At 61.1% G+C, this 57671-nt stretch carries 49 protein-coding genes (1 of these 49 running past the window's edge); 29 read left to right on the forward strand and 20 right to left on the reverse strand.

The features are described 5' to 3' along the window. A partial coding sequence (locus J5M66_RS17410) for a TetR/AcrR family transcriptional regulator (protein ID WP_207817493.1) occupies positions 1–371 on the reverse strand: 371 nt, incomplete at its 3' end. Positions 372–462: 91 nt separating this feature from the next. Here J5M66_RS17410 and J5M66_RS17415 point away from each other — a divergent pair. Both J5M66_RS17415 and J5M66_RS17420 read left to right on the forward strand, forming a co-directional pair. Next, positions 463–1191 (forward strand): SDR family oxidoreductase, encoded by a 729-nt coding sequence (locus J5M66_RS17415; RefSeq protein WP_207807710.1) that lies wholly within the window; start codon positions 463–465, stop codon positions 1189–1191. A 41-nt stretch (positions 1192–1232) separates the two neighbouring features. Next, complete coding sequence (locus tag J5M66_RS17420) at positions 1233–1829, forward strand: 2-hydroxychromene-2-carboxylate isomerase (RefSeq protein WP_207807711.1); 597 nt, start codon at positions 1233–1235, stop codon at positions 1827–1829. Positions 1830–1873: 44 nt separating this feature from the next. Here J5M66_RS17420 and J5M66_RS17425 read toward each other — a convergent pair whose 3' ends face one another. The 5 genes from J5M66_RS17425 to J5M66_RS17445 form a co-directional block, all read right to left on the reverse strand. Continuing rightward, positions 1874–3682: an aminopeptidase P family protein gene (locus J5M66_RS17425; RefSeq protein ID WP_207807712.1), complete on the reverse strand. Its 1809-nt coding sequence runs from the start codon at positions 3680–3682 to the stop codon at positions 1874–1876. A 68-nt stretch (positions 3683–3750) separates the two neighbouring features. Next, positions 3751–4917, reverse strand: coding sequence for an aminotransferase class V-fold PLP-dependent enzyme (locus J5M66_RS17430; RefSeq protein WP_207807713.1), 1167 nt, complete (start codon positions 4915–4917; stop codon positions 3751–3753). A 204-nt stretch (positions 4918–5121) separates the two neighbouring features. Then, the gene (locus J5M66_RS17435; RefSeq protein WP_207807714.1) at positions 5122–5736 is read right to left on the reverse strand and encodes a LysE family translocator; all 615 of its coding nucleotides are present in this window, start codon (positions 5734–5736) and stop codon (positions 5122–5124) included. Between the two features lie 101 nt (positions 5737–5837). Next, positions 5838–6107 (reverse strand): hypothetical protein, encoded by a 270-nt coding sequence (locus J5M66_RS17440; RefSeq protein WP_016770723.1) that lies wholly within the window; start codon positions 6105–6107, stop codon positions 5838–5840. A gap of 101 nt (positions 6108–6208) precedes the next feature. Next, positions 6209–6571, reverse strand: a complete 363-nt coding sequence (locus J5M66_RS17445) for an antibiotic biosynthesis monooxygenase (protein ID WP_206421807.1) — start codon at positions 6569–6571, stop codon at positions 6209–6211. A 93-nt stretch (positions 6572–6664) separates the two neighbouring features. Here J5M66_RS17445 and soxR point away from each other — a divergent pair, with 93 nt between their 5' ends. The 10 genes from soxR to J5M66_RS17495 all read left to right on the forward strand — a co-directional run bounded on the left by soxR (position 6665) and on the right by J5M66_RS17495 (position 14165). Next, positions 6665–7117: a redox-sensitive transcriptional activator SoxR gene (soxR, locus tag J5M66_RS17450; RefSeq protein ID WP_207807715.1), complete on the forward strand. Its 453-nt coding sequence runs from the start codon at positions 6665–6667 to the stop codon at positions 7115–7117. Positions 7118–7228: 111 nt separating this feature from the next. Beyond that, positions 7229–7687 (forward strand): VOC family protein, encoded by a 459-nt coding sequence (locus tag J5M66_RS17455; RefSeq protein ID WP_207807716.1) that lies wholly within the window; start codon positions 7229–7231, stop codon positions 7685–7687. Positions 7688–7901: 214 nt separating this feature from the next. After that, the gene (locus tag J5M66_RS17460) at positions 7902–9101 is read left to right on the forward strand and encodes a PepSY domain-containing protein (protein WP_016770800.1); all 1200 of its coding nucleotides are present in this window, start codon (positions 7902–7904) and stop codon (positions 9099–9101) included. Continuing rightward, positions 9098–9640, forward strand: a complete 543-nt coding sequence (locus J5M66_RS17465) for a thiamine pyrophosphate-binding protein (protein WP_207807717.1) — start codon at positions 9098–9100, stop codon at positions 9638–9640. Before J5M66_RS17460 ends, J5M66_RS17465 begins: the two co-directional genes overlap by 4 nt. Then, complete coding sequence (locus tag J5M66_RS17470) at positions 9637–9975, forward strand: hypothetical protein (RefSeq protein WP_122700099.1); 339 nt, start codon at positions 9637–9639, stop codon at positions 9973–9975. The genes J5M66_RS17465 and J5M66_RS17470 overlap by 4 nt, the downstream gene beginning before the upstream one ends. Next, positions 9972–10547 carry a DUF6162 family protein gene (locus J5M66_RS17475; protein ID WP_073472510.1) on the forward strand — a complete coding sequence of 192 codons (576 nt, stop codon included), beginning with the start codon at positions 9972–9974 and terminating at the stop codon, positions 10545–10547. The genes J5M66_RS17470 and J5M66_RS17475 overlap by 4 nt, the downstream gene beginning before the upstream one ends. Positions 10548–10582: 35 nt before the next feature. Then, positions 10583–11512 carry a metal ABC transporter substrate-binding protein gene (locus tag J5M66_RS17480; RefSeq protein WP_207807718.1) on the forward strand — a complete coding sequence of 310 codons (930 nt, stop codon included), beginning with the start codon at positions 10583–10585 and terminating at the stop codon, positions 11510–11512. Beyond that, positions 11509–12360: a metal ABC transporter ATP-binding protein gene (locus tag J5M66_RS17485; protein ID WP_243432938.1), complete on the forward strand. Its 852-nt coding sequence runs from the start codon at positions 11509–11511 to the stop codon at positions 12358–12360. Before J5M66_RS17480 ends, J5M66_RS17485 begins: the two co-directional genes overlap by 4 nt. Continuing rightward, positions 12360–13259: a metal ABC transporter permease gene (locus J5M66_RS17490; RefSeq protein WP_007917717.1), complete on the forward strand. Its 900-nt coding sequence runs from the start codon at positions 12360–12362 to the stop codon at positions 13257–13259. Before J5M66_RS17485 ends, J5M66_RS17490 begins: the two co-directional genes overlap by 1 nt. Further along, complete coding sequence (locus J5M66_RS17495) at positions 13260–14165, forward strand: zinc ABC transporter substrate-binding protein (RefSeq protein WP_207807719.1); 906 nt, start codon at positions 13260–13262, stop codon at positions 14163–14165. Between the two features lie 175 nt (positions 14166–14340). Here the strand turns inward: J5M66_RS17495 and J5M66_RS17500 are convergent, their stop codons facing one another. The 5 genes from J5M66_RS17500 to J5M66_RS17520 form a co-directional block, all read right to left on the reverse strand. After that, entirely contained in the window at positions 14341–14565 is a 225-nt protein-coding gene (locus J5M66_RS17500) for an MbtH family protein (protein ID WP_016770808.1), read from the reverse strand. 82 nt (positions 14566–14647) lie between these two features. After that, the gene (locus J5M66_RS17505; protein ID WP_125917365.1) at positions 14648–16060 is read right to left on the reverse strand and encodes an aspartate aminotransferase family protein; all 1413 of its coding nucleotides are present in this window, start codon (positions 16058–16060) and stop codon (positions 14648–14650) included. Positions 16061–16166: 106 nt separating this feature from the next. Beyond that, the gene (locus tag J5M66_RS17510) at positions 16167–16688 is read right to left on the reverse strand and encodes a GNAT family N-acetyltransferase (RefSeq protein ID WP_016770810.1); all 522 of its coding nucleotides are present in this window, start codon (positions 16686–16688) and stop codon (positions 16167–16169) included. Between the two features lie 217 nt (positions 16689–16905). Beyond that, positions 16906–18228, reverse strand: coding sequence for an ATP-binding protein (locus J5M66_RS17515; protein WP_038860405.1), 1323 nt, complete (start codon positions 18226–18228; stop codon positions 16906–16908). After that, the gene (locus J5M66_RS17520) at positions 18228–18908 is read right to left on the reverse strand and encodes a response regulator (protein WP_016770812.1); all 681 of its coding nucleotides are present in this window, start codon (positions 18906–18908) and stop codon (positions 18228–18230) included. Before J5M66_RS17520 ends, J5M66_RS17515 begins: the two co-directional genes overlap by 1 nt. 253 nt (positions 18909–19161) lie before the next feature. Between J5M66_RS17520 and J5M66_RS17525 the strand changes: the two genes are divergently transcribed. The 4 genes from J5M66_RS17525 (at position 19162) to dsbG (ending at position 23312) form a co-directional block, all read left to right on the forward strand. After that, entirely contained in the window at positions 19162–19854 is a 693-nt protein-coding gene (locus J5M66_RS17525; protein ID WP_110601462.1) for a hypothetical protein, read from the forward strand. 97 nt (positions 19855–19951) lie between these two features. Then, positions 19952–21685, forward strand: a complete 1734-nt coding sequence (dsbD, locus tag J5M66_RS17530) for a protein-disulfide reductase DsbD (RefSeq protein WP_207807720.1) — start codon at positions 19952–19954, stop codon at positions 21683–21685. Next, positions 21685–22566, forward strand: a complete 882-nt coding sequence (locus tag J5M66_RS17535) for a TlpA disulfide reductase family protein (RefSeq protein ID WP_207807721.1) — start codon at positions 21685–21687, stop codon at positions 22564–22566. Before dsbD ends, J5M66_RS17535 begins: the two co-directional genes overlap by 1 nt. After that, positions 22542–23312: a thiol:disulfide interchange protein DsbG gene (gene dsbG, locus J5M66_RS17540; protein WP_110601469.1), complete on the forward strand. Its 771-nt coding sequence runs from the start codon at positions 22542–22544 to the stop codon at positions 23310–23312. Before J5M66_RS17535 ends, dsbG begins: the two co-directional genes overlap by 25 nt. Positions 23313–23438: 126 nt before the next feature. Here dsbG and J5M66_RS17545 read toward each other — a convergent pair whose 3' ends face one another. Continuing rightward, positions 23439–24251 (reverse strand): alpha/beta fold hydrolase, encoded by an 813-nt coding sequence (locus J5M66_RS17545; RefSeq protein ID WP_123443504.1) that lies wholly within the window; start codon positions 24249–24251, stop codon positions 23439–23441. A 228-nt stretch (positions 24252–24479) separates the two neighbouring features. Further along, a complete protein-coding gene (locus tag J5M66_RS17550; protein ID WP_207807722.1) occupies positions 24480–37478 on the reverse strand; it encodes a non-ribosomal peptide synthetase in 12999 nt (4332 codons plus the stop codon). Between the two features lie 370 nt (positions 37479–37848). On the opposite strand from J5M66_RS17550, the gene J5M66_RS17555 reads away from it, so the two are divergent. Continuing rightward, positions 37849–38403 (forward strand): RNA polymerase factor sigma-70, encoded by a 555-nt coding sequence (locus tag J5M66_RS17555; protein WP_008088195.1) that lies wholly within the window; start codon positions 37849–37851, stop codon positions 38401–38403. Positions 38404–38539: 136 nt separating this feature from the next. On the opposite strand, the gene J5M66_RS17560 is transcribed toward J5M66_RS17555, so the two are convergent. From J5M66_RS17560 to J5M66_RS17570, 3 genes are all read right to left on the reverse strand, one after another. Further along, on the reverse strand, positions 38540–39547 hold the full coding sequence (locus tag J5M66_RS17560) for a GNAT family N-acetyltransferase (protein ID WP_207807723.1): 1008 nt from the start codon (positions 39545–39547) through the stop codon (positions 38540–38542). Positions 39548–39632: 85 nt separating this feature from the next. Beyond that, positions 39633–40430, reverse strand: a complete 798-nt coding sequence (locus J5M66_RS17565; RefSeq protein WP_130912581.1) for a transporter substrate-binding domain-containing protein — start codon at positions 40428–40430, stop codon at positions 39633–39635. 93 nt (positions 40431–40523) lie between these two features. Continuing rightward, positions 40524–41147: a TetR/AcrR family transcriptional regulator gene (locus J5M66_RS17570; RefSeq protein WP_125926324.1), complete on the reverse strand. Its 624-nt coding sequence runs from the start codon at positions 41145–41147 to the stop codon at positions 40524–40526. Positions 41148–41331: 184 nt separating this feature from the next. On the opposite strand from J5M66_RS17570, the gene J5M66_RS17575 reads away from it, so the two are divergent. The 8 genes from J5M66_RS17575 to J5M66_RS17610 all read left to right on the forward strand — a co-directional run bounded on the left by J5M66_RS17575 (position 41332) and on the right by J5M66_RS17610 (position 50664). After that, on the forward strand, positions 41332–43116 hold the full coding sequence (locus J5M66_RS17575) for an acyclic terpene utilization AtuA family protein (protein WP_207807724.1): 1785 nt from the start codon (positions 41332–41334) through the stop codon (positions 43114–43116). 12 nt (positions 43117–43128) lie between these two features. Further along, positions 43129–44013, forward strand: coding sequence for an SDR family oxidoreductase (locus tag J5M66_RS17580; RefSeq protein WP_122700113.1), 885 nt, complete (start codon positions 43129–43131; stop codon positions 44011–44013). Positions 44014–44016: 3 nt separating this feature from the next. After that, positions 44017–45633 (forward strand): acyl-CoA carboxylase subunit beta, encoded by a 1617-nt coding sequence (gene atuC, locus J5M66_RS17585; protein WP_207807725.1) that lies wholly within the window; start codon positions 44017–44019, stop codon positions 45631–45633. A 30-nt stretch (positions 45634–45663) separates the two neighbouring features. Further along, a complete protein-coding gene (atuD, locus tag J5M66_RS17590) occupies positions 45664–46821 on the forward strand; it encodes a citronellyl-CoA dehydrogenase (RefSeq protein WP_056788533.1) in 1158 nt (385 codons plus the stop codon). Continuing rightward, positions 46818–47612, forward strand: coding sequence for an enoyl-CoA hydratase-related protein (locus tag J5M66_RS17595; RefSeq protein WP_207807726.1), 795 nt, complete (start codon positions 46818–46820; stop codon positions 47610–47612). The genes atuD and J5M66_RS17595 overlap by 4 nt, the downstream gene beginning before the upstream one ends. Before the next feature lie 121 nt (positions 47613–47733). Beyond that, complete coding sequence (locus J5M66_RS17600) at positions 47734–49695, forward strand: acetyl/propionyl/methylcrotonyl-CoA carboxylase subunit alpha (protein WP_207807727.1); 1962 nt, start codon at positions 47734–47736, stop codon at positions 49693–49695. Between the two features lie 70 nt (positions 49696–49765). Further along, positions 49766–50308 (forward strand): exonuclease domain-containing protein, encoded by a 543-nt coding sequence (locus tag J5M66_RS17605; protein ID WP_207807728.1) that lies wholly within the window; start codon positions 49766–49768, stop codon positions 50306–50308. Between the two features lie 71 nt (positions 50309–50379). Then, positions 50380–50664: a pyrimidine/purine nucleoside phosphorylase gene (locus tag J5M66_RS17610; protein ID WP_024013687.1), complete on the forward strand. Its 285-nt coding sequence runs from the start codon at positions 50380–50382 to the stop codon at positions 50662–50664. Positions 50665–50736: 72 nt separating this feature from the next. On the opposite strand, the gene J5M66_RS17615 is transcribed toward J5M66_RS17610, so the two are convergent. Both J5M66_RS17615 and J5M66_RS17620 read right to left on the reverse strand, forming a co-directional pair. Further along, complete coding sequence (locus J5M66_RS17615; protein WP_207807729.1) at positions 50737–51543, reverse strand: MOSC domain-containing protein; 807 nt, start codon at positions 51541–51543, stop codon at positions 50737–50739. 187 nt (positions 51544–51730) lie between these two features. Further along, positions 51731–52666 carry a chemotaxis protein CheV gene (locus tag J5M66_RS17620; RefSeq protein WP_207807730.1) on the reverse strand — a complete coding sequence of 312 codons (936 nt, stop codon included), beginning with the start codon at positions 52664–52666 and terminating at the stop codon, positions 51731–51733. A gap of 454 nt (positions 52667–53120) precedes the next feature. On the opposite strand from J5M66_RS17620, the gene J5M66_RS17625 reads away from it, so the two are divergent. From J5M66_RS17625 to J5M66_RS17635, 3 genes are all read left to right on the forward strand, one after another. Further along, a complete protein-coding gene (locus tag J5M66_RS17625) occupies positions 53121–53591 on the forward strand; it encodes a hypothetical protein (protein WP_024013689.1) in 471 nt (156 codons plus the stop codon). Positions 53592–54054: 463 nt separating this feature from the next. Beyond that, a complete protein-coding gene (locus tag J5M66_RS17630) occupies positions 54055–54948 on the forward strand; it encodes a sensor histidine kinase (RefSeq protein WP_122611529.1) in 894 nt (297 codons plus the stop codon). Continuing rightward, positions 54945–55604, forward strand: coding sequence for a response regulator transcription factor (locus J5M66_RS17635; protein WP_016770832.1), 660 nt, complete (start codon positions 54945–54947; stop codon positions 55602–55604). The genes J5M66_RS17630 and J5M66_RS17635 overlap by 4 nt, the downstream gene beginning before the upstream one ends. On the opposite strand, the gene yegS is transcribed toward J5M66_RS17635, so the two are convergent. Further along, on the reverse strand, positions 55588–56505 hold the full coding sequence (gene yegS / locus J5M66_RS17640) for a lipid kinase YegS (protein ID WP_016770833.1): 918 nt from the start codon (positions 56503–56505) through the stop codon (positions 55588–55590). The genes J5M66_RS17635 and yegS overlap by 17 nt on opposite strands. Positions 56506–56820: 315 nt before the next feature. Here yegS and J5M66_RS17645 point away from each other — a divergent pair, with 315 nt between their 5' ends. Continuing rightward, positions 56821–57129: a hypothetical protein gene (locus J5M66_RS17645; protein ID WP_016770834.1), complete on the forward strand. Its 309-nt coding sequence runs from the start codon at positions 56821–56823 to the stop codon at positions 57127–57129. 59 nt (positions 57130–57188) lie between these two features. Here the strand turns inward: J5M66_RS17645 and glp are convergent, their stop codons facing one another. Further along, positions 57189–57671: the end of a gephyrin-like molybdotransferase Glp gene (glp, locus tag J5M66_RS17650; RefSeq protein ID WP_207807731.1), read on the reverse strand. It continues 744 nt past the right edge of the window; only the last 483 of its 1227 coding nucleotides appear in the window; its start codon lies off the right edge, out of view; the stop codon is at positions 57189–57191.

A 57671-nucleotide genomic window follows, 5' to 3' on the forward strand; every position in this document is an offset into this window, starting at 1 on the left:
GCCTGCTCACGCACCTGTACATCGGCACGGGCAATCTCCGCGCCCAATGTCGGCAGCGCGCAACCGGCCTCGGGTTGCTCGACGTGGGCCATGCTCAGGTACTGCTTCAGACAACGCTCCAGCCGCTGCCGATCTGCACCGCCCTGGCCACCAAGGCGCTCAAGACTTTCACTCAACTCTCGCTCGACGATGGCAGCGAACAACGCATCCTTGGATGAAAAGTGGCTGTAGAACGCGGCGCCACTCAAACCGATGGCTTTCATCAGGCCATCCACGCCCACCGTGGAAAACCCCGATTTCTTTGCCGACAGCGCGCTGCTTTGCAGCAATCGTTCGCGGGTTTCCGATTTGTGTCCGGCCGAATAACGCATGTCATCTCCTGAAGTAGATCGCCTTGACGCTGCCCGAATCCTAGCATAACGTTCGTTAACTAAACGATCGTTAACCCAAAGGGATTCACCCATGTATAACAAGAAGGTCGTGTTGGTTGTCGGGGCCGGTGATGCCACGGGCGGGGCCATTGCCAAGCGCTTTGCCAGTGAGGGATTTATAGCCTGTGTGACCCGGCGCAGCGCCGACAAATTGCAGCCTCTGGTTGACGCAATCATCGCTGATGGCGGTGAGGCCAATGGTTTTGCCTGCGATGCGCGCAAGGAAGATGACGTCATCGCCTTGATCGAAGACATCGAAACCCGCGTCGGCCCGATCGAGGCCTTTGTCTTCAACATCGGCGCCAACGTGCCCTGCAGCATTCTCGAAGAAACCGCGCGCAAATATTTCAAGATCTGGGAGATGGCCTGCTTCTCCGGTTTTCTCAATGCCCGTGAAGTGGCCAAGCGCATGGTCACTCGGCAGCGCGGCACGATTCTATTCACTGGTGCCACGGCCGGGCTGCGCGGTGCTTCTGGATTTGCCGCTTTCGCCGGAGCCAAACACGGCATCCGCGCACTGGCGCAAAGCATGGCGAGAGAGTTGGGGCCGATGAACATTCATGTCGCCCACGTCGTAGTTGATGGTGCGATCGATACCGACTTCATCCGCAACAGCTTTCCCGAGAAATACGCGACCAAGGATCAGGACGGCATTCTCGATCCAGAGCACATCGCCGAAAACTATTGGTATCTGCACAGTCAGCCACGGGATGCCTGGACCTTCGAGCTGGACCTGCGCCCATGGAACGAACGCTGGTAAGCCCTCCCCCCTCATTACAACAATAAGAGAGCGATTTGATCATGACGAAAACCGTGGAATTCTATTTCGACCTCGGCAGCCCCACCACCTATCTGGCGCACACCCAGCTAGCGAAAATCTGCGCCGATACCCAGAGCGAACTGATCTACATCCCGATGCTGTTGGGTGGCGTGTTCAAAGCCACCGGCAACGCTTCGCCGGCAATGATTCCGGCCAAGGGCCGCTACATGTTTCAGGACCTCGATCGCTTCGCCAAACGCTACGGCGTACAGCTCAGATTCAATCCGCACTTTCCAATCAACACGCTGATATTGATGCGTGCCGTCACTGGCATGCAGATGCGCCAGCCGCAGCGTTTCGCCGAATTCGTCGATTGCCTGTTCAGGGCGCTTTGGGTAGAAGGCCGTAACCTCAACGATCCGCAAGTCATTGCCGCCGTGCTGCCTGAAAACGGCTTCGACCCCCAAGAGATAATGGCGCTGACCAACGATGAATCGGTAAAAGCCGCACTCAAGGAAAACACCGAAGCCGCCATCAAGCGCGGCGTTTTCGGTGCCCCCAGCATGTTCATTGGCGATCAGTTGTTCTTCGGTCAGGATCGACTCGACTTCGTAGAAGAGGCATTGCGCCAGGATTGAAGCCGAGCCCCAAGGCACCGCGAGCGGCGCCTTGGGTAAATCGATCAAATGGCCACAGTGCGCTCGTTCAACCAGCTCAACGCCGCGCCATCCAGCAACGGGCTCAGACGCTCGCGTACTTCACTGTGATAAGCATTGAGCCACTGCTTTTCTTCCTGGGTCAGCAGGTCAGCAATCAGGCAGCGAGTATCGATCGGGCACAGCGTCAGGGTTTCGAACTTGAGGAAGTCGCCGAATTCGCTGCTGCCGGCCTCGCGGTTCATCGCCAGGTTCTCGATGCGCACGCCCCAGCGGCCCGGGCGATAAGTGCCGGGTTCGATCGAGGTAATCATCCCCGGCTGCATCGCCGTCTGCGGTGCCGGTGCCGCTTGATAAGCGATCACTTGCGGACCTTCGTGAACGTTGAGGAAATAGCCCACGCCATGACCAGTGCCGTGGCCGTAGTCGACGTTGTCAGCCCAGATCGGCGCACGAGCGATGGCGTCGAGCAGCGGCGACAGAATGCCTTTCGGAAATCGTGCCCGCGACAGCGCAATCACGCCTTTCAACACGCGCGTGCAATCCTGTTTCTGCTCCTGGGTCGGCGTACCCACCGGGACCATGCGCGTGATGTCTGTGGTACCGCCGAGGTATTGACCACCGGAATCGATGAGCAACAGACCATCACCCTCGATCACCGCATGCTCTTCTTCGGTAGCGTGATAGTGCGGCATCGCGCCATTGGCGTTGAACGCGGCAATCGTGTTGAAGCTCAGCGAAACGTAATCGGGACGACGCTCACGGGCAGCGGTAAGTTTCTCGTCGATGGTCAGTTCGGTGATGCGCTCGCGCCCCCACGCCGATTCCAGCCAGGCAAAGAATTCGCACAACGCCGCGCCATCCTGCTCCATCGCTTTACGGATGTGCTGCGCGTCGGCTTCGCTTTTCTGCGACTTGGCCAACGTAGTCGGGTTGAGGCCTTCGACCAGTTTCACGCCACTGTCCAGGTTATCCAGCAACCCCGTGGTCACTCGCGCCGGATCGACCAGCAGGCTCGCGCCGCTCGGCACAGCACGCAACGCATCGGCCACTTCGCTGTAGTCACGCAGCGTCACGCCATCCTGCTCCAGTACCGCGCGCAGATCGGCATCGACCTTGCTCAGCGCCACAAACAGCGTGGCCTGTTGCTGATTGATCAAGGCGAACGAAACAAACACCGGATTGAACGAGACATCACCACCACGCAGGTTGAACAGCCAGGCGATGTCATCCAAGGTGGCGATGAAGTGCCAGTCGGCACCACGTTCTTGCAAGGTTTCGCGCAATTTCGCCAGTTTCTCGCCACGGCTGACGGTCGCTTGCGGCGGCAGATGCTGATAGATCGGCGCGTTCGGCAGGCTCGGGCGATCACGCCAGACTTCCTGCAACAGGTCGATATCGGTGCGCAGGCGAGCACCGCGTGCCTCGAGCTTGCTGCTCAGTGTGCGCGCCGAAGCCACCGCCATTACCGCACCATCAACGGCAACCACGCCGCCCTCGGGGGTTTGCTCCGCCAGCCAGTCCAGCGGGCTCGGCTGCCCCGGTTGCAGCTTGACCAGTTCGATGCCGCTGCCGTTGAGCTCTTTCGTCGCCTGTTCCCAGTAACGACTGTCGGCCCACACACCGGCGAAATCCGCAGTGACGATCAGCGTACCGACCGAACCGTGGAAACCCGACAACCATTGCCGGCCCTGCCAGTAACCCGGCAGGTATTCCGAAAGATGCGGGTCGGCGGACGGCACCAGCAGCGCATGGATGCCTTCGCGGCGCATCAGTTCACGGGTATGCGCCAGGCGCTGAGGCACCGATCCTTCGGTCAAGGTGTGGGAACTCATCATGTCTCCTGCTAATCGCGTCATCGTTATTGTTCGTAGCCTTCGCGGCCATGGAAAGCGTCTGCTGTTTAGAGCCCTGTCGCCCAGAATGCCGGAGCACTGGCGCAGGCGGTGGTGATCAGGTCAACGGCCTTGTCGACATCCTCAACGGTGGTAAACCGCCCGAGGCTCAAGCGAATGGTGCGCCCCGCCAGCCGCGCATCGTGTCCGAGCGCGAGCAGCACGTGGGACGGCGCATTACTTGCGGAATTACACGCCGACGTCGCGGAAAACGCGATCGAATGGCTCAATGCGGCGCTGTTGAACTCGCCCTCGCTGAAGGTCAGGCTCAGGGTGTGCGGAATACGTTGCGAGGCACTGCCATTGAGGCGCACGCCGGGTAACTTCAAAAGCTGTTCGAGCAAGCGTTCGCGCAAAGCGATGATGAATTTTTTCTCTTCATCGAATGCGTCGGCGGCCAAAGCGAAAGCAGCGCCCATCCCGGCAATCTGATGAGTCGCCAGGGTTCCGGAGCGCAGGCCACCTTCATGACCGCCGCCGTGGATCTGTGCCTGCAAGCGTTGCTGCGCCTGCGGGCCGACATACAAGGCGCCGATGCCCTTGGGGCCGTAGAGTTTGTGCGCGGAAAAGGACATCAGATCCACCGGCCAGCGGCTCAGATAGATCGCGACTTTGCCCGCGCCTTGCGCCGCATCAACATGAAACAACGCCTGCCGACTGCGCACCACTTCGCCAATCGCCTCGACATCGTTGACCGTGCCCAACTCGTTGTTGACCAGCATCAGCGAGACCAGAAACGTGTCGTCACGCATCGCTTCGCTGACCGCTTGCGGCGTGATCAAGCCTTGGGCGTCCGGCACCAGATAGGTCACGGCAATGCCCGAGTCCTGCAATTGCCGCGCGGTGTCGAGAATGGCCTTGTGTTCGATCTGACTGGTAATGATGTGCCCGCCGCAAACGCCACGGGCCTGGGAGACGCCTTTGAGGGCGAGGTTGTTGGACTCGGTGGCACCGGAGGTCCAGACAATCTGCTCAGGCTGCGCGCCGACCAGATCGGCTACTTGCCGACGCGCCTGCTCGACCGTCTGCCGGGCCTGCTGGCCGAAAGCGTGGGAGCTGGACGCCGGGTTACCGAAGTTACCGTGAAAACCCAGACATTCGATCATCACCTGGATGACCCGCTCGTCCACCGGGGTGGTGGCGGCGTAATCGAAATACAACGGACGTGTGTTCATAAAGGACTCGCAGAGCGTGTTCCGGGATCAGGAGGCTCGTGTCTGCAAACGACGATGCACAGCCTCGTGAGCTGTGCATGGGTTCGAGAGCGTCATCAATACCTGATCGGATGCCGTTAAAGAAGTAGGGCTTCATTAAAAGTGCGTAGGAACGCTCCTGAAACCGAGCTTAACAGGCATCGGGCCGGCGATTGAAGCAATGCGTCAGTGAAAGCTTTCGAGAAGTAACGGATACAACGAGATCACCAACAGCGCTGCCATGCCCCAATTGAACACGCGCAACCAGCGCGGATCTTTCAGCACATTGCGCAACAGCGTGCCGCACGCCGCCCACAGGCCGACACTGGGCAGATTGATGATGGCGAACACCGCCGCGATGATTACGACGTTATAGAAATAACCCTGCATCGGCGTGTACGTGCTGATGGCGCCGATGGCCATGATCCACGCCTTGGGATTGACCCACTGGAACGCCGCGGCGCCCAGATAGCTGATCGGTTTCGCCTCGCCGTGGGCACTGTCGCCGACCGGGCCGGAGTGGGCGATCTTCCACGCCAGATACAACAAATACGAGGCGCCGACATATCGCAGCACCGTATACAGAATCGGATAGGCCTGAAACACCGCGCCAAGGCCGAAGCCCACCGCTACCACCAATAAAAAGAAGCCGCAGCTGATGCCGAGCATGTGCGGAATGGTGCGGTTGAAACCGAAATTCACTCCGGACGCCAGCAACATGGTGTTGTTCGGCCCCGGTGTGATCGAGGTGACAAGGGCAAACAGGGCAAAGCCCAACAGCAGATCAAGCGAGAGGTTCATCGAGGCAGTCCACCCAGGGTCATTCAGCTGTTGACCCTATCCCACACGGCCCGGCAAACCCACGGACAGTTAGGGAAAACTTCAAGCAGTACAGTTTGCCTTCAGCTCGGACGACCGTGCAGCTGTATGGCACGTTCGGCGCTCATCTCACCCTGTTGGTCGAAGCCGAAAGTCTTCTGCGGCTGGCCTAGCAATTGGGCTTTTTTCGCGTGGTATTCGTCGAACGACAAGCCGCTGCGGTTCAGCGCTTCCAGCGCCAGTTCGCGGGATTCTTCAGCGGTGTAAGGGCGCAGCTCGGGCGAAACATGGCCGGCACAACCGGCGAGTACGGAAACAGCGAGCATCAGCGAAACAGTCAGTAAACGGTTCATGGGAGCGTCCTGGCGAGCAATGTGGGGTCGATGGAGAAAGGCTACGCCCGGGCACGCTCGCGCAGAAATCAACGCTCTCAATAGTGGCTATCAGCTTTGCGCTAATACTGGCTGACCGGCAAAAGGCAGTGCAGCGCGTCGTCGTGGCTGCGGGCGATACTGCTGTGCACCTGGAACGAGTTGAAGGTCACGTTTTTCGCCCGATGGGTACGGATCAATTGCCAGAAATCCTCCTCGCCGCTTTCGAAACTGCGAAACGCCGCCTCCCCCGCTTCGCGGCTCTGCCATTGCAAAAAGCTCAGCACGCGGCGGCCGTCGTCGCTGGCCTGCACGCTGGCGCTGAGAAACCCGTCGTAACGCTGGGCCAGCCCCTCGGTCTGCGTGGCCAGTGCCGAGACCAGCGCTGCTTGCTGGCGGGGTTCGATTTCGAATTCGATCAATTGGGTAAAGCTGCGATTGCTCATGGAAAGCCCCCACTCATCTTGAAGCGAGCCTTGCGACCCGAAGAGCTGCAGGGTAAAACCTCTAGTTAAGTCAAGGTCAAGAGTATTTTTTGCATGATCAGCAAGGACCAGGTGCACAAGCCTCTCACCGTCGGCGAAGTTGCGGCGCGCAGTGGCGTCGCGGTCACCGCGCTGCATTTTTATGAAGCCAAAGGTTTGATCAAGAGTGAGCGCAATGCCGGCAATCAGCGCCGCTATCCGCGCGCCGTCCTGCGCCGGGTGGCGTTGATCAAAGTCGCGCAACGGCTGGGAATACCGCTGGCGGAAATCGGCGAAGCGCTGAAGATCCTGCCGCAGGATCGCGCGCCGTCGGCGACGGACTGGAAAATGCTGTCTGAACAATGGCAGCGCGAGCTGGATGAACGGATCAGGCAACTTACGCTGATGCGCGATCAGCTCACCGGGTGCATCGGCTGCGGCTGTCTGTCCATGGAGGCGTGTCCGTTACGCAATAAGGGCGACATGCTCGGTGACCGAGGGCCAGGCCCGCACTTTCGCGATGAGTGATGACGCTGCTCGTCGGCGGAAAATCTGTGCAGTAAGGACGGTTCTATAGTGATTGCTCCGGGTAAATCCGGTGTAACCACATCTGTTGAAAACAAAAACAGGGAGAACGTCATGAGCGTCAAACCCATTCCCGAGGGGTATCACAGCATTACCCCGTATCTCGGCATCCAACAGGCTGCCGAGGCCATCGATTTCTACAAGAAAGCCTTCAATGCCAGCGAAGTCATGCGCCTGACCATGCCCGACGGCAACATCGGCCACGCCGAGCTGCGCATCGGCGACAGCGCGATCATGCTCGGCACGCCTTGCGATCAAGGGCCGTTGAGCAATCCACAGCAGGCGGTGTCGATCGGCTTGCACCTGTATGTCACCGATGTCGACCAGTCCTTTCAACAAGCGCTGGATGCCGGGGCGCAAAGCGTCTCCGAGGTCAAAGACCAGTTTTACGGTGATCGCAGCGGCACGCTGAGAGATCCGTTCGGCCATCTGTGGTTTCTCGCCACGCACAAGGAGGATCTGAGCGAAGAGCAGATTCGCCAGCGTGCGATGGAGATGTTCAGCCAAGGCTGAGGGCTTTTTGCTTGGGATCAACCGGCAAAAAGGCACTGCCGATGTAATTGCGAAACATTTACTTTCATATCCGCTTTCGGGATTTTCTTCGCTCATCCGTCTTATAGGAATGCAGGCCGTTCGCGTAGGCAAAAGCCACGAACGGCCTCCCGGGGAGTTCCGTGCTGCGAAGCCCGTAGCCCGGCCCCTTCCACCGCAATCAAGACGCGCAATCATGTCGAAGAAATCCCGTTCCAAACTGTGGTTCCTGGTGCATAGCTGGCTGGCGTTGCCGATCTGGTTCTTTGTATTGATCGTCTGTGTCACCGGCACGCTGGCAGTGGTCAGCCAGGAGATTGTCTGGCTGGCCAACCCGCAAATGCGCGCCAGTCAGCCGTCGGACGATGCGCCGCGACTGAGCTATGACCAGATTCTCGCCGCGATCAAACAAGCCGAGCCGCAAACCCTGGTGCAGAGCATCAATCGTCCGGACGAGTCGCACTTTGCCCTCGACGTCGAAGTCAGCTACCCCGACGGGCGCTCGTTGACGGTCTATGTCAATCCGTACACCGGCGTCATCCAGGGCACCGCGCCGGCCTTCGATTTCAAGGCGTTCACCCGCGCCCTGCATGGCTGGTGGCTGGTGCCGTTCACCAATGGCTACAGCTGGGGCTGGTATCTGGTGTCGCTGCTCGGCGTGCCGATGCTGGTGTCGCTGATTACCGGGCTGGTGGTGTACAAGCGCTTCTGGAAAGGTTTTCTGCGCCCGACCCTGCGCGTGCGCCACGGCGCGCGGATTTTCTGGGGCGACTTTCATCGCCTGTGCGGCATCTGGTCGATCTGGTTCATCGCGGTGATTTCCATCACCGGCATCTGGTTCCTGATCAAGGCGATCCTGTTCGATAACCAGATTTCCATTTCCAGCGAACCGATCATTCCGGCGATGTCCCGCGAAAGTGTGCCGATCTCGGCCGCCGGCACCCCGCCGCCGCGTATCAGCCTGGATCGCGCCATCGAAATCGCCCAGCAGAAGATTCCGGGCCTGGAAGCCAGCTACGTCAACCTGCCGGGCAATGCCTACTCGCACATGAGCGTCAGCGGCCGTGGCTGGTATCCGCTGATGTATCAGACCGCGACTCTCAACCCGTACAACGGCGAAATGGCCTCCTCACGGTTGCTGTCCGATCGGTCCTCGCTGGAATTCGTCACCGAATCCATGCGCCCGCTGCACACCGGCGACTTCGGCGGCATCTGGATCAAATTGATCTGGTTCTTCTTCGGTCTGTTGCTGAGCATGATGATTCTCAGCGGCCTGCTGATCTGGACCAAGCGCACCGCCTTGGCCACCGCCAATGCGCTGAAACGCGAGGACAAGAAAAACCGCGTCACCGCTCAACCGGCGCTGCGCCGTGAACCTTCGGAGGCGAGCCTGTGAACAAAGCCATCTCGGTCACACCGCCCTCGCGCCTGTCGCGTTTCTGGCACAAGTGGCGTTTCCACATCAATGTCCTGCTGTTGCTGATCCCGCTGGGCTTCATGCCGAAATACTTTGCCGATGCTTCGCTGTTTCGCGGCGACAGTGGCCTGGGCCAACGGGAAATAGGCACCGTCCAGATCGGCCCGTGGAGCCTGCGCCTGGCCGAACTGCGCGACGAGGCACCGCACCTGAGCGGTCCGGCCGGCTATATGAAGGATTTCACTGCCGCCGTTTGTGATACCTGCGTCGAACAGGTCAAGGCTACTTACCTGCGCATCGGCAAGCCGCGCAGTCTGCGCGCCGCTGGCACGATCTTCTTCGGTACGCCTTATCGCATGGGCACGCAAATGCCGATCCCGGCAAAGACCAAACCTGACGCCGAGCTGTGGATCACCATGGAAGGCTGGGACGGCAGCATGCACCAAGCCGCGATTCCCCTGAGCCAAGCCTCCCCCGCCACGGTTGCGTGGCTGAACAAACAAGGAGCCAAACCATGACTCGCTCACCCCTTCAGACCCGTTTGCTCGCCAGCGCCGCGCTGCTGCTGAGCGCCGGTTTCAGCGCCAGCACCCTGGCGCACAACCCGATGTGCGAATGCAAAGCCATCGATGCCGAACAGATCAAATGCACCGGCGGTTTCTCCGACGGCAGCGGTGCGCCGGGGGTGACCCTCGACGTGATCGGCTACGACGAAACCATTCTGGTGCCGGGCAAATTGGGTGATGACTCGACGCTGACGTTCAAGAAGCCCGGCAGCGAGTTCTATGTGCTGTTCGACGCCGGCCCCGGCCACGTGGTGGAAATCGACCAGGCGGATATCGAAGCCCCATGAGTAGCCCGACGACGCAAGTGGTACGCCCGGCCGGCGCCGGTCATGAAACCCTCAATGTGCTGCTGTTGTGCTTGCTGATCCTCGCGGTCGCCGGCTCGGTGGTGGCGTGGCGCGGGGTTTCCCATGAACCGGAGCCGGTCGCCAGCAACCAGTACGACGCCCGCCGCGATCTCAGCGCCGCCGAGCAAGGCATCTATGCCGACCTGCGGGTAACCCTCGACGAAATCCGCTTGCTGCGCGAAGAGCAACAAGCCCTGCCGACGCCACAAATGCTCGCTGACGAAGGTTTCGCGCCGTTCGCGCAGGACGCCAGTTCGGTCAGCCGTGGTGGTCACGCATGGCAGATGCTCGCCGAACGCGCCTATTTCGGCCGTAGTGCGACGCCTGATGTCGCCGGTTCATTTCTGATGCGTGTCGGCACTGACGCCAACGCGGCGCCGGACATCTGGCTCAAGCGCAGCGCCGATCCCGCGCCTGCTGAAGATCTGTCTGACGCCGCGCTGTCCGCCGCTGGCTGGAAACAGATCGTCGCGCAATTCGATGCCGGGGTTACCCGCGAACATCGCCATTGATTCCTCGCCTTTATCCGAGAGAAGACTGCTTGCCCATGTCCATTTCATCTCCTCGCCGTCCCTTGTTACGCCTGTTTCTGCTTGGTCTGTGCGCCTGCCTGCTGAGCCCGTTGGCCAGCGCCGAGCAAGGCAAACGCCTGCGCATCGGCATTACCCTGCATCCGTATTACAGCTACGTCGCCAACATCGTCGGCGACAAGGCCGAAGTGGTGCCGCTGATTCCTGCGGGCTTCAATCCGCACGCCTACGAACCGCGCGCCGAGGACATCAAGCGCATCAGCGGACTGGACGTGATCGTGCTCAACGGCGTCGGTCATGACGACTTCGCCGACCGGATGATCGCCGCCAGCGAAACACCCAACGTCAAAACCATCGAAGCCAACGAGAACGTGCCATTGCTGGCGGCCACCGGTGTCGCTGCGCGCGGCGCCGGCAAAGTGGTCAATCCGCACACGTTCCTGTCGATCAGCGCCTCCATCGCCCAGGTCAACAACATCGCCCGCGAGCTGGGCAAGATCGATCCGGATAACGCCAAGATCTACATGCAAAACGCCCGCGCCTATGGCAAACGCCTGCGGCAGATGCGCGCCGACGCTTTGGCCAAACTGACCCAGGCACCCAACGCCGAACTGCGCGTGGCCACAGTGCATGCGGCTTACGACTATCTTTTGCGCGAATTCGGTCTGGAAGTGACGGCCGTGGTCGAGCCCGCCCACGGCATCGAGCCAAGCCCGAGTCAGCTGAAAAAGACCATCGACCAGTTGCGTGAACTCGACGTCAAAGTGATCTTCTCGGAGATGGATTTCCCGTCCAGCTACGTCGACACCATCCAGCGCGAATCCGGGGTGAAGCTGTACCCGCTGTCGCACATTTCGTACGGCGAATACACAGCCGACAAGTACGAAAAGGAAATGACCGGCAACCTCAACACCGTGGTTCGGGCGATTCAGGAGTCGGGGGCATGACGTCGAAAGAAACCCTGATCCCTGACAACACCAATAACCCGGTGGGAGCGAGCCTGCTCGCGAAGGCGCCGGATCAGGCAACATCTTCGCTGAATGACGCACCGCATTCGCGAGCAGGCTCGCTCTCACCGGGGATAACCGGGCCATCGCTGGAGTTTACGGAAGTGAGCCTGACGCTGGGGCGCACGACGATTCTCGACAAGGTCACTTTCCAGGTGCAGCCCGGCAGCGTGCATGCGCTGGTCGGCCCCAACGGCGGTGGCAAGAGTTCGCTGATCAAGACCCTGCTCGGGCAGATGCCGCATCAGGGCCAGCTCAGCCTGCACTGGCCCGGCGAGCCCGGCACCATTGGTTACGTCCCGCAGGCGCTGGAGTTCGATCGCGGCCTGCCGATGACCGTCGACGATTTCATGGCCGCCATGTGTCAACGGCGTCCGGCCTTCCTCGGTTTGAGCAAACACTACGCCGGCGCCATCGGCGAGGCACTGGAGCGCGTCGGCATGCAGGACAAGCGCAAGCGCCGCATGGGCGCGCTGTCCGGCGGCGAGCGGCAGCGGGTGCTGCTCGCGCAGGGCTTGATTCCGGCGCCGCAATTGCTGGTGCTTGACGAGCCGATGTCGGCCCTCGATGAAGCCGGGATTCAGGTGTTCGAACGTCTGCTGACTGACTGGCGCGCGGCGGGCATCACGGTGTTGTGGATCGAACATGACCTGGAGGCGGTGGGTCGGCTGGCCGATCGGGTTACCGGTCTCAACCGCCGCGTGCTGTTCGATGCCACACCGCAACAGGCGCTGACTCCGGAACGTCTGCTGACGCTGTTTTCCACCCATCCACGGAGCGCGGTCTGATGAGCTACGAAGCCTTTCGTTTGATGGTCCAGGGTTGGGCATCGTCCGGTTATCTGCCCGAGGCGCTGGCCTACGGTTTTGTGGTCAATGCGCTGCTCGCCGGCCTGCTGATCGGCCCCGTGCTGGGCGGGCTCGGCACGCTGGTGGTGGTCAAGCGCTTCGCGTTCTTTTCCGAAGCAGTCGGCCATGCCGCGTTGACCGGTGTCGCCATCGGCATTCTGCTCGGCGAACCCTACACCGGCCCGTACGGCAGCCTGTTCGGTTACTGCCTGCTGTTCGGCATCCTGCTCAATTACTTGCGCAACCGCACCGGACTGGCACCGGATACGCTGATCGGCGTGTTTCTCTCGGTGTCACTGGCACTGGGCGCGAGCCTGCTGCTGATTCTCGCCGGCAAGATCAACGTGCACATTCTGGAAAACGTGCTGTTCGGTTCGGTATTGACCGTCAACGGCAATGATCTGGCAGTGCTGGCCATCGTCGGTTCGCTGGTCATGGCCCTCGCCCTGCCGCTGTACAACCGCATCATGCTCGCCAGTTTCAATCCGCAACTGGCGGCGGTGCGTGGCGTAGCGGTGAAGACCCTGGATTACCTGTTCGTGATCCTGGTGACCTTGATCACCGTCGCGGCAGTGAAGGTGATTGGCGCGATTCTGGTCGGTGCCTTGCTGGTGATTCCTGCGGCAGCGGCGCGCTTGCTCAGTCAGTCGCTGAAAGGGTTTTTCTGGTGCTCGGTGCTGATCGCTACCGTCAGCACCCTGTGCGGGATTCTTGCGCCGATCGTATTCGATCTGCCGATCCCGTCCGGCGCCGCGATCATTCTGGTCGCCGGCATCGCTTTCGCCCTCGCCGCCATTGCGCGCGGCGTCGTCCCCAGCCTGAAAGGGAACCTTGGATAAATGGCTTTTTCATTGCGTAACCTGACTCTGGCCATGGCCCTGTATGGCGTGGTCTGCACTCCGTTGATGGCGGCTGAAACTGCGAAACCGTTGCGCGTTCTGGCCTCGTTACCGATCACCTATGGATTGGGCGAAGCATTGCTCAAGGGCACAAACGTCAACCTCGAACGCGCGGCGCCGGCCAACCTGCCCGGCAGCCGCCAGACCGCGTATTTCACCGGCCGTGGCGCTCCGGCGCTGAGCAAACTGGCCACCGACGCGGACGCGGTAATCGGTCTGCGTTCGCTGTGGGCCGATGATCCGCTGTACCCGATCGCGCGGCGCAGCAATATCCGTATCGTCGAAGTCGACGCTGCGCGCCCGGTCGACGGCGCCCTGCCCGGCATCGCCGTGCAGCCGGGCCTGCAGGTTGATGGGCTGAACAGTCAGCCATGGCTGGCGAGCAACAACATGGGGCGCATGGCCGATGTGATGGCCGCAGACCTGGTGCGCCTGGCACCGAGCGCCAAGCCTGCAATCGAAGCCAACCTGGCGGCGTTGAAACAGCGTTTGCTGAAACTCAGCGCGGACACCGAAGCGCGTCTGGCCGAGGCGGACAACCTGAGCGTGATGAGCCTGAGCGATCACTTCGGCTATCTGATTGGCAGCCTCAACCTTGAACTGGCCGGACAGGATGCGCGTCCCGATGCCGATTGGACCCCAGAGGAGTTGAAGAAGCTGACAGCGACGCTCAAGGACAATGACGTGGCGGTGGTGCTGCACCATCGCCAGCCAGCGGAGCCGGTGAAAGCAGCGATTGCCGAATCCGGCAGCCGTTTGGTGGTGTTGAGTACCGATGCGGCCGATCCGCTGGCGGAGCTGGAGGGGAATGTGGATTTGTTGCTCAAGGGGTTGAGCGGAGCGTAGTTTTAGTAAGTCCGCGTTATCGTTCTTCGCGAGCAGGCTCGCTCCCACAGGGGATCGCATTTTCAACTGTGGGAGCGAGCCTGCTCGCGAAGAGGCCTGCGCCCACAACGTCACTCCAGGCATGAAAAAACCCGCTGACCATCACTGGTCCAGCGGGTTTCTTTTGCCCGGTCGCTTATTGCGCCGCGACTTGCGCATCCATCTTCTGGCGCAGGCTCAATGGGCGCATGTCGGTCCAGACTTCTTCGATATAGGCCAGGCATTCCTTTTTCAGGCCGCTCTTGCCCACGGTGCGCCAGCCTTGCGGCACAGCTTTGTAATCGGGCCAGATCGAGTATTGCTCTTCGTGGTTGACCACGACCTGAAAGAGGATGTCCTCGCGGTCGAATACTGACGTCATGCTGGTTCTCCATCGTTGTAAGGTCGGCTGCACAAGGAATGCAGCCGGGTATGTAGAAAGAACGTTCGCCGCGCGGAAAAATTTACAGCGCGGCGGTGGCAGCGGCCAATGCGCGACCGAAGATCTCGGCCACCCGGTCGATTTCCGCGGCAGTGATCACCAGCGGCGGCAGGAAGCGCACCACTGCGCCATGGCGACCGCCCAGCTCCAGAATCAGGCCACGCTTGAGGCATTCACGCTGGACCAGCGGCGCCAGACGCGCAAACGCTGGCGGATGACCGAGCGCGTCGGGCGCGCCGTTCGGGTCGACCAGTTCGACGCCGAGCATCAGGCCACGCCCACGAATATCGCCCAGCTGCGGGAAGTCGCGTTGCAGGATGTGCAGATGCTCGCTGAGTCGATCACCCATGGCGGCGGCGTGCTCGCAAACCTTGTGCTCCACCAGATAGCGCATCACCGCTGAACCGGCGGCCATGGCCATCTGATTGCCGCGGAACGTGCCGGCATGGGCGCCCGGTTGCCAGGTGTCGAGCCAGTCGCGGTAAACCACCACCGCCAACGGCAGGCTGCCACCGATGGCTTTGGACAGTACAACCACATCCGGAACGATATCCGCGTGTTCAAAGGCAAACATCTTGCCGGTACGGGCGAAACCGCTCTGGATCTCATCAACGATCAACGCCACACCGGCCTTCTCGGTAATCCGGCGCAAGCCGCGCAACCACTCGATGTCCGCCGGTATCACGCCGCCCTCGCCCTGCACCGCCTCGACAATGACCGCCGCCGGCAATTGCACCCCGGCCTCGGGATCGTTGAGCAGGCTTTCCAGATAACTCAGATTGGCGTTGACGCCCGCTGCGCCGCCGAGACCGAACGGGCAACGGTAATCGTAGGGAAACGGCATGAACTGCACGCCGTTGCTGAGCAACGCACCCAGTGGTTTTTTCGGTCCCAGGCTGCCCATCAGGCTCAACGCCCCTTGGCTCATGCCGTGATAACCGCCGGAAAATGACAGCACGGTGCTGCGCCCGGTTGCGGTGCGCACCAGTTTCAGCGCTGCTTCCACGGCGTCGGTGCCGGTCGGGCCACAGAACTGGATCTTCGCTTGCGCCGCCAGCTCTGTCGGCAGCAGCCCGAACAGGTCCTGGACGAATTGATCCTTGACTGGCGTGGTCAGGTCGAGGGTGTGCAGCGGCAACTCATCGGCCAGCACTTGCTGGATCGCCTCGATCACCACCGGGTGGTTATGCCCCAGCGCCAGCGTGCCGGCGCCGGCCAGGCAGTCGATGAATGTACGCCCTTCGACATCCTCGACATACAGGCCCTTGGCGCGCTTGAGCGCCAGCGGAATGCGACGCGGATAGCTGCGTGCGTTGGACTCCTGTCGGCTCTGCCGCGCCAACAACGGTGATTCGTTGAATTCGAACAACGTTTCCGCCGGCGCCGAGGCGACCCGGGCCGACGACGCTTCGATAAGACTGGTGGCGACTGACATCTCTCGACCCCTCAATTCGCTATGGATAGTGACCAAAACAGCACACCGACAGGTGCGCGTTCCGGTCGCGGGGCGCACTTGCAGGTTTTCCTGTTCTGGAAACGCTTCAGCGCGGTGCGGATTTACACCCTTGATCGAGTTGTCCGGCCGGTGAGGGCAAAGGTTTGCGCAGCGGCACGGTTTGCAAGCCGTTGGAAAGACCGGGTGGCGCTGCCTGTTGGTAACCCAGGTGCCGATAGAACCCCTCGGCGGTGCGGGTGCTGTTGAGGTGAGCATTGCGCACACCGCGAACCCGCAACCAGCCTTCGACATTCTGCATCAGCGCCCGGCCGACGCCTCGGCGGAAGGATTCCGGCTGGACGTAACACAGCAGGATTTCGCCACTGACCCGGGCCATGCCGACACCGACCGGTTTGTCATCAAGCAAAGCGACGCAGAGATAGAAATGTGGGTCGGCGAGCCGGCTACTGATGAAATCGGCGTGAGAACGGTTGAGCCAGTCGCTTACGAGAAGTGGATGGTTGCGGTGATCGAGTGCACATCCGATGCGGATCGAGCGCTCGACAATACGGTTGATGATGCCGGTGTCGGCCAGGGTGGCCGAACGTACGCAGACGGGTGCTTCCATGGCGCAGTTCCCTCAATCCATTGAGTCAAAGCTGGGTTGACCTTAGCCCCAACCCTGGCGGATAGCGAACGCCGAGAAGTTACATTTGATGTGCCAGAACATGTTCTTTTTGTGGGAGCGAGCCTGCTCGCGAAAGCGTCGGACCAGTCAACGTCGATATTGGATGACTTACCGCATTCGCGAGCAGGCTCGCTCCCACAGGGGATCCGAGGTGAGATCAGAGGGTTTGCAACGGCATGGTCAGTTCGACCCGCAAGCCATCGGGGCGGCTGTCGAAATGCAGGGCGCAGTCACAGCGCTGAACAATCGCCTGGACAATCGCCAGACCCAGCCCGCAGCCGGTGCTCTGCCCGTTGCGCCAGAAGCGTTGGGTCAGATGCTGCAAATCATCCGGCGCAATGCCCGGGCCATGGTCACGCACGACAAAACGCACGCGATTGCCGATGTTTTCCAGATGGACCTCGACCGCGCAATCTTCAGGCGTATGGCGCAGGGCGTTGTCGAGCAGGTTACGCAGTGCAGCAATCGCCAGCACAGCAGGCATTTGCAGCGGTGCGGCGGACAGGTCGTCCGGCACGTGCAGTTTGATCCGCAGCCGTTCACCGCCAGTGGCGTCCTGAATCGCCAGTCGGGCCACTTGCTCGGCGCTGCATTGCGAGCCGTCATCAAACGACAGACTGCCTTCGACCCGCGCCAGCAACAGCAACTGTTCAAGGGTGCGGTGCAAGCGATCGGCGCCCTCCTCGGCGCGGGCCAGCGACTGATCGCGGGCACTGCCATCGGTCATGCGCGCGACTTGCAGGTGGGTCTTGATCGCCGTCAGCGGACTGCGCAGTTCATGCGCGGCGTCACCGGTCAGGCGACGTTCACGCTCGATGGTCTTGCCGATGCGCTGGAACAATTGATTCTGGGTTTCCAGCAACGGCTTCAATTCGCTGGGAAACGCCTGCAACTGCAATGGCTCAAGGGAATCGGCATTGCGCCGCATCAGCGCCTCGCGCAGACGATTGAGTGGTGCAAGACCCTGACCGATGCCCAGCCACAGCAGGCACAGGCAACCCAGCAAGGCCACACCGACCGGCACCGAAGCGGCGAGCAGAATCGACATGTTCAAGGCTTCGCGTTCGATCTGCCGATCCGCCGTAGTGATGCGCACATCGCCCCGGGCCAGGGTGAAACTGCGCCACGGTGCGCCGTCGATCATTTGATCGTGGAAGCCCATTTTCTCGGCTTCCAGCGCTTGCTCGGGGTTGTTGTGGCTTCGCGCGAGAATCTCGCCGCGCAATGAGCTGACCTGACAGGCCATGCCGCCGGGAATGTTCAGCTGTTCAGCACTGAAGTGGGTGCCCTCGCCCTTGCTCGGCAGCGTCGGCAATTGCTCAAGCAAACCGGCGACCATGCGCGCCGAAGCGACCAGTCGCTGGTCGAGGGAGAACATCATCTGATTGCGCAGATCGCTGAGCATCCACGCCGCCGCCAGCGCCCAGATCAACGCGAAGGCAGCGCCGAGCGTCAGACTCAGGCGCAGGCGCAGACTCATCACTTGCCTTGCTCTCCGCCATCGGCAGGCCCGAGGCGATAGCCCAGACCACGCACGGTTTCGACGATGCCTTTGCCAAGCTTGCTGCGCAGATGATGGATATGCACGTTCAGTGCGTTGCTTTCCAGTTCGTCGTTGAAGCCGTAGACGCTGTCCTTCAGTTGCTCGGTGGACAGCACCCGGCCGCGATTGTGCAGCAATGCCTGCAACAGCGACTGCTCGCGGCGCGACAGGTCCACCGGTTGCCCGGCGAGGCGGGTTTCGCGGCTGCTCGGGTCGTAGGTCAGCGCGCCGTGCTCGATCAGATTGACACTGCGCCCGGCCACGCGGCGCAACAGCGTTTGCAAGCGAGCGAACAGTTCGCGCAGGTCGAAAGGCTTGAGCAGGTAGTCGTCAGCGCCGGCCTGCAGACCGTCGACACGATCGGTCACCGAGTCACGGGCAGTGAGGATGAGAACCGGGATTTCCAGGCCGCTCTGCCGCAATTGCTGGAGCAACTTTAGGCCATCTTCGTCGGGCAACCCGAGATCGAGAACCATCACGTCGAATTCGGCGACCTTGAGCATCGCCCGCGCCTTGGACGCGGTATTGACGTGCTCGACGGTCAGGCCCTGTGCCTTGAGCCCGGCGACGATGCCGCTGGCGATCAGCTCATCGTCTTCGCAAACCAGTACGTGCATAGGGGCTCCGGAAATAAAAAAGGCGAGTGAAGCAGGCAAGGATTAAGGGGCAATTATGGCGGCACACGTCGACTTCGCAAAGCTGCAAGAGAATGCAATCAGGTTGTCGCAGCCCAGCAACCCACGCGAGCCTGCCATGCAAACTTTATCACCCCGCTATCCATTCAGAAACAATTCCAGCCTTTATCGCCATCGCAACTTCATCTAGTTTCAACTGGCAACTTCAACCCCACACTTAAATGGACTTTTAAACATGACCAACTTGAATAACTTTGTTGCCATAGACTGGCGCTCCGGCCCTGATCGTATTTATTTTTTCTTCAAGGACACCGATACCTATTCGCGCTTTGATCTTGGCGACAATAGTGTCCCGTCCAATTATCCAGCCGCCACGGCAGGCAACTGGGACAACTTTGCCCCGTATACCAAAGATCTGCGCTTTGGCTTGACTACCACTTCCTTCGGCTGGAACGCCGGAAGTGACGAGGATATTGCCTGGCTTTTCTTTTATGACGGAACAACTCCGATGGTCTGCAAATACGATCAGGACAGCGATAAAGTTGCCGCCTTCTACAAGGTAGCCGACTCGGTATGGAAGCCGATTCTTCCATATTTTGACAAGATCATCGCCGGCACCTGGTTTCAACTGACCGGCCACCCTTTCCTGTTTCGATTCATCCTCGATGACGGCCACTACTTGTCTTTCGACTACAAGGCCAAGACCGTCAAGTACAACCGTTTCGGCGAATATCAGCTGGCCGCGCTGAAACCTTACAAGGACCGGATAATCACCGCGGCGCAGAATGACCGGACATTTGCAGACAGTTACTGGTATATCTTCCTGACCAACAATCAGTACCTCACTTACAACATTCAGTCCGACCGACTCGTTGCCGGCCCCAGAACCATTGATGACGGTAATTGGCCCGGCCTGCTGCGCGGCTGATTGGTCAATCCCGGCGAGCCTAGTAGGATAGGGTTAATTATCGGTTAATCGCCGCCGCCCATCCTGCACCCCACTTGCACAGGGACAAGGCTCCTCCATGCGTCATTTTTTTCTTCTGTTTGTTCTACTGGTTTCCGGTCTGGCTCAGGCCGGAAACAATCCGTTCGAGTCCAAGCCGGACTTTTTACCCGTCGACAAGGCATTCGTACTCACCTCCGAGCTTCTGGACTCGGGCGAAACCCAGCTGTTCTGGCAGATCACTGACGGCTACTACCTGTATCAGAAACGCCTGAAATTCGACGGGCTGGCCGCCGATCAGCAGCCGGTGTTGCCTGAAGGCGAATCCCACAGCGATGAGTTTTTCGGCGAGCAGCCGGTGTACCGCCAAGGCCTGGAAGTGAAAATCCCGGCAGCGGCCAGCGGTCAGATCAAGGTCAGTTATCAGGGCTGCGCCGATGCCGGTCTGTGCTATCCACCGCAAACCCGGGTGATTGACCTGGGTGGCAAAGCCGCAGCAACAACAGGCGCTGAAGCCCCGGATCAGGCTTTGGCCAGCAGTCTGCAACAACGGGCGCTGGGCTGGAGTCTGCTGGTGTTCTTCGGCCTTGGCCTGCTGTTGGCGTTTACCCCGTGTTCGCTGCCGATGCTGCCGATTCTCGCCGGGATGATCGTCGGCAGTGGCGCCACACCACGGCGCGGGTTTGCCTTGGCCAGCAGCTACGTGATCTGCATGGCACTGGTTTATGCGGCGATGGGCGTGATTGCTGCGCTGCTCGGTGCGAACCTGCAGGCGTGGTTGCAGAATCCTTGGTTGCTCGGCGCATTTGCCGCCATTTTCGTGGTGCTGGCATTGCCGATGTTCGGCTTCTTCGAGCTGCAACTGCCGGTGGCCCTGCGTGATCGTCTTGAACATGCGTCGCGCAGCCGCAGCGGCGGCAGCCTGATCGGGGCCGGTGTGCTGGGCGCATTGTCCGGTCTCTTGGTCGGGCCGTGCATGACCGCGCCACTGGCCGGCGCGCTGCTGTACATCGCACAGAGCGGTAACGCGTTGCACGGCGGTCTGATTCTGTTTGCACTGGGCATCGGCATCGGTGTGCCGCTGTTGCTGCTGGTCACCGTGGGCAACCGCTTCCTGCCAAAACCCGGGGCGTGGATGAATCTGCTCAAGGGCATATTCGGCTTCCTCTTTCTTGCCACTGCATTGTTGATGCTGCGCCCGGTACTGGACCCGTCGTTGTGGTTGGGGCTGTGTGGTGCACTGCTGTTGATCGCCGCTTACAGCGCCTGGAAACAATCCGCAGGGTTTGGCCGCGTCGCGCAGATGTTTGGCGCCCTGTCCTTGTTGCTCGGTTTGTGGGGCAGCTTGTTGGTGATCGGTGCGGCGGGCGGCAGTGATGATCCGTATCAGCCATTGCAGGTCTACAGCGCCGGCCCTGTCGCCAGCGCGGCGCCGACGGGTCACGATGCCTTCAGCACAATCAAGGAACCGGCGGCACTGCAACGCGAACTCGACGCGGCCAAGGCTCAAGGCCAGTGGGTACTGCTCGATTACTACGCCGACTGGTGCGTGTCGTGCAAGGTCATGGAGAAGAAGGTGTTCGGTGAGGCCAAAGTCATGCAGGCCCTGAGCGATGTGCGCCTGCTGCGCCTGGATGTGACCGCCGACAACGCTGCCAGCCGTGAGCTGCTCAGTCGCTATAAAGTGCCGGGGCCGCCGACGTTCATCTGGATCGGCGCTGACGGCGAAGAACGCCGCAGCCAGCGCATCACCGGCGAGGTCGATGCCGACACCTTCCTGCAACGCTGGTCCGCCACCCGAGATGCCAACTGATGCTGACGTTCACCCTCGGCACCTTCGCCATCGCGCTCAACCACCTGCTGCTGATCAGTGCTCTGGCGCTGGCGACATTTGTCGGCTGGCGAGTGGCCAAGCGCGGCGGCGAGAACCCCGAGTCGGCGCTGTTCAGCCTGTTTTTGCTGGGCATGCTCGCGGCGCGCGTTGCGTTTGTCGCGCTGTACTGGTCGCACTATCGCAATGACCCGTGGCAGATCATCGATCTGCGCGACGGCGGTTTCCTCGCCTGGCCCGGGGTCATCGTGCTGTTGCTGACGGCGTTGTATCGCGGCTGGCGCCGGCCCGCTTTGCGTCGACCGTTGGGCTTCGGCGTGGTCAGTGGCGTGGCGTTCTGGCTGCTTGCCACCCTGTCGCTGAATATCTACGAACAGGGTACGCGCCTGCCGGATATTTCCCTGCGCAACGCCGCTGGCGAAACCATCAAGCTCAGTGAGTATCAGGGCGGGCCGCTGGTGATCAACCTGTGGGCGACCTGGTGCCCGCCGTGCCGGCGAGAAATGCCGGTGCTGGAAAACGCCCAACACCAGCGCCCGGATCTGACGTTCTTGTTCGTCAATCAGGCCGAAAGCATGCAAAGCGTGGCGACGTTCCTGGAAACCCAGGGCCTGAGCCTGAACAACGTGCTGTTCGACCCCCGCGGCCGTCTCGGTCAGGCCGTGGGTTCCATGGCGTTACCGACTACGCTGTTCTATAGCCCGGACGGTCGCTTGCTGACCAGTCACCTCGGTGAACTGTCGAACGCCAGCCTCGCCCGCGCCCTGGAAACCTTCGACACTTCGCCTTCAAGCCCGAATCAGGCCGTTGCCCCGGCCAACTCTGCAAGGAAACTGCCATGCCCCGCCTCCGCCACCTGCTGACGCTGACCCTGGGCACTGCCCTGCTGCACTTGCCGTCGGTACAGGCTGCTGAAGAACTGCCTGCGGCGATCAAAAAGATCGAAGCCAAGGGCGCGAAAATCGTCGGCCAGTTCGACGCCCCCGATGGCCTGCGCGGGTACGCCGCGCAATATCAGAATCGCGGCATGGCGCTGTACCTGACCCCAGACGGCAAACACGTCGTGGTGGGTAATCTGTACGATGCCGACGGCAAGGACCTGAGCAGCGAGCCGTTGCAGAAACTGGTCTACGCACCGATGTCCAAGGAAGTCTGGGCCAAGTTCGAGGCGAGCAACTGGATTCAGGACGGCAACAAGGATGCACCGCGCACGGTGTACCTGTTCAGCGATCCGAACTGCCCGTACTGCAACATGTTCTGGGAACAGGCACGGCCATGGGTCAAGGCCGGCAAAGTGCAGTTGCGCCACATCATGGTCGGCATCATCCGCGAAGACAGCCCGGGCAAATCAGCCGCGCTGCTGGCGGCGAAAGACCCGGCCAAGGCCCTGCAAGATCATGAGAGCGCCGGTAAGGGCAGCGCGCTCAAGGCCTTGAAAGACATTCCGGTCGCCGTGCAGAGCAAACTCGCGGCGAACATGCAGTTGATGGAAGACCTTGAACTGCAGGCCACCCCGGCGATTTTCTATATGGATGACAAAGGCGAACTGCAACAACAGCAAGGCGCGCCTTCGCCGGACAAGTTGGTGAAGATTCTCGGGCCTAAGTAGCTTTTTCATTGCTTGGACCGGCCCTTTCGCGAGCAGGCTCGCTCCTACAGTTGACTGCATTCCCTCAGTCAGAATGCGATTAGCTGTGGGAGTGAGCCTGCTAGCGAATGAAGCTCACTCGGTGTGTCAGTTGCGCTCGGCCAGAAACGCCAGCAGTGCCTCAGTGACAAACTCGGGATTCTCCAGATTGGAGATATGCCCCGCCTCCGGTACCAGCACGCACGGGCAACCAATCAATTCAGCCATTTCCCGTGCTTCCGAGGGTGGCCGCGGTTTGTCCTGATCGCCGCACAGCACCAGTGTCGTCTCCGGGTTCAGCTCGTCCAGGCGTGGCAACAGGTCGTCGCGGCCAAACGTGATGCGGCCCATAGGCACGATGCTTTCGCGCAGACGCTCGGGCGAGTAGCTCTTCAATTTCGCGCGGAAGTCCTGATATAGCGCCGACTGCGGGTCGATGCCCGGGCGGAAGAAGATCGGTACGACAATGTCGAGCAATTGTTCGGAGATGGTGCCGCTGTCTTCGATCTGCTTGAACAACGAGAAGTAATACTGCCGGGTCGGTTCCGGCTCGACGCCGACGTAGGTGTCCATCAGCACCAGACCGTTGAGACGTTGCGGTGCGGACAGTGCCAAACGCGCGCCCCACATGCCGCCGACCGACAGCCCCACCAGAGTCACGCGGTCGATGTCCAGATGATCGAGCAAGGCCTGTGCCTGACGGGCGATGTCGTCCAGCGAGGTTGTGCCTTCGGGTAACTTGCCGGACTCGCCATGCCCCCACAGATCCAAAGCAATGACGCGATAGTGTGGGGTCAGCGCGGCGATCTGCGGCGCCCACATCGCTTGATCCCAGAGATAACTGCCAGCCAGCAACACGGCCGGGCCGGTGCCTTGATCAATGTAGTGCAGTGCTTGTCCGTCAACCGTGAAAAAGGGCATCGACCACCTCCGCGAGAAAAAACAGAACCGGCAGACTGAGCTGCCGGTTGTTGATCGTCAAGGTTGGAAATGTACAGTCATGTACTGGTGATTTGTGTTGAGTTCACCGACGCCATCGCTGGCAAGCCAGCTCCCACAAGGTTCAACGTCGCTCACAAGATTTGTGCTCACCGCAAAAACTGTGGGAGCTGGCTTGCCAGCGAAGAGGCCGGCCCAGGCGCTGAAGGACTACAACCCCTCCAGCTCCGCCATCAGATCATTCAACCGATCAACCTTCTCCTCCGTAATATCACTGGCCGCCAGTCCATCAATGTATTCGGCCAGTTCCTCCACCGTGCTGCACTCGAACATTGCGCGCAGCGGCACGTTGCGTTGCAGGGCTTTTTGTAACCGCGATGCAATTTGCGTAGCCAGCAGCGAATGCCCGCCCAATTCGAAGAAGTTATCGCGCACGCCGACCTTTTCCACTTTCAGCACTTCAGCCCAGATATCAGCCAGGGTCTGCTCCAGCTCGTTGCGCGGGGCCAGATAATCCGCGCTTTGCAACTGACCGATCTCCAGCGTTGGCAAGGCTTTGCGGTCGAGTTTGCCGTTAGCGTTGAGTGGCATCTGCTCCAGCCACAGCCAGTGCAGCGGCACCATGTATTCCGGCAGTTCGGCGCGCAGGCGCTGCTTGATCCGCTCCAGGCGTTCGCCCGGATTGAGCGCTGCATCGGCCGCGACCAGGTAGCCCACCAGATGCTTGCCGTTGACGCCTTCCTGGACACCCACCGCCGCGTCGCGCACTTCCGGTTGTTCATGCAGACGCGCTTCGATTTCACCGAGCTCGATGCGGTAACCGCGAATCTTCACTTGATGATCGACGCGGCCGACGTATTCCAGCACGCCGTCGGTGCGGCGCCGTGCCAGGTCACCGGTGCGGTACAGGCGTTCGCCCGGCGCGCCGAAAGGATTCGGCACAAACACCGGCGCGGTGCGCAGCGGATCGCTGACGTAGCCGCGACCGACGCCGGTCCCGGCAACACATAACTCACCCACCGCGCCCAACGGCACCAGATCCAGCGCGCCATCGACCAGGTACAGCAAGTTGTTATCGGTCGGCGTACCGATCGGCAAGTAACTGCCGCGCGTTGAAGCCATGTCGACACGGAAGAACGCCACGTCATCCGAGCATTCCGCCGGGCCGTAAGCATTGACCAGACCAATGTCCGGGTAACGCAGCAGCCATTGATGGGCCAGTTCCGGCGGCATCGCTTCACCGGTCGGCAACATCCAGCGCAAACCATCAAGGCTCAGGCGCTCGGAGCCGAGCATGCCCTGAATCAGCGACGGCACACTTTCCAGCACGGTGATGCCCTGCGCCTGTACATGCGCCAGCAAACCTTGCGGATCGTGGGCAATCGTATTCGGCACAATGTCGACCCGCGCGCCGAACAACGGCGCGGCAAGGAACTGCCAGACGGAAATGTCGAAGCTTTGCGAGGCGGTCTGCGCAATCACATCGGCCTCGCTCAAGTCGAGGTACGGACGTTTGCTCAACTGGTTGTTGAGCATGCCGCGCTGCTCGACCATTACGCCTTTTGGCAGCCCGGTCGAACCCGAGGTGTAGATCACATAGGCGAGATTATCCGGGCCACTGTGAATGCCGAGATTGTGCGTCGCTGCCACCGATGCCTGCACCTCTTCCCATACCAGCAGGCGCGGACGATTCGAACAGCCAAACTCTTCGAGCAAGGTCTGCGCCTGCTCAAGGCAGGCTGCGCTGCACACCAGCAACGGCGTGCGGCTCAGCTCGATGATGCGGCTCAGGCGCTGGCTCGGCAGACCCGGGTCCAGCGGCAGGTAACCTGCACCGGCCTTGAAGCTGCCGATGATCATGCCGAGCAGGTCGAGATTACGCTCGGCCAGCAGCGCCACCGGTTGATCCATGCGCACCCCGGCAGCGACCAGGGCATGGCCGAGGCGGTTGGCGTTGTGATTCAGTTCGGCATAGCTCAATTGCTGATCGAGGCAACTGGCGGCGATGCGCTGCGGATGCGCCGCGACCTGCGCTTCGAACAGCGCCACGTAGCTTTGCTCCAGCGGATAGTCATGGCCGCTCTGGTTGCAACCGTGCAACAGGAAGTCGCGTTCTTCGTCGCCCAGCAGCGGCAAATCGGCCATGTCGCCATGGAAGCCGTCGACCAGCGCCAGCAGCAGGCGCTTGAACTCGCTGAGCATGCGCTCGACCGTCGATTCGTCGAAGTAACGCTGGTCATACGACAAATGCAGGCCAAGGTCGTCGCCCGGGTAACACACCGCCGTCAGCGGGAAGTTGGTGTGGGTGCGTCCGGAATCCGAGGTCGCATTCAGGCTCTGTGCACGATCAAGCACCGAGACTTCCACCGGGGCGTTTTCGAAGACGAACAGGCTGTCGAACAGCGGCTGGCCTTTGGGCAATTCGCTCTGCTCCTGGATGTTTACCAGTGGCAGGTATTCGTACTCGCGCAGTTGCATGTTGCTGTCGAGCAAAGCACTGAGCCATTGACGCACGCTGCTGCGCTGATCGTCCGCAGGCATCTTCACCCGCAGGGCGATGCTGTTGATGAACAGGCCGACGGTGCGTTGCATTTCCGGCATCTCCACCGGCCGCCCGGCCACAGTCACGCCGAAGAGCACGTCGCGATCACCGCTCAGGCGCCGCAAAACCAGAGCCCACGCAGCTTGGGCGAAGGTGTTGACGGTCAGTTGATGTGCCTGCGCCAGTTCCCGCAGCCGTGCGCCGTCCTCGACATTGAGGCGGGTGTAGCGGTCGCCGACGATCATGCCGCCGCTTTCACCAGCGTGTTCGCGCAGGAACGGGCGGTCGCTCGGGATCGGCGTGGTGCGCTCGAAGCCTTGCAGATTCTGCCGCCACCACTGCCGCGCCTCGGCCAGGCTTTGGCGTTGCAGCCAGCCGATGTAATCGCGATAACGCGGCGGCACGCTCAACTGCGCTTCGCGTCCTTCACCGAGGGCGGTGTAGATTTCGAAGAAATCGTTCATCAGCAGCGAACGGCACCAGGCATCGATGAGGATGTGGTGGTTGCTCATCATGAACCAGTAACGCGCCGCGCTGACCTTGATCAGGCGCAGGTGGAATGGCGCCTGATTGAGCAGATCGAACCCGGCTTCGCGCTCGCTTTTCAGCAGCGCTTGCAGCTGTGGTTCCTGCTCGGTTTCGGCGACGGCGCTCCAGTCCAGATACTCGATCGGCGTGCGCCCCGGCGTGTGAATCACTTGCAGCATGTCTTCGCCAACGTTCCAGCAGAACGAAGCGCGCAATGCTTCATGACGAGCGACCACCGCTTGCCAGGCCTGGGCGAAACGCTCGGGATCGAGCTCGCTGTTGATGCGATATCGATCCTGCATGTAGTACAGACCGGTGCCCGGCTCGAGCAAGGTGTGCAGCAACATGCCTTCCTGCATCGGCGTCAGCGGGTAGACATCTTCGATATGCGCGGCCGGCACCGGCAGCGCATCGAGTTGCGCCTGAGTCAGTCTGGCCAGCGGGAAGTCCGATGGCGTCAGGCCGCCGGCTTCGTCTTGCAGACAATGGGCGATCAGGCTTTGCAACTCACCGAGGTAGGCGGCGGCCAGATCGTTAATGGTTTGCGCCTCGTAACGCTCGGCACTGAAAGTCCAGCGCAGCAGCAGTTCTCCACCGTAAACCTGACTGTCGACGCTCAGCTCGTTGGGCAACGGCGCCTGCGGATCGTGGGCTGCACCGATTGGCTCATCGAGAGGACGGAACAGCGCATCGCTGCCGAAGCTCTGGTCGAACTGGCCGAGGTAGTTGAAGGTGACCTGCGCCTGCGGCAGCGCGGCCATGTTCTGGCGGCAGCCGTCATCGGCCAGATAACGCAACACGCCATAACCGAGACCTTTATGCGGAACGGCGCGCAATTGTTCTTTGATCGCCTTGATCGAAGCGCCCTGCCCGGCGGCCTGTTCGACATTGTGCGGAGTCAGGCGCAGCGGATAAGCGCTGGTGAACCAACCGACGGTGCGGGTCAGGTCGATCTCGTCGAACAGGGTTTCGCGACCGTGTCCTTCCAGTTGAATCAGTGCCGAGGGCTGGCCGCTCCAGCGGCACAGCACACGGGCCAGCGCGGTCAGCAGCAGGTCGTTGACCTGAGTGCGATAAGCGCTCGGTGCCTGTTGCAGCAACTGCCGGGTGCGCTCGGCATCGAGGCGCACGCTGACGGTTTGCGCATGACGATTCTGCCTACCGCCCTGCGGGTTTTCGCAAGGCAGATCAGCGCTTGGCCCGGCCAATTGCGTTTGCCACCAACCGAGTTCTTCACGCAGGGATTCGCTGCCGGCATAAGCCTGCAAACGCGCGGCCCAGTCCTTGAAGGCGCTGGTTTTCGCCGGCAGTTTCAGCGGCTGCGCAGCGTCGAGTTGGCGATAGGCGGTTTGCAGATCATCCAGCAACACGCGCCAGGAAACGCCGTCGACGACCAAGTGGTGGATGGCGATGAACAGGCGTTGCTGATCATTCGCTACATCGACCAGCACTGCGCGCAGAAACGGGCCGTTTTGCAGATTCAGGCTGCGTTGCGCGTCGGCGAACAGGGCTTCGCACCGGTCCAGCGAATCGACGTTGAATTGCCAGAGCAGATCATCACTCGACAGCACTTGATGCGTCGCTTGCCATGCATCATCGGTTTCAGTGAAACGCAGACGCAGCGCATCGTGCTGCTCGATCACCGCCAGCAAGGCTTGCTGCAATCGTTGCGGTTCGAAGCGCACAGTCGGCTCCAGCAACAGCGCCTGATTCCAGTGCTGACGCTGGGGAATGTCCGTATCGAAGAACCAGTGCTGAATCGGTGTCAGGCGCGAGTCGCCGTCCACCAGACCCTGCTCGGCCGTCACTTGCTGGGTGCGGCTGGCGACTGCGGCGAGCGTCTGCACGGTCTGGTGCTGGAACAGGTCGCGCGGACTGAAATGAATGCCCTGCTGACGCGCGCGGCTGACCACTTGAATCGACAGAATCGAGTCGCCGCCGAGTTCGAAGAAGTTGTCGTTGAGGCCGACCTGCCTGACGTTGAGCACGTCGCACCAGATCTGCGCCAGGGTCTGCTCAAGCTCGTTGCTTGGCGCGACATAGTCCTGACGATTGAGCTGCGGATCCGGCGCCGGCAAGGCGCGGCGGTCGAGTTTGCCGTTGGCGGTCAGCGGCATGCTTGCCAGCAGCATCAGCTGGGTCGGCACCATGTAGTCCGGCAGTTGCGCCTTGAGGTGCGACTTGAGCGCTTCGCGCAGTTCCGCCTGTTGCGCTTCGCCGTGTCCGGCGACATCGGTAACGAGGTAACCCACCAACTGCTTGCCACTCGGCGCATCCAGCGCCAGCACCACCGCTTCGCGGATCGAAGGGTGATCGAGCAGGCGCGTTTCGATTTCGCCCAGCTCGATGCGGAAGCCCCGGATTTTCACTTGATGGTCGATCCGCCCCAGATACTCGACCAGACCATCGGCACGCTGGCGCACCAGGTCGCCGGTGCGGTACATGCGTCCGCCATCAGCGGCAAACGGGTCAGCGACAAAACGCTCGGCGCTGATGCCCGGACGGTCGTGATAGGCCTGGGCCAGACCGGCGCCACCGACAAACAATTCACCGGTCGCACCTTGCGGCACCAAGGCCAGATCGGCGTCGAGAATGTACGCGACCCGCGACCCGATCACGCTACCGATCGGCACACTGCCAGCGCCCTCTTCCAGTACCTGCGGCGCCAGACTGGCCAGCGGCATGACCACGGTTTCAGTCGGGCCGTAAGCATTGAAAAACTGCGCCGGTTGGAATGCCGCGCGAATGCGCTGCAGATGCTCGCCGGTCAGCGCTTCACCGCCGGTGATGATCATGCGCACCGGCAGGACGTCATTCTGCGTGGCAAGGAACTGCGCCAACTGGCTGCCGTAGCTCGGCGTGAAACCGAGGACGTTGATCCGATGCGTGCGAATCAAGCCGCAAATTTCTTCCGCGTCCCACTGCCCTTGCGCCCGCAGCACCACCTGCGCACCGCTGAGCAGCGGCACCAGCAGACGTTCGGTGGCGGCGTCGAAGTTGATCGAATAGAAATGCAGTTCACAATCGTCCGGGCGCATGCCGAAGCGTTCGATCACGGCCTGACAGTGCATGGCAATTTCGCCGTGGGAGACCACCACGCCTTTCGGTTTGCCGGTCGAGCCCGAGGTGTAAATCAAGTAGGCCTGATGTTGCGGCAGGCTGATAAACGGCAGCTCGCTGGCCGGGTAGTCGGCCAATCCCGGGCTGTCATCTTCCAGACACCAGCGCGCCACGTCTGACGGCAAGTCACCCAGGGCCTGAAACATCGCCCGATCGCTGAGCAGCAGACCGATGCGGCTGTCTTCGATCATGTAATGCAGACGGTCGAGCGGGTACTCCGGATCCAGCGGCACATAGGCGCCGCCCGCCTTGAGAATCGCCAGCAGGCCGATGACCATTTCCAGCGAACGCTCCAGCGCCAACCCCACCCGCACTTGCGGGCCGACCCCGCGTTCACGCAGCGCCCAGGCCAGACGATTGGCCCGGGCATCGAGTTCGGCGTAGCTCAGGGTCTGCCCGGCGAAGGTCAGCGCCGGCGCGTCTTTGCGCGCCAGTGCCTGTTCGGCAAACAGATGATGGATGCACTGGTCGAGACGATGTTCGCCCGGCTCGACGCCAAGGCTGTCGAGCAGATGCTGTTGCTCGGTGTTGTCGAGCAACGGCAGTTCGCTGAGGCGTTGCTGCGGATCAGCAATCAACGCTTCAAGCAGGTTGCGCCAATGCCTGGCCATGCGTTCGATGGTCGGTTCGTCGAACAGGTCGGTGCTGTAAGTCAGGCAGCAGCCGAGGCGATGGTCGAGATCGGTGACTTCCAGATTGAGGTCGAACTTGGTCGCCCGAGCATCGTTGGCCAGATACTCGACGGTCATCCCAGCGAGCGTGCGGCTCTGCTGGAATTCCCAGCGCTGCACGTTGCACATCACCTGGAACAGCGGGTTGTAGGCCGCACTGCGTGGCGGCTGCAAGGCTTCGACCAAATGATCGAACGGCAGATCCTGATGGGACTGGCCTTCGATCACGGTGTGGCGCACCTGCTCGAACAGTTCGCCGACCGACATCTGCCCGTCGAGCCGGCAACGCAGCACCTGGGTGTTGAGAAAAGCCCCGATCAGCCCTTCGCTTTCCGGGCGGATGCGGTTGGCCACCGGCGCGCCGATGCGCAGGTCGGTCTGGCCGCTGTAGCGGTAGAGCAGCGTGGCGAGTGCGGCGGTCATGGTCATGAACAGGGTCAGACCGTTTTGCGCATTGAACGCCCGCACCCGCGCAGCGAGATCGTCGCTCAGATCGAAACGGAACAGCTCGCCCTGATGGCTCTGCACCGGTGGACGCGGACGGTCGCCGGGCAGTTCCAGCAGCGGGTGTTCGCGACCGAGTTGCGCGGTCCAGTAGTCGAGCTGGCGCTGGCGCTCGCCGGACTCCAGCCACTGGCGCTGCCAGACGCTGTAGTCGAGGTATTGCACCGGCAGCGGCGCGAGCGGTGATTCGCGTTCATCGACGAACGCTTCATACAACGCACTGAGTTCACGGGCGAAGATGTCCATCGCCCAGCCTTCGGTGACGATGTGGTGCAAGGTCAGGACGAAGTAATGCTCGTGCTCGGCAGTCTTGACCAGGCAGGCACGCAGCAACGGGCCGGTTTCCAGATTGAACGGCTGGTGCGCTTCTGCATCAGCCAGTTGCTGGACGTGTAGCTCCCGGACTTCTGCCGGCAGGCTGGAGAAATCTTTCCAGCCCATGCGCACGCCGGTCTCGGCATGCACCTGTTGGCGGGCGACCCCGTCAACGCTGGGGAACGTAGTGCGCAGGGTTTCATGGCGCAGGATCAGCGCCTGCAATGCCGCCTCGAAATGCTCGACATGCAGCACGCCGCGCAAGCGCGCCATGCCGCCGACGTTGTAAGCCGGGCTGTCCGGTTCCATCTGCCAGAGGAACCACATGCGCTGCTGCGAATAGGACAGCGGCACCGCCTGGCTGCGGTCGATTTTTGCAATCGGCAACTGTTGATTGGTGTGGCCGCTGACCTGGATCAGGCGAATCTGTTCGGCGTAATCGCCCAGTTCGCTGTGCTCGAACAAGGTGCGCAGCGGCAGTTCGACGTCACAGGCCTGACGTGTGCGCGAAATGATTTGCGTGGCCAGCAGCGAGTGACCGCCGAGGGCGAAGAAATCATCACGCAGGCCAACCTGCTTCAGACCCAGCACTTCGCGCCAGATCGCGGCGATCTGTTGCTCCAGTTCGCTGACCGGCTCGATATGTTCACGCACCTGCCATTGCGGCTCGGGCAAGGCGCGGCGGTCGAGTTTGCCGCTGGGACTCAACGGCATCGCATCAAGGCGCAAAAGTTGCGCCGGGACCATGTATTCCGGCAGCTCAGCGACCAAGGCGTTGTTCAGTCGAGCGATTTGTTGCTCGGCATTTTCCTGCGGATCGCTCGCCGTGAAGTAGCCGATCAGTTGTCCACCGGCAGCGGTTTCGCGCACCAGCACCACGGCCTGGGCGACGCCATTTTGCGCCAGCAGTCGCGCCTGGATTTCTTCCGGCTCAACGCGAAAGCCGCGCAGCTTGACCTGCTGATCGAGGCGACCGAGGTATTCGATCACGCCATCCGAGGACCAGCGCGCACGGTCGCCGGTGCGGTACAAACGGGCACCCTGCTCGCCCAGTGGATCGACGACGAAGCGTTCAGCGGTCAACGCGGGCCGGCCGAGATAACCACGCGCCAGACCGATGCCGCTGATGCACAGCTCGCCCGGCACGCCCGCCGGTACTGGATTGAGATCGGCATCGAGAATGCGGCAGACCACATTGCCCAGCGGCCGGCCAATCGGCGAGCGCTCACCATCGGCAGTTGTGCAGTGCCAATGGGTGACATTGATCGCGGTTTCAGTCGGGCCGTAACGGTTGTGCAATTGCACCGCCGGCAGTTGCGTCAGCACACGGTTGCGCAACTCGGCGGGCAAGGCTTCACCGCCGGAAAACACCCGGCGCAGGCTCGTGCACTCGGCACTCAGCGGCTCGTCGACGAACAGCGCCAGCAGCGGCGGGACGAAGTGCAGCGTGGTCACGCCGTATTGCTGGACCCGTTGCGCGATGCGATGCGGGTCGCGGTGCTCGCCGGGGGCGGCAAGCAGCAGACGCGCGCCGCTGATCAGCGGCCAGAAGCATTCCCACACCGAGACGTCGAAACTGATCGGCGCTTTTTGCATCAGCACGTCGGCTTGGTCGAGACGGTAAGTGTCCTGCATCCATTGCAGGCGCTCGGCCAGCGCGGCGTGGGTGTTGCCGACGCCTTTCGGTTGCCCGGTGGAACCCGAGGTGTAAATCACGTAGGCCAGGTTGTCGCCGTGCAGTCGCAGGCCCGGTGCCTGGCTCGGCCATTTATCCAGGTGCAGCGCATCCATGGCGATCATGCTGACGCCATCGCTGGCCGGCAGACGCTCGAGCAATTGCGTCTGGGTCAGGAGCAGTTCGACGCCGCTGTCGCGGAGCATGTACGCGAGGCGTTCGGCCGGATAATCCGGATCAAGCGGCACATAAGCGCCGCCGGCCTTGATGATCGCCAGCAGACCGATCAGCAGTTGCGGCGAACGCTCGGCAGCAATGGCCACGCACACGTCCGGGCCAACGCCTTTGTCGCGCAGGTAATGGGCGAGCCGGTTGGCTTGCGCGTGCAGCTCGGCAAAATCCAGACTACCGCCGTCCCACACCAGCGCGGTGCGTTGCGGGGTGTTGCGCAATTGTTGCTCGAGCAGTTCCGGCAGCCAGTGTTGCGCCGGGGTGCACGGAGCGACGCTCCAGTCCTTCTGCTGATTCTGCTCGCTGGCGGTCAGCAAGCGCAGATCGCCGATGGCCTGCTGAGGCCGCTCGCAGACCTCGCTGAGCAGATTATGGAAATGCTCGGCCAGACGCTCGATGGTCGTGGCATCGAACAGTTCGCTGGCGTAGTCGAACGCCAAGCTCAGACGGCCGTTGCGATCCTCTTCGCTGTGCAATTGCAGATCGAACTTGGCCTCGCGGCTGTGCCACGGCAGTTCTTCGGCGAGCAGACCCGGCAGGCGCTTGAGTGCACTGGGGTCGCGCTGCTGATGGTTGAACATGACTTGGAACAGTCCCTGTTCGCGGGCCTGCGGGAAAGCTTCGAGCAGTTGTTCGAAGGGCAGATCCTGATGGGCCTGGGCGCCGAGTGCGGCCTGGCGGGTCTGGTTCAGCAGCTCGGCAAATGTCAGGCGCGAATCGATTTGCGCACGCAACACCTGGGTATTGATGAAGAAGCCGATCAGGCTTTGGGTGTCCAGGCGCGGACGGTTGGCGTTGGGCACGCCGATGCGAATGTCGCGCTGACCGCTGTAGCGGTGCAGCAAACTTTGCAAGGCAGCGAGCAGAAGCATGAACGGCGTGGCTTCGTGAGCCTGCGCGGTCTGGCGGATCGCCTCGCTGAGTTCGGTACTCAAGCGCACGCTGTGGCGTGCGGCGCTGTGGTTGTGTCTGGCCGAGCGCGGGTGATCGGTGGCCAGTTCCAATGGCGGATGTTCTTCGCCCAGTTGCGCTTTCCAGTACGCCAGTTGCCGCTCGCCCTCGCCTTGCGCCAGCCATTGCCGCTGCCAATTGCCGTAATCGGCGTATTGCGTGGGCAGTGCTGCCAGTGTCGCCGGCGCACCTTGGGTAGCGGCGGCATAGAGACGCGAGAATTCGTCGAGCAGGATATTCAGCGACCAGCCGTCAGCGATGATGTGGTGCAGGGTCACCAGCAGTTGATGTTCTTCGTCATCGAGACGCACCAGTGTCACCGCCAGCAACGGGCCTTTTTCCAGATCGAACCGAGTGCGCGCCTCGTCTTCGCGAATCTGCTCGGCACGGGCTTCACGCTCGGCCATTGGCAGGTCGCTGATGTCGATCAGTTGCAGGTTGAATTCGGCAGCGGCGAGCACTTGCTGCAATGCCACGCCGTCGCGCTCGAAGAAACGTGTGCGCAAGGATTCGTGGCGTTCGATCAGTTGCTGGAAGCTGCTGCGCACGGCGTCTTCGTCCAGCTCGCCACGCAGGCGCAGGCCGCCAGGAATGTTGTAGGCGCTGCTCTGTGGATCGAGTTGCCAAGTGATCCACAGACGGTTTTGTGCCAGCGACTGCGGCATCGGCTCGCTGCGCGACAAGGTGCTGATCGGACCTTGAGCGCTGCCGCCGTCCTGTTTTAGCTGCGCCACAGCGGCGGCGAAGGCAGACAGGGTTGGCGCTTCGAACAGCAGGCGCAGGCTCAGCTCGACACCGAGTGCTTCGCGAACCCGCGCCACTACTTGCGTGGCAGCGATCGAGTTGCCGCCGAGCAGAAAGAAATGGTCGTCGCCACTGACCTGCTTGACGTTGAGTTGCTCGGCCCAGATTTGCCCGATCAACGCTTCAAGGTCCGAAGTGCTGCTGGTCGCGGTTTCCGTTGCGGCTGTGATCGAAGGGAACAGCGCGTAACTGTCGAGGCTGCCATCAGCCAGACGATTGCGGCACGCCGAGCGCTGCAGTTTGCCGCTGGAGGTTTTCGGCAACGCGCCCGGATTGAGCAGCACCACCACGCTTGGCGCCTCCTGATACGCCTCGGCCACGGCTTGGCGAATGACTTTGATCAGCGCATCTGGCGCAAGGATTTTCTGCACGCTGCGGCTGATTTCCGCAGCGACGCCGATGCCCTCTTCGCCGTTGTGAGTGACCGCGAACGCCGCCACGCGGCCCTTGCGCACCACTTCGACTTCGCGCTCGACGGTCTGCTCGATGTCCTGCGGATAGAGGTTGTGTCCGCGGACGATGAGCATGTCTTTCAGGCGCCCGGTGACGAACAACTCGCCCGCACGGATAAAACCCAGGTCGCCGGTGCGCAACCAGGTGCGGCCGGCGTGCTGAACAAAAGTCTTGGCGCTGGCTTCGGGGTTGCGCCAGTAACCGTGGGCGATGCTCGGGCCGGCGGTCCAGACTTCGCCGACGGCGTTATCGGCGAGTTCTTCGAGGGTATTCGGTTCGACGATCAGCACCGCGTGCTCAGGCTGGCTGATGCCGCAACTCATGACCGCGCTGCCGTCGCCCGGCTCGGCGCGGTTTTGCGCGAGCGCCTGATCGTCCACACGCAGCGCCGGGATGCCGGTGCCGCGCGGTGTTCCGGCGACAAACAGGGTGGCCTCGGCCAGACCGTACGAAGCCATGAAGCTGTTGTCGCTGAAACCGCAGGCGGCGAATTTTTCGGCGAAGCGCTCGAGGGTATCGAGACGGATCGGCTCGGAACCGGAATAGGCCACGCGCCAGCGGCTCAGATCGAGACGCTCAAGGGCCGACTCGCTGACCCGCTCACTGCACAAACGGTAGGCGAAATCCGGGCCGCCGCTGATGGTGCCGCCGTATTCGGCAATCGCTTCCAGCCAGCGCAACGGCCGGCCGAGGAAGTAGGCCGGCGACATCAGAATGCACGGCACGCCGCTGAAAATCGGTTGCAGCAGACCACCGATCAAACCCATGTCGTGATACAGCGGCAACCAGCTGACGATGACGTCGTCCGGGTTGACGTCGATGCCGAAACCGTGACGGATCAGCAGTTCGTTGGCGACCAGATTGCCATGGCTGACCTGCACGCCCTTGGGCAGCGCGGTGGAGCCAGAGGTGTATTGCAGAAAGGCGATGTGTTCGGGCGGCAGGCTCGGCTCAACCCAGCGTTCGGCCAGTGCGCTGTCGAGGGTATCGACACACAGCAGCGGCGGCGCGCCGTCGATTTGTTGCAAGGCATCGCGCAGATCGGCGCTGGTCAACAGCAGCTTGGGCTCGGCGTCGGCGATGATCGACAGCAATCGCTCCTGATGATGACGACGCGCGGATTCCGGCGGATAGGCCGGCACCGCAATCACACCGGCATATAGGCAACCGAAAAACGCCGCGACGTAATCCGCGCCGCTGGGAAACAGCAGCACCGCACGCTCACCGAATCCAGCCTGAGCCTGCAACGCAGCGGCGATGGTGCGCGCGCGTTGATCCAGTTCGCGATAGCTGAGCACCACGGTCTGCTCCGGGTTTTCGGCGAGAAAACGCAAGGCCAGTCGGTCCGGCGTCAGGGCCGCGCGACGCTTGAGGGCATGGACCAGGGTGCTGGGGAGTTCGAACGCGTCGGTCATGAGGTTTCCTGCCTGAATTCGGCTTGCAAGTGGAATCGGGTGGCTGCGTCACACCTGTCGAGAGGCGTGCGGGGCGCGGTCTGTGCCGACCACGCTGGGCATCGGAATGCGCTGAGGCCGGGGATCTGCACCCGGGCCATTCACCAATGAGAACGGATGGAGTGGGGAAATAATTAGTCGGCAGGCGCGACGTCCAGCGGGGCTGGGGTGCGGCGGCGTGTCGCAGTTGGCAAAACACATCGCCTTACAGCAATACCTCTCTTTCTCATTTGACAATCATTATCATTCAACATAATTTGTCGCTCGATGTGTAGGACGGCGCCGTCCCCCGAGGCCCTCCCACTAACCTATTGGCAGCAAGGTGATTTCCATGACGGAACAAGTATCCACAAGCAGGTGCGATTCACCGCTACTTCAGGCATTCGTCGACAATCGACTGATTCTGGTCAAGATTGCAGCCCGCATTACCGGTTGCAGGTCTCGTGCCGAAGATGTGGTTCAGGATGCGTTTTTCCGACTGCAATCGGCGCCGCCGATCACGTCGTCGATCAAGGCTCAGCTGAGCTACCTGTTCCAGATCGTGCGCAACCTCGCCATCGATCACTACCGCAAGCAGGCGCTCGAACAGAAATACTCAGGCCCGGAAGAGGAAGGCTTGAACGTGGTGATTCAGGGCGCTTCGCCGGAAACTTCGCATATCAACTTCTCGACTCTGGAACACATCGCCGATGCGCTGACCGAGCTGCCCAGCCGCACCCGTTATGCCTTCGAGATGTACCGCTTGCACGGCGTGCCGCAAAAGGATATCGCCAAGGAACTGGGCGTATCGCCCACTCTGGTTAACTTCATGATTCGTGATGCGCTGGTGCACTGCCGCAAGGTCTCGGGCAGTCGGCGGGATGCGGTGATTGCGGGTCGTCGTTAGGATCCGGATTTTGCGTCAAGCCATTCGCGAGCAGGCTCGCTCCCACACTGGATTTGTGTCGTTCATCAAACCCTGTGGGAGCGAGCCTGCTCGCGAAAGCGACCTCAGTTTCAAACGAAACCCGAGGCCGAACGCATCAGGCCAGGCTGCACCGATCAAAAAACCGCTCCCGCCCCAGAATCATCAACGCCGCGCGCTTGTGCGGGAAATCGAATTCCTTCTCGCAGTGAAAGCACTGGTTGTGCATATGGCCGATCATCTTCGCGTTGTCGGCACGTGGCTCGGCGACCACGCGCTGGGTCCGTGGATCATCGAGAAACAGGTAATGCACCAGCGCCGATAACCAGCTCGCCACTTTGTGCGGGCCGCGATGACTTTCTTCGCCGACCAGCATGTGAATGCCACGGTCGTAATCGTCGGCATCGTAGAACGGCGCGATGCGATCTTCCTTGGCCCAGTAGGCTTCGAAATAGGCGAATGGCTGATCGTCGAAACAGCCGATCAGGGTCAATGTGTGCGGGTCGGCATCGAGCTTGTTCAGGTATTCGCGATGCTGCTCAAGGCTGCCCTCCTCCTGCCAGAAACTCGCCACGCGCGGGCTGTTCTGCCAGCGATTGAAGCGCGACAGATCTTCCTCGATTTCCAGCGTTCGCAAGGAAATCCATGCGCCGAGCCGCGCATCGAAACGCCGGTAGACTTCACCGCGCGGCTTCACCGGTCGCAGCGGATGGCGCTTGCCATGGCTGATGACCATTTGCTGCGGATAGCTGCCGGTCAGTGAAGTGCCCAGCCACGGCTGCGGCAGTTGCCAGAACAGCGTGCGCTCGCAGCGGTACTCACCGGCGACTTCGGTATTGATCAGCAGACCACTGCGCAAGGCTTCGGTCGGTGGCTGATCGAGTTGCCAGGTCAATTGCTGGCACGCCGGGTCACGGGCGAACAACCAATAACAGGCGGCCCACAAGGCTTGCCCGGGCGGCAGGGCAAAACGTTCATCAAGCTGGATCGGGCCATTGGCCTCGCGGTCCAGGCGCAGCCGAATCAGCGGTTGCCCGTCCAGGCTCAGTCGGCTCTCGGTAGCATCAGCGATCAAGCGACTGCCCGAGGGCAATGCCAGGGCAGTCAGGTCATTCAGATTGGACATGGGTCGGGCTCACGTAATCGTCGACAGTTCAACGAAGTGACGTGAGCCGGGAGGGGAAATTTAAGCGCGAGATGCAAACAGCGCTTCAGTGATGCGGCACGGGCACTACGGCAATCTTGTAAGGCTCGAAAATCTTCAGCAATTCGCCATTGTCACGCAGACGCTGCAACAGATTGCCGAAGGCGTCGCCGGTGATCGGAGCGCTTGGCCGCAGAATCGCGTAATGGTGATAGATCTGATCGGTACGCTGCGACGCCAACAGCTCATCGCGGACCTTCTCGTTGCGCAGCAGGTAATCGAACAGATAGGAACGGGTCACCAGGGCAATGTCGGCGCGCCCGCGCAGGACCATCAGCAGGTTGCTGTCGTGGGAATAGGTCAGCGTGGCGTTGTAGTTGTGCGCGAGGAATTTCGGGTCGGCGTTGAAGTTGGCAAATTCGTAGTGATAACCGCTGAACAGCGCCAGACGTTTGCCCGACAGGCTCGAGAAGTAGTTTTGCTGGCGGCCGTCTTCGCGTTGCGCGACGAAAATCTCGGCGTCTTCCAGGCCCATGTCGACGTCGTCGTGGGGAATGTCCTTCCAGCCCCACTCGGGGTTCTCGAAGATCGCCATATCGATGCGGCCCTGCTTGAAATCACCGAAGCGGCGCGGGATCGAGGTTGGCACCAGGACGAACTGATAGTCGCTCTGCGAGCGGTTCAGCGCCTCGATCAATTGCGGCAACAGGCCGGTGTCGGCGCCGTTTTCCGGGCGAATCGTATAAGGCGGGAAATGCGCGGCGCCGACCCGGACCAATTGCGCTGACTGAGCGGGCAATACCCATAACGCAGCCAGCGCAGCGAGCATCAGCCCGGCGGCTGTCCGAATTGGCGAAGACTTCAAAACACCCCACTCCCCGAAAAAAATAGCGATCAATGCATTCAAGCTAGGCGGTTTCGCCGACTTAGCCAGTTTGTCGGCCGGTCCGACAACCGTTCAACGCGCTTCGAGGACCAGAATCAGCGCTTCATCGGCGAGCTGATCGAGGCTCAAACTGCCGCCGGCACGGAACCAGGTGGTGGTCCAGGACAGTGCGCCGGTAAGGAAACGTCGGGTAATAAAAACGTCGCCGCGAATATAGCCGGCGTCCTTGGCCTCACCCAGAACCTGCAGCCAGATGTCTTCATAAACATCACGCAAAGCGAGGACTTTAGCCTGGCCGTCTTCGGACAATGAGCGCCATTCGTACACCAGCACGGCCATCGCCTCGCCACTGCCGCCCATGATCGACTGCAACTCGCAACGAATCAGTGCCAGCACCCTTTCGCGCACATCGCTCGCCTCGGCCAAGGCTGCGCGCATCAGCGCGGTGTTGTAGCGGATGGTTTCCTCCATCACCGCGCGGAGAATTTCATCCTTGCTTTTGAAGTGATGAAAAATACTGCCCGACTGGATGCCCACAGCGCTGGCCAGATCGCGCACCGTGGTGCGCTCGTAGCCTTTGTTGCGAAACAGGTGAGCCGCCACTTGCAGCAATTTGCCGCGGGCGCTGTCCGGGTCGGTCAACTGGCCCTGGTCGACCAGTTCGCGCATGACCCGCAGGGCTTTTTGCTCGTCCACCCGTTCTCTCCTACAGTCGATCAGTGTGTTGCCCCCTGTAACCGCAGGGTTGCGCGCAATTTAAGCCGCGCGCGGGCACCAAGCAAGCGCTTGGGCAGAAGAATGTTTCGCCTGTTTACAAACCAAGCGCTTGCTTGGTAGCCTCCAGACACTTCTGTCGCAGGTCCCTGAGTCGGAGATAAAAATGCCAACCACCGTGCGAATCGGCTGCGCCAGTGCTTTTTGGGGCGACACTTCCACTGCTGCCGCCCAGCTTGTCTCCGGCGGAAACCTGGATTATCTGGTGTTCGATTATCTGGCCGAGATCACCATGTCGCTCATGGCTGGTGCGCGTCTTAAAGACCCACAGGCCGGGTTCGCCGGTGACTTCGTTGAAGTGCTGGCGCCGCTGCTGACGCAACTGGCCGAACAGAATATCCGCGTGATCAGCAATGCCGGCGGGGTCAATCCGCAGGCTTGCGCAGCGGCGCTGCAAGCGGCCTGCGACCAGGCCGGGGTCCAGCTGAAGATTGCCGTGTTGCTCGGCGATGACCTGCAAGGACAGCTCAAAAACCCCGCCGACATCCGCGAAATGTTCAGCGGCGCGCCGCTTCCGCGCATGTGCGTGTCGACCAACGCCTACCTCGGCGCGCCAGGGATTGTCGAAGCGTTGCGCCTGGGTGTCGACATTGTCATCACCGGCCGGGTGGTCGACAGCGCCGTGGTCAGTGCGGCGCTGGTTCACGAATTCGGTTGGTCGTGGCATGACTACGACAAACTTGCCCAGGCCGCGCTGGCCGGGCACATCATCGAATGCGGCGCGCAGTGCACCGGCGGTAATTTCACCGACTGGCGCGAGGTACCGGATTACGAGCACATCGGTTTTCCGATCGTCGAGGTCAGCGCCGATGGCCAGTTCCTCGTCAGCAAACCCGAAGGCTCCGGCGGCCTGGTCACGCCGCTGACCATCGGCGAGCAGATGCTCTACGAAATCGGCGATCCGCAGGCCTATCTGTTACCCGATGTGATCTGCGATTTCACTCAGGTCAAACTTCAGCAACAAGGCAAAAACGTCGTGCAGGTGCACGGTGCCAAAGGCCTGCCGCCCAGCGACAAATACAAGGTCAGCGCCACGTACCCGGACGGTTTTCGCTGCACCGCCAGTTGCCTGATGGCCGGCATCGACGCGGTGGACAAGGCGCGGCGGGTCAGTCAGGCGATCATCGACAAGACCGCCGAGATGTTCAGCCTGCGCGGCTGGGCGCCGTACAGCGAAACCCATGTCGAACTGCTCGGCAGCGAAGCCACCTACGGCCCCCACGGCCAGCGCCGCGACAGCCGTGAAGTGGTGATCAAAATCGCCGTACGCCATCCTGACAAACGCGCGCTGGTGCTGTTTTCCAAAGAGATCGCCCAGGCCGCGACCGGTATGGCGCCCGGTCTGACCGGCATTGTCGGCAGACGTCCGACCGTGTACCCGGTCATCCGCCTGTTCTCATTTCTCATAGATAAAAATGCCTGCACGCTGCAAATCGACATGGCCGGTGAGCGTCATCCTTGCGCCCTCCCCGACCCAGTGGCCCTCGACAGCGCCGATTTGCCGCTCGCCCATCAGCCACCCAAACCCCAGGGCCGCGCCGATGCCAGTGTGCCGTTGGTGAAACTGGCGGTGGCGCGCTCCGGCGACAAGGGCAATCACAGCAACATCGGCGTGATGCCGCGCCATCCCGATTACCTGCCATGGATCGCCGAAGCGCTGACCCCTTCGGTGGTGGTCGACTGGATGCGCCACGTCCTCGATCCGCTTCTCGGGCGTGTCGAACGCTGGTATCTGCCCGGCACCCACAGCCTTAATTTTCTTTTGGAAAACGCCCTCGGCGGTGGCGGCGTCGCGAGTCTGCGCATCGACCCGCAAGGCAAAGCCTTCGCCCAGCAACTATTGGAAATCCAGATCCCGGTGCCGCAAAGCATCGCCGAACAGCTCGACTAGAGGATGGTGTGCATGGCTTACGCGTCGATTTTTCGCGCCGATCTGTTCAGCGGCCAGAACCTGATTGTCACCGGTGGCGGCAGCGGCATCGGTCGCTGCACCGCCCATGAGCTGGCGGCCCTTGGCGCCAATGTGCTGCTGGTCGGGCGCAAGCCGGAAAAACTCGAAAAGGTCGCCGCCGAAATCGCCGAGGACGGCGGCCGCGCGCACTGGAAGGCCTGCGATATCCGCGATGAAGAAGCGGTCAAGCAACTGGTCAAAGAGCTGATCGCCGAACACGGGCCGATCCACGGTCTGGTCAACAATGCCGGCGGCCAGTACCCGTCGCCCTTGGCCTCGATCAATCAGAAGGGCTTTGAAACCGTGCTGCGGACCAACCTGGTCGGCGGCTTTCTGATGGCCCGCGAAGTGTTCAACCAGTCGATGAGCAAACACGGCGGCAGCATCGTCAACATGCTTGCCGATATGTGGGGCGGCATGCCCGGCATGGGCCACTCGGGCGCCGCGCGTTCAGGCATGGACAACTTCACCAAGACTGCTGCGTTCGAGTGGGGTTACGCCGGGGTCCGGGTCAACGCGGTGGCGCCGGGCTGGATCGCCTCCAGCGGCATGGACACTTACGAGGGCGCATTCAAAGCAGTGATTCCGACCCTGCGCGAGCATGTGCCGCTCAAGCGTATCGGCACCGAATCGGAAGTCAGTGCGGCGATCGTGTTTCTGCTCAGCCCGGCGGCAGCGTTCATCAGCGGCACCACAGTGAAAATCGACGGCGCCGCCAGCCTCGGCAGTCGCGCCTGGCCGCTGCACAAGGCGAGCCACAGCGAATCGTTCAATGGTTTTCACCGCGCGTATTTACCAGAAGTGTTGCGTCCCGACGTGCTCAAGGACAAGGAATAAGCCATGGCGCAGATTCAGTCGCAACTCGACCCGCACAGCGAAGCCTTCGCACGAAACCGCGCGGCCATGCTCGCCGCCATCGAGCAGGTGCAGCAGCTCGAACAGAACCTGCTGAACAAGGCCGCCGAAGCCAAAGACAAATTCAGCAAACGCGGGCAACTGTTGCCCCGCGAGCGCCTGAACCTTTTGCTCGACCCCGGCGCACCGTTCCTCGAACTGGCCAGCCTCGCCGGCTATAAATTGCACGACGACAAGGACGGCAGTTCGGCCGGTGGCGGGCTGATTGCCGGCATCGGTTATGTCTGCGGCATTCGCGCGATGGTGGTCGCCAACAACAGCGCGATCAAGGGCGGCACGATTTCGCCGAGCGGCCTGAAAAAATCCCTGCGCCTGCAACAGATCGCGCGGGAGAACAAACTGCCGATGATCACCCTCGCTGAAAGCGGCGGCGCCAACCTCAACTACGCGGCAGAGATCTTTGTCGAAGGTGCGCGCAGTTTTGCCAATCAGGCGCGCATGTCAGCCATGGGTTTGCCGCAGATCACCGTGGTACACGGCTCGGCCACCGCAGGCGGCGCCTATCAACCGGGGTTATCGGATTACGTAGTGGTGGTGCGCGGCAAGGCCAAGCTGTTTCTCGCCGGCCCGCCATTGCTCAAAGCGGCGACCGGCGAAGTGGCCACCGATGAAGAACTCGGTGGCGCCGAGATGCACGCGCAGGTCGCCGGCACTGCCGAATATCTCGCCGAAAACGACGCTGACGGCATACGCCAGGTCCGCGACATCATGCGCATGCTGCCCTGGAACGAGCAGTTGCCCTGGCTGCCGCAGCCGCAATTCAAAGAACCGCTCTACCCCATCGACGAACTGCTCGGGCTGATTCCGGACGATGCAAAAAAGCCCTACGATGTGCGCGAAATCATCGCGCGGATTGCCGACGAGTCGGACTTTCTCGAATTCAAAGGCGAGTTCGATCAGCAAACCCTTTGCGGCCAATTGAAAATCCAGGGCCGCGCCTGCGGCTTCATTGGCAACAACGGACCGATCACCCCGCAAGGTGCGAGCAAGGCGGCGCAGTTCATCCAGTTGTGCGACCAGAGCCAGACGCCGCTGCTGTTTTTCCACAACACCACGGGTTTCATGGTCGGCACCGAATCGGAACAACAAGGGGTGATCAAGCATGGCTCGAAACTGATCCAAGCGGTGGCCAACGCACGGGTGCCTAAACTGACCATTGTCGTCGGTGGTTCCTACGGCGCCGGCAACTACGCCATGTGCGGGCGCGGGCTCGATCCGCGCTTCATCTTCGCCTGGCCCAACAGCCGCACGGCAGTGATGGGTGGCGCTCAGGCCGGCAAGGTCTTGCGCATCGTTACCGAAGCCAAACAGCTCAAGGACGGCATCGAGCCGGATCCGAAAATGCTCGACATGCTCGAACAGATGACCGCGCAGAAACTCGACAGCCAGTCCACCGCACTGTACGGCAGCGCCAACCTGTGGGACGACGGCCTGATCGACCCGCGCGACACCCGCACCCTGCTTGGCTACTTGCTGGATATCTGCCACGAAGCCGACACGCGCAAGCTGCAACCCAACAGCTTCGGCGTCAGCCGCTTCTGACCGCCACGGATCCTACGGAGAACAACAACAATGATCTTCACCCCGGAACACGAAGCCCTGCGCCGCACCGTCCGCCAGTTCGTCACCCACGAGATCAACCCCCACGTCGAAGAATGGGAAAAGGCCGGGCGCTTTCCGATCCACGAGATTTTCCGCAAGGCCGGTGAGCTGGGTCTGCTGGGCATTTCCAAGCCGGAAAAATTCGGCGGCATGGGCCTCGACTACAGCTATTCGATCGTCGCCGCCGAAGAGTTCGGCACCATTCATTGCGGCGGGATTCCGATGTCGATCGGCGTGCAGACCGACATGTGCACACCCGCCCTCGCCCGCTTCGGCTCCGACGAACTGCGCGAAGAATTCCTCCGCCCGGCCATCACGGGCGAACAGGTCGGTTGCATCGGCGTTTCCGAAGTCGGCGCCGGCTCCGATGTCGCCGGGCTGAAAACCACCGCGCGCAAGGACGGCGACGACTACGTGATCAACGGCAGCAAGATGTGGATCACCAACTCGCCGAGCGCCGATTTCATCTGTCTGCTGGCCAACACCTCGGACGACAAGCCGCACATCAACAAGTCGCTGATCATGGTGCCGATGAACACCCCGGGAATCAGCCTCAGTTCGCACCTGGACAAGCTCGGCATGCGCAGCTCGGAAACCGCGCAGGTGTTCTTCGACAACGTGCGCGTGCCGCAGCGCAACCGCATCGGCCATGAAGGCGCGGGGTTCATGATGCAGATGCTGCAGTTTCAGGAAGAACGCCTGTTCGGCGCGGCGAACATGATCAAGGGCCTGGAATATTGCATCGACAGCACCATCGAGTACTGCAAGGAGCGCAAGACCTTCGGTAATGCGCTGATCGACAACCAGGTGATCCACTTCCGTCTCGCCGAATTGCAGACCGAAATCGAATGCCTGCGCGCCCTGGTCTATCAGGCCACCGAGCAGTACATCAAAGGCCAGGACGTCACGCGCCTGGCGTCGATGGCCAAGCTCAAGGCCGGGCGTCTCGGCCGGGAAGTCAGCGACAGCTGCCTGCAATATTGGGGCGGCATGGGCTTCATGTGGGACAACCCGGTGGCCCGCGCCTATCGCGATGTGCGCCTGGTGTCGATTGGCGGCGGCGCCGACGAAATCATGCTGGGGATCATCTGCAAACTGATGGGCATTCTGCCGGGGAAAAAGAAATGAGCGGCCTGCCCGATTGCCAGACGCTGTTGCTGGAACTGCATGGCGGCGTGCTGCACATCACCCTCAACCGCCCGGACAGCCGCAACGCGATGAGCCTGCAAATGGTCGACGAACTGCGCGCGGTGCTGACGGCGGTGCACGATGACCGCACAGTGCGGGCCTTGGTGCTCAGCGGTGCCGGCGGGCATTTTTGTGCCGGCGGCGACATCAAGGACATGGCCAGCGCACGGTCGCAGGGCGCAGACGCTTACCGCGAGTTGAACCGGGCGTTCGGTGCGTTACTGGAGGAAGCCCAGCACACGCCGCAGGCGCTGATCACGGTGCTGCAAGGCGCCGTGCTCGGCGGTGGTTTCGGCCTGGCTTGCGTCAGCGATGTTGCGATTAGTGATCACAAGGCGCAGTTCGGCTTGCCGGAAACCAGCCTCGGCCTGATCCCGGCGCAAATCGCACCGTTTGTGGTGCAACGGATAGGCCTGACCGAAACCCGCCGACTCGCGCTGACGGCGGCGCGTTTCGATGGCGCTGAGGCGCAGCGATTGGGGCTGGTGCATTTCGTTGAACAGGATGCGCAAGCGTTGGCCGAGCGACTGGATGAAGTCTTGCAACAGGTACTGCGCTGCGCACCCGAAGCGAATGCGATGACGAAAAAATTGTTATTGGCCAGCGCCGGGCAGCCTTCGAGTGCATTGCTCAATGAGGCGGCGCAGTGGTTCAGCGCGGCGGTGACTGGAGACGAAGGAATCGAGGGGACCATGGCATTCATGCAGAAACGCAAACCGGGGTGGGCCTGAAAAAGCATCGCGGGCAAGCCCGCTCCCACACGGATTTTCATTCGCTCAAAAAACCTGTGGGAGCTGGCTTGCCAGCGATGAGGCCATCACAGTCAACGCCAAAAAACTCAGGAACCCCACCATGCCCACCCTCCACAAAATCCTGATCGCCAACCGCGGTGAAATCGCCTGCCGCATCCAGCGCACGGCCCAGGCGCTGGGTTATCGCACCGTCGCCGTTTTCAGCGACGCCGACGCCGATGCGCTACACGTGCAAATGGCCGACCAAGCCGTGCGTATCGGCCCGGCGCCGGTGCAGCAGTCGTACCTCAACATTGCGGCGATCCTCGACGCCGCCCGCCGCAGCGGCGCCGACGCGATTCACCCGGGCTACGGCTTCCTCTCGGAAAATGCCGATTTCGCCCGCGCATGCGCCGAAGCCGGGCTGATTTTCATCGGCCCCAGCGTCGAAGCCATCGAACTGATGGGCAGCAAACGCCTGTCGAAAATCGCCATGCTCGACGCCGGCGTGCCGTGCATTGCCGGCTATCAAGGCGCAGCGCAGGACGACGCGACGCTGCTGGCCGAAGCCGAGCGCATCGGTTATCCGCTGATGATCAAGGCCAGCGCCGGCGGCGGCGGACGCGGCATGCGCCTGGTGCACGAGGCCAGCGAACTGGCGGCGCAACTGCGTACCGCGCGGTCCGAAGCAATGAACGGTTTCGGCAGCGACGAGTTGATTCTCGAGCAAGCGTTGGTCGAGCCACGCCATGTCGAAGTACAGCTGTTCGGCGACCAGCACGGCCATCTGGTCTATCTCGGCGAACGCGATTGCTCGATCCAGCGCCGCCATCAGAAAGTCATCGAAGAAGCGCCGTGCCCGGTGATGACCGCCGAGCTGCGCCAGGCCATGGGCGAAGCGGCGCTCAAGGCAGGGCGCGCGGTGGATTATGTCGGCGCCGGCACCGTGGAGTTCCTCCTCGACGCGCGCGGGCAATTCTACTTTCTGGAAATGAACACCCGTCTGCAGGTCGAGCATCCGGTGACGGAATTGATCACCGGGCTGGATCTGGTCGCGTGGCAGTTGCTGGTTGCCGAGGGCCAGCCGTTACCGCTGACGCAGGAGCAGATCCGTCTCGACGGTCACGCCATGGAAGTGCGCCTCTACGCTGAAGATCCCGCTGCGGATTTTCTTCCGCAAACCGGCCGAATTGCCGCATGGCAACCGGCTTCGGATCACGGGGCGCGGATCGATCACGGTCTGCTTGAAGGCCAGTCGGTGAGCCCGTTCTACGACCCGCTGCTGGGCAAACTTATCGCCCACGGCGCAACCCGCGAAGAGGCGCGGCGCAAATTGTTGCGGGCGGTACAGGACACGGTGCTGCTTGGCGTGCAAAGCAATCAACGCTTGCTCGAAGGCCTGCTGCAACATCCGCAGTTCATCAGCGGCGATTTCAGCACCGCTTTCATCCAGCAACATTTTTCCAGCCATGCCTGCCTCAACCCTTACGTACCGACGACGGCGCAACTGGCGATTGCCGTGGTGTTGTTCTATCAGGCCAGCGCCCTGCCCCATCGCGCCCCGCTGAACGGCTGGCGCAACAACGCCAGCGTGCCGTTGCACTATCGACTCGGCAGTGACGAGCAGGACTGGACGCTGTCGGTGCTGGCGCGCAAACCCGGCGAGTTGGTCGTGCAGGCTGGCGAAAGCACTGTGGCGGTGAAAATCATTGAGCACGCCGCGCAATCGATCACCATCGAAGTCGACGGTCTGCGCCAATGTCACGCCTATCGTCTGCACGATCGGCAGCTGTGGCTGTTCACCCATCCGGGCAGCCTGCGTCTGGAGGATCGAACTCATGCGCCGATCGACAGTCAGACCAGCGTCGCCTCCGGCACCCTGAAAGCCCCGATGGACGGTGCCATTGTCGATGTGCTGGTCAGCGAGGGCAGTACGGTCAGCAAGGGTCAATTGCTGGTGGTGCTGGAGGCAATGAAAATGGAGCATCCGCTGAAGGCCGGCATCGATGGCGTGCTCAAACGGGTGCAAGTGAAGGTTGGCGATCAGGTAAAAAATCGTCAGGTTCTGTTGCAGGTCGAGTAGTCGCCCGGGCACAAGCGCGGGGTTTGACTACGCTCTGATAAATCAGAACGCGGAAATCAGGAACCCTGCGATGCCCCATTGGCTGGTCATAGATCTGGAAGCCACCACAGACGAGGGTGGCTGGCCGGTCACGGAAATGGAAATTATCGAGATCGGTGCGACCCTGGTCGACCGCGACGGGCGCGAGCAGGATCACTTCCAGCGCTTCGTCAAACCGACCCGCCGGCCATTGCTGACGCCATTCTGTCGGGAGCTGACACACATCACTCAGGCCAACATCGATTCGGCGCAACCGCTGAGCGAAGTCTGGCCGGCCTTTGAGCGTTGGCTGGCGCAGCATCAGGCTCGCCTTGAAGGCTGGGCCAGTTGGGGCGGTTACGATCGCCAGCAGTTGCTCCAGGAGTGGCAGCGCCTGAACATCGACAGCGGCCTGAGCAAAGTCCCGCACATGAACCTCAAACAGCGCTTCGCCAAGGCCCGGCGCCTGGAACGACCGCTGGGGCTCAACGGCGCGTTGCAACTGGCGGGCATGCAGTTCAACGGCCAACAACATCGCGCGCTGGAAGATGCCCGCAATACTGCACGGTTATTGCCGCTGGTCCTGCCGCTTTAGACGCGTGACGGCGCGAAAAGCCTTGTGCATACTGGCCGCCCCCTTTTAAGCCCTTTTCGAGGAATCCGCCCATGTTTAAAGTCAACGAGTACTTCGACGGCACCGTCAAGTCGATCGCCTTTGGCACCGCTGAAGGTCCGGCGACCATTGGCGTCATGGCCCCGGGCGAATACGAATTCGGCACCAGCCAGCGCGAGATCATGCATGTGGTTTCCGGCGCGCTGAGCGTAAAACTGCCAGACAGCAGCGACTGGGAAACCTTCGCCGCCGGCAGCCAGTTCAACGTTCCGGCCAACAGCAAGTTCCAACTGAAAGTCGAAGTGGATACCGCTTACCTGTGCGAATACCGCGGCTGATCCCGCCGGTTTCACCGCGCAAAAAAATGCCCGCGTCCAAAAGACCCGGGCATTTTTCGTTTCAGCGACAGCCTATTCGAGAATCTCCACCGGCATGCCGACTTCCAGGCGACCGTTACCGTCGTTGACCAGATTCTGCCCGAACATCGCGCCATCGGCGGTGCTGCGGTGTTTCTGTAACGTCGCGAACGGCTCACGATCAGCACTGCGCTCACCGGTTTGCGGGTCGACGGTGGTCATGATGCAACGCGCACATGGCTTGACCACGCGGAATTCGATATCGCCGATGCGAATGCGTTTCCAGTTGTCCTCGGCGTAAGGCGCGCTGCCTTCGATCACCAGATTCGGACGGAAGCGCAGCATCTCCAGCTCTCGCCCTACCGTTTCCGAGAGCGCCAGCCGCGAAGCCTCGCCGATCAGCAGCAATGGATAACCGTCGGCGAACGCCACTTGATCGTCGTCCTTGCCGAAACCCGACTGCGTGGTGCGTGCCCGCTCCAGCGGCATCTGCACCAGACGTGTCGGCTTGCCGAGGAAGTCGCTGACAAACCGCGCGGCTTGATCACCGGCGTCCGGCACCCGCAGGGTGTCACGCCAGATCGTCACACCGCGCAGCTCGGCGTCGGCAGCGGGCAGCGCGACTTCGATAGAACCCTGCTCGGGAGCGCTGAGGGTCAGACCGCCCCCGGCATTCCATAACGCCGACAACAGACTCATCTTCGCTTCGGCACGCTGGGTCAGAAAGCGCCCGCTGGCCTCGTCCACCAGCATCCAGCGTCGGTCGCCCGCCAGCCCGAGCTTGTCCAGCTCGATGCTGTGCAGGATTTCGCCCTTGCCGGATTTCAACGGGTAACGATAAAGCGCGCTCAGACGCAGCATGGCCAGCTTCCTTGGAGGAAAAACGCCACCCTATACGAGCTTCAATACCGAATCAAAGCCGTCATTAATGTAAATACACTTCTGTGGGAGCGAGCCTGCTCGCGAAGAGGCCGGCACATTCACCATCAATGTGTCCGACCCTGCGCTTTCGCGAGCAGGCTCGCACAGGAAGCAAAATGTGCGTGTTTCAGGCCGGCACGGCGTCGAGCATCAGACGCTGGCGTACCACGTCGACCAGTTTGTCCGGCTGGAATTTGGAGAGGAAGTTGTCGCAGCCGACCTTCTTCACCATCGAGTCGTTGAAACTGCCCGATAGCGAGGTGTGCAGTACGACGTACAGGCCACGCAGGCGAGGGTCGTTGCGAATTTCAGTGGTCAGGCGATAGCCGTCCATTTCCGGCATTTCCGCATCGGTGAAGATCATCAGTAGTTTGTCGGTCATGTGCACGCCGGTATCGGCCCAGGCCTTGAGGATGTTCAAGGCTTTCAGACCGTCGCTGGCAATGTGCATTTTCACCCCGAGCTGGCCGAGGGTATCGCGCAATTGCGATAGCGCTACGTTGGAATCGTCCACCAACAACACTTCGCGGCCACGGGCGCGCTCCAGTACCGGATCGTCGAGTTTCTCGCGCGAGACCTTGGCGTTGTACGGGACGATTTCAGCGAGGACTTTCTCGACGTCGATGATTTCCACCAGTTGATCGTCGACCTTGCTGATCGCGGTCAGATAATGCTGGCGGCCAGCACTGGTCGGCGGCGGCAGAATGGCTTCCCAGTTCATGTTGACGATGCGGTCGACGCCGCCAACGAGGAAGGCCTGCACCGAACGGTTGTATTCGGTGACGATGATCGTGCTGTTCGGGCCCGGCACCAGTGGGCGCATACCGATTGCCTGGGACAGGTCGATCACCGGCAGGGTCTGCCCGCGCAGATTGACTACGCCGCAGACGAAGGGATGACGCTGCGGCATCAGGGTCAGCTTGGGCAGTTGCAGCACTTCCTGAACCTTGAACACGTTGATCGCGAACAGCTGGCGTCCGGCCAGGCGAAACATGAGGATTTCCAGGCGATTCTCACCCACCAGTTGCGTGCGTTGGTCTACCGTGTCGAGAATGCCGGCCATCAATGACTCCTGGGCTTGTTCTGATGAATTCACTATGGGGGTTTATCGGCTGCATTCAGCTAATCTTGATTGCTGTAAAGCACGTCGCTAAAAATGCCACAAACGGCCATTGATGTCACACTGACATCATGCTTTACTGGCATTCGTGATTTCATCTGCTAGATTCATTGCGGCGCGACCTCGGTTTGCACGTTAGGTTCCCGCGCCTAAGGGATTCCCCTAGGATCAATCAGGCCCAACCTGATATTCGCCATTTCCAATAGCCATTACTGTGACGCCATTCTCATTGCATGAACGGAGTCAGGCTATTGTGTGCGATCGCAATTCAGTGGCAACCCACCCTCTGGAACCCCTCGGTCCGTGCACCTGCACCGCCGGGCGCGATCTGTCGACGATTCACGATCGTCGCCACACACGGCCATCCGTCAACCAACACGACGTGGTGGAGATGAACATGCCAATCGACCGTAAAGACTGGGCGCAACGCTTCCCCGAATTTCTGGTCGAGGCCGAAACGCTTCTCGCCAAGTCCGAAGAATGCCTGAGCCATCTGCAACTGATCAGCAATGACAAGGATGCCATCGACTGCATGCTCGGCACTCTGCTGAAGCTGGCCGGCCGCGCCGAAGCCTTGGCGCTGGAAGCAATCTCCGAGTTTTCCCTGCACATCTACAGTCTGCTGAATCTGACCCAGGATCGCGTCGACCTGCACGAACAGGCCCTCGATGCCTTGCGAGACTGTTTCACCCTGATGGCATGGCAGCTTGAGCTGGTCGATCATAAAACCGGACAACTGAGCCTTGATGGCAGCGAGCAGACAGCCCTGCTTGAGGCCTTCGCGGCACAAATGGGCCAGGACACGTTCGAGCCGAAGATGATGAGCAAACGTTTGCTCTCTGCGTCCCTGATAGCGCACCAGGCTTAAGCCTGCAATCCGCGATATTGTCGTAAATGAATGCTTCGTACCTGAAAGCGACAATCCGGGGCAAATAATTTGCCCGACCAACGGCTGATTTCCAGATGCCGCCATCAGGGTTTTCCCTGTGTGTTCCCAGAGACACTTCGAGGCAAATCGAAGTCGTCCAGCTACAAGAATTCCAACTTTTTCCAATATGGAACTTGCGTCCACGATCCGGTATTTCCTGACTGAATGGACATATATAGCGACCGCGACCAACGGTATGTTAAGTGGTATTATGCCGCCGGTTGATTACCTGCCGTTTAATGGCACAGTGACTCCAGCGTTTCATTAGCAATGTTATTGCCGGTCAATGATTGCTTAACGAATGCGGTATGAATCAATAACATAATTGACAGTATTTCCACACAGAGATCCGCCAGTCACCGGTCGGTCTGCCCGCAGCGAACATCCATTGGCTCCATCCGTTATGTACGCCAGTCTCAAGTCACTCATTACATGGCCACCTTCTCGGGAAAACGCCCGGCGCTTCACACTTGTTCTGTGTGTTCTGGCGACCTTGGGCAGTCTGCTGGCGTATGTTGTTTCCGCACGCCTTCCCTTGGGATTGCTGGCACTCGACGTTGCCGCCACCGCGTGCGTCTGGGTGCAATATCGCTTGTCGCGCAAATCGATCAAGTTTCAGCCACAAGAGCTGGCTGATCGACTGCTGCAAGTCCAGGAAAACGAGCGCCATCGCCTCAGCCGTGAATTGCACGACGATATCGGCCAGTTGCTCACCGCCGCCAAGCTGCAAAGTGACTGGCTCAAACGCCGCCTGCCGGAAGATCTGCAGGAACAATGCAAGGTCCTCTGTGACACGCTGGATGAAACCCTGACCAAAGTGCGTGACGTCTCGGCGATTCTCAATCCACGTCAATTGACCAGCCTTGGACTCGAAGCCAGCCTGCGTGCGCATTTGCTCAAGACACTGGCCAACACGCCGGTCAACTGGAGTCTCGATTGCCAGCAACGGCTCAACGGCATCCCCGAGGAAATGGCCGTCGCCGCGTTTCGCATCGCCCAGGAAGCCGTGACCAACATCCTCCGGCACGCACAGGCAAAAAACCTGTTGATTCGGGTACAGCGATTGCCGCAAGGTCTGACGCTGTTGATCAGTGATGACGGCCTGGGTTTTGCCCCGGCGGCCGACCCGGCCAGAGAAGGTCAACGCGGCATGGCCGGAATGGCCGAGCGTATCGAACAACTGGGCGGTACGTTGAATGTTGTCAGCGAGCCGGGCAAAGGCACTCGAATCGAAGCACTATTCCCGTGGGCGCCTCGGGCACTCGAACGGGCCAGTACGAATAAGGTTATGCGTTGACTTGTAACTTACTTCTGGTGGATGACCACTCGCTGATCAGAGCCGGCGTGCGCGCTCTGGTACTGGATATTCCCGGTTACGCGGTAATCGGCGAAGCCAGTGATGGTTCGCAATTGCTTGAAATGGTCGAGCAATTGAGCCCGGACATCGTATTGCTGGACATCTCGATGAGAGAAACCGGTGGCCTGGAAGCGCTGCAACGGCTCAAGCGCGTGCGGCCGCAGAGCAAAGTGCTGATTCTGTCGATGCACACCGATCCGGCGCTGATCATGCAGGCACTGGAGTCCGGTGCCCATGGCTACCTGCTCAAGGACACCACGGCCACCGAGCTCGAGCACGCGCTGGAAGCCCTGCGCAACAACGAACGCTACCTCAGCCCGGCCATTGCCCATACGGTGATCAATCAGGCACTGACGCGAAACCAGAAAAGCCAGCCGGACGTCGCCGATTCGCACAATCTGACCGCGCGCCAGCTGGAAATCCTTCGCCTGATCGTGCGCGGCAAATCGACCCGGGAAATTGCCAACGGTCTGGGCTTGAGCGTCAAGACCGTTGAAACCCACCGCGCGCAGATCATGAAACGCCTGCAAATCTACGACGTGGCGGGTCTGGTGCTGTTCGCCGTGCGTGAGCAGATCATCAGCCTTGATGACTGATTGACGGTTGTTGGCCCAATAACGGCGAGTCCTTCGGCAGATGCACCTGCAACGCTGCAGGTTTCGCAACAAATCGCAGACTGTCGCCTTCTAGCGGCTCGCCATCGAGATTGATGCTCAGCCCTTCGGCGACCTTGATCTCGACCCACGGCAAACGTGCCCGCACAAACATGTTGTCGAGGCCGAAGCCCTCGCTCAGCAGATTCTTCAGCGTGCCGACCAGCTCCTGCGGTGCCGGCAAAATGCTGATATCCAGCAAACCATCGTCGACTCGCGCCTCGGGGCACAGCACATGGCCGCCACCCGCCTGCCGTCCGTTGCCGATTCCCAGTGCGAGCAGTTCACCCTGCCAATGAAAATCCGGGCCTTGCAACTCGCCGTAAGCGGCATGCAGTTCGCTGAACCGGGTCAGGCCGGTAAACAGATAAGCGGCACCGCCCAAGACTTTTTTCAAATCTTCCGAAGTATTGGCGGTCACCTGGCTGCCGAATCCGCCGGTCGCCATGTTCAGGAAAATCTGCCCGCCTACTTCGCCCAGATCGATATCCGAGGGCTGAACATCCAGTAGCTCAAGGGCTTCGGCAGGCTCCAGGGAAATACCGGCGGCACGGGAAAAATCATTGGCGGTGCCCAGCGGCAGGAGGACGAGACTGGCTTTTTGCGGATGCTGCGCCAGCGCTTCGGCAATATCGCGCAAGGTGCCATCACCGCCACCGGCGATGATTTTGCTGTAGCCGGCCGCCAACGCTTCCTCGACCAGACGCTGGGCGTCGCCAGCCTCCCACGTCACTCGCACAGCCAGTTCCCAGCCTTGCTCACGCTTGGCTTCGACGGCAGCGCGGACATCCTCGTTGAGTGCCTGTTTGCCATGCAAGATCAGCAGTGCCCGGCGTTCACTCATAACGTCACTCCAAGAATTGAAATCGATTGAAACATCTTGACCACTGCGCGCGTTAAAAAAGCCGCAGGGATGGCAATTAATTGCTTTTCAAACGGCCAGCGTCCTACACAGCGGTATTTTTTCTTACGAAACAAGAGGAATCGGCTTAATTGACCCCGTCCGATCATTGGGTCACCGTGTGCCGGCAGCACCAACTTTCAACTCAATAACACAAGGATGTGCCGGTAATGAACGGATACCCCGCGATTCATTTCCATGAATCGAGCAATGGAATAATCAGCAAGCGTGCAGTTGCTACGACCAGCGAGTACTTCCATGCGCAACCATGAAACCAAGGCACCGGTGAGCCCGGTCGCCGCTCTCGCCGAAAGTCGTGCCAGCAAGAAACCAGACTTCTGTAACAGCGCCAAGACCCCTGGAGAGTTTGATATGGAACCCCGAGTCAGCGAGCTGGAGACTCACTTCAAATACATGCGCCGCGACATGGACGAAGTGCTCAATGATGTGCGGACGATCAAACACCGTCTGGCGTATTCGGCGGGTGCTACCGCTGTCATCCTCGGACTGCTGGGATGGGTGGCCAACAGCCGATTCGACCAGTTGGTGACGTTGATCAGCAACTGACCGAATCAATTGTTGCACGCGCCGTGCTTACCCGCCGACGCGTGCATGGGCAAGACCGGCTACCCCAGCAGGTCACTGAGGGGAATGAAGCTCACTGCATCACCCTCGCTCAGCGTGCGGCCTTCTCGGACTTCCACCAATCCGTCGGCCCACGCCGCGCTACGCAGCACACCGGAACTCTGGTTGCGGTAAATGATCGCCCGCCCCTGTTCCAAGCGCCCGCGCAGATATTCACGACGGTTGCCGGCCACCGACCAGACAAAACCTGCTGGCACTGCAAACTTGAGCGGTTCGACGGCTTGCACACCCAGGCGACGCAAAAGATAAGGCCGCGTCAGCAGGGCGAACGTCACCAGCGTCGAGGCGGGATTGCCGGGCAGGCCAATCACCGGCACGTTGCGAAAATGGCCGAAGGTCAACGGTTTCCCGGGCTTGATGGCAAGCTTCCACAGGGCCAACTCGCCTTCTTCACGCAGGGCAATGCCGAGGAAATCCGCCTCACCGACCGAGACACCGCCGGTAGACAGAATCAGATCGACGTC

Origin of the sequence: Pseudomonas sp. 67(2021), assembly GCF_017491835.1 — a bacterium.
Taxonomy (GTDB): domain Bacteria; phylum Pseudomonadota; class Gammaproteobacteria; order Pseudomonadales; family Pseudomonadaceae; genus Aquipseudomonas; species Aquipseudomonas atacamensis.

Bases quoted from the DNA above. Each gene is read 5' to 3' on its own strand.
- J5M66_RS17645 (WP_016770834.1), top strand. From the start codon at position 56,821: ATGCGCAACCATGAAACCAAGGCACCGGTGAGCCCGGTCGCCGCTCTC.
- atuC (WP_207807725.1), top strand. From the start codon at position 44,017: ATGGCGCAGATTCAGTCGCAACTCGACCCGCACAGCGAAGCCTTCGCA.
- J5M66_RS17560 (WP_207807723.1), bottom strand. From the start codon at position 39,547: ATGTCCAATCTGAATGACCTGACTGCCCTGGCATTGCCCTCGGGCAGT.
- J5M66_RS17460 (WP_016770800.1), top strand. From the start codon at position 7,902: ATGTCGAAGAAATCCCGTTCCAAACTGTGGTTCCTGGTGCATAGCTGG.
- J5M66_RS17505 (WP_125917365.1), bottom strand. From the start codon at position 16,060: ATGTCAGTCGCCACCAGTCTTATCGAAGCGTCGTCGGCCCGGGTCGCC.
- J5M66_RS17470 (WP_122700099.1), top strand. From the start codon at position 9,637: ATGACTCGCTCACCCCTTCAGACCCGTTTGCTCGCCAGCGCCGCGCTG.
- J5M66_RS17525 (WP_110601462.1), top strand. From the start codon at position 19,162: ATGACCAACTTGAATAACTTTGTTGCCATAGACTGGCGCTCCGGCCCT.
- J5M66_RS17435 (WP_207807714.1), bottom strand. From the start codon at position 5,736: ATGAACCTCTCGCTTGATCTGCTGTTGGGCTTTGCCCTGTTTGCCCTT.
- J5M66_RS17555 (WP_008088195.1), top strand. From the start codon at position 37,849: ATGACGGAACAAGTATCCACAAGCAGGTGCGATTCACCGCTACTTCAG.
- J5M66_RS17430 (WP_207807713.1), bottom strand. From the start codon at position 4,917: ATGAACACACGTCCGTTGTATTTCGATTACGCCGCCACCACCCCGGTG.
- atuD (WP_056788533.1), top strand. From the start codon at position 45,664: ATGATCTTCACCCCGGAACACGAAGCCCTGCGCCGCACCGTCCGCCAG.
- J5M66_RS17510 (WP_016770810.1), bottom strand. From the start codon at position 16,688: ATGGAAGCACCCGTCTGCGTACGTTCGGCCACCCTGGCCGACACCGGC.
- J5M66_RS17580 (WP_122700113.1), top strand. From the start codon at position 43,129: ATGGCTTACGCGTCGATTTTTCGCGCCGATCTGTTCAGCGGCCAGAAC.
- J5M66_RS17455 (WP_207807716.1), top strand. From the start codon at position 7,229: ATGAGCGTCAAACCCATTCCCGAGGGGTATCACAGCATTACCCCGTAT.
- J5M66_RS17490 (WP_007917717.1), top strand. From the start codon at position 12,360: ATGAGCTACGAAGCCTTTCGTTTGATGGTCCAGGGTTGGGCATCGTCC.
- J5M66_RS17625 (WP_024013689.1), top strand. From the start codon at position 53,121: ATGCCAATCGACCGTAAAGACTGGGCGCAACGCTTCCCCGAATTTCTG.
- soxR (WP_207807715.1), top strand. From the start codon at position 6,665: ATGATCAGCAAGGACCAGGTGCACAAGCCTCTCACCGTCGGCGAAGTT.
- J5M66_RS17545 (WP_123443504.1), bottom strand. From the start codon at position 24,251: ATGCCCTTTTTCACGGTTGACGGACAAGCACTGCACTACATTGATCAA.
- dsbD (WP_207807720.1), top strand. From the start codon at position 19,952: ATGCGTCATTTTTTTCTTCTGTTTGTTCTACTGGTTTCCGGTCTGGCT.
- J5M66_RS17620 (WP_207807730.1), bottom strand. From the start codon at position 52,666: ATGGCCGGCATTCTCGACACGGTAGACCAACGCACGCAACTGGTGGGT.
- J5M66_RS17550 (WP_207807722.1), bottom strand. From the start codon at position 37,478: ATGACCGACGCGTTCGAACTCCCCAGCACCCTGGTCCATGCCCTCAAG.
- J5M66_RS17475 (WP_073472510.1), top strand. From the start codon at position 9,972: ATGAGTAGCCCGACGACGCAAGTGGTACGCCCGGCCGGCGCCGGTCAT.
- J5M66_RS17500 (WP_016770808.1), bottom strand. From the start codon at position 14,565: ATGACGTCAGTATTCGACCGCGAGGACATCCTCTTTCAGGTCGTGGTC.
- J5M66_RS17605 (WP_207807728.1), top strand. From the start codon at position 49,766: ATGCCCCATTGGCTGGTCATAGATCTGGAAGCCACCACAGACGAGGGT.
- J5M66_RS17575 (WP_207807724.1), top strand. From the start codon at position 41,332: ATGCCAACCACCGTGCGAATCGGCTGCGCCAGTGCTTTTTGGGGCGAC.
- J5M66_RS17440 (WP_016770723.1), bottom strand. From the start codon at position 6,107: ATGAACCGTTTACTGACTGTTTCGCTGATGCTCGCTGTTTCCGTACTC.
- J5M66_RS17485 (WP_243432938.1), top strand. From the start codon at position 11,509: ATGACGTCGAAAGAAACCCTGATCCCTGACAACACCAATAACCCGGTG.
- yegS (WP_016770833.1), bottom strand. From the start codon at position 56,505: ATGAGTGAACGCCGGGCACTGCTGATCTTGCATGGCAAACAGGCACTC.
- dsbG (WP_110601469.1), top strand. From the start codon at position 22,542: ATGCCCCGCCTCCGCCACCTGCTGACGCTGACCCTGGGCACTGCCCTG.
- J5M66_RS17610 (WP_024013687.1), top strand. From the start codon at position 50,380: ATGTTTAAAGTCAACGAGTACTTCGACGGCACCGTCAAGTCGATCGCC.
- J5M66_RS17495 (WP_207807719.1), top strand. From the start codon at position 13,260: ATGGCTTTTTCATTGCGTAACCTGACTCTGGCCATGGCCCTGTATGGC.
- J5M66_RS17425 (WP_207807712.1), bottom strand. From the start codon at position 3,682: ATGAGTTCCCACACCTTGACCGAAGGATCGGTGCCTCAGCGCCTGGCG.
- J5M66_RS17415 (WP_207807710.1), top strand. From the start codon at position 463: ATGTATAACAAGAAGGTCGTGTTGGTTGTCGGGGCCGGTGATGCCACG.
- J5M66_RS17595 (WP_207807726.1), top strand. From the start codon at position 46,818: ATGAGCGGCCTGCCCGATTGCCAGACGCTGTTGCTGGAACTGCATGGC.
- J5M66_RS17420 (WP_207807711.1), top strand. From the start codon at position 1,233: ATGACGAAAACCGTGGAATTCTATTTCGACCTCGGCAGCCCCACCACC.
- J5M66_RS17615 (WP_207807729.1), bottom strand. From the start codon at position 51,543: ATGCTGCGTCTGAGCGCGCTTTATCGTTACCCGTTGAAATCCGGCAAG.
- J5M66_RS17515 (WP_038860405.1), bottom strand. From the start codon at position 18,228: ATGAGTCTGCGCCTGCGCCTGAGTCTGACGCTCGGCGCTGCCTTCGCG.
- J5M66_RS17600 (WP_207807727.1), top strand. From the start codon at position 47,734: ATGCCCACCCTCCACAAAATCCTGATCGCCAACCGCGGTGAAATCGCC.
- J5M66_RS17630 (WP_122611529.1), top strand. From the start codon at position 54,055: ATGTACGCCAGTCTCAAGTCACTCATTACATGGCCACCTTCTCGGGAA.
- J5M66_RS17445 (WP_206421807.1), bottom strand. From the start codon at position 6,571: ATGAGCAATCGCAGCTTTACCCAATTGATCGAATTCGAAATCGAACCC.
- J5M66_RS17535 (WP_207807721.1), top strand. From the start codon at position 21,685: ATGCTGACGTTCACCCTCGGCACCTTCGCCATCGCGCTCAACCACCTG.
- J5M66_RS17520 (WP_016770812.1), bottom strand. From the start codon at position 18,908: ATGCACGTACTGGTTTGCGAAGACGATGAGCTGATCGCCAGCGGCATC.
- J5M66_RS17480 (WP_207807718.1), top strand. From the start codon at position 10,583: ATGTCCATTTCATCTCCTCGCCGTCCCTTGTTACGCCTGTTTCTGCTT.